Source organism: Pseudomonas sp. ok272 (assembly GCF_900109995.1).
GTDB lineage: Bacteria > Pseudomonadota > Gammaproteobacteria > Pseudomonadales > Pseudomonadaceae > Aquipseudomonas.
On record NZ_FOCB01000011.1, the window covers coordinates 154,789 to 210,300 of the forward strand.

Sequence of the window (55,512 nt, forward strand, 5' to 3'; positions counted from 1 at the left end):
CTGACGACATTGATGTTGGATGGGCTGGCCGGTTCGCGGGCAAGCCTCGCTCCTACGGGCTCAACCCAGATCCGGGCCAGGCATCGGTTTTGTGTTCGCCGCAGACCTGGGTGGGAGCGAGCCTGCTCGCGAAAGCGGTGGGTCAGCGAAGTGATTGTCGACTGACTGGACACCTTCGCCGGCGCACTCAACCTCATTGCATCCCGCTATACACTAAAGCCTGAGGGGCTCAATCATCGCGGGTCAGCACTTCCAGCAGTTCAATCTCGAACACCAGGTTGGAATGGGGCGGGATCGAACCCACGCTGCGCTCGCCATACGCCAAATGCGCCGGCACCCGCAATTGGCGCTTGCCTCCGACCTGCATGCCAAGGATGCCCTGGTCCCAGCCCTTGATCACCCGCCCGGTGCCGATCACGCACTGGAACGGCTTGCCACGGCTCCAGGAGGAGTCGAACTCGGTGCCGTCTTCCAGGCAACCGCGGTACTGGGTGGTGATCAGCGCGCCCTTTACGGCGGCCTTGCCGGTGCCCACGTGAAGGTCGATGACCTGTAATTCGTCGTTCATGTGCGTTTCCGTCTGTCAGGGGGTGGGCATTGATGGGCTGCGTTTTCCCAGAAAACCTTGATCTTGGCAACCTTGACCGCCCCCATCCTGGGGTATAAGTCCATGGTCGTCTTTCAGATGTCGCAATGTGTGTCTATAAGATCCTGGCGCAGGGCTTTATCCTGCGGGCCATTTTTCAGGGTGACCGGCAATCCCGGCCACCCGTCGTTTTCACAGGAGTTCCCGATGCCCGAAGAAGGCAACCTATTGCAAGCTGCTGTCGTTTTTCTCTGTGCCGCGGTGCTGATCGTACCGTTGGCCAAGCGCCTGCAACTGGGAGCGGTACTCGGCTACCTCCTCGCCGGGGTGTTGATTGGTCCGGCGGTGCTGGGGCTGATCAACAACCCGCAAAGCGTGATGCACATCTCCGAACTTGGGGTGGTGCTGCTGCTGTTCATCATCGGCCTTGAGCTGTCGCCGCGCCGGCTGTGGGTGATGCGCAAGGCGGTGTTCGGCGTCGGTCTGGCCCAGGTCCTGCTGACCGGCTCGTTGATCGGCCTGGTGGCCTACTACGCATTCGGCCAGAAGCTCAACAGCGCCGTCGTACTCGGCCTGGGCCTGGCGCTATCGTCCACCGCCTTCGGCCTGCAAAGCCTGGCCGAGCGCAAGGAACTGACCAGCCCCCACGGACGGCTGGCGTTCGCCATCCTGCTGTTCCAGGACATTGCGGCCATTCCGCTGATTGCCATGGTCCCGCTGCTCGCCGGCAGCAACGAAGTGACCACCACCGCACAAGACATCGACCACATGGCGCGCCTGCTCGGCAGCATCGCGGTGGTGGTGGTCGGCGGCCGCTATCTGCTGCGCCCGGTGTTTCGCATCGTCGCCAAGACCGGCCTGCCAGAGGTCTCTACCGCCACCGCGTTGCTGGTGGTGATCGGTACGGCGTGGCTGATGGACCTGGTGGGCGTGTCGATGGCGCTGGGGGCCTTCCTCGCCGGGCTGCTGCTGGCGGACTCCGAATACCGCCACGAGCTGGAAGCCCAGATCGAACCGTTCAAGGGCCTGCTGCTGGGGCTGTTTTTTATCAGTGTCGGCATGGGCGCCAACATCAGCCTGCTGTTCAGTGCACCGGTCCACGTGCTGGGCCTGACCCTGCTGCTGATCAGTCTCAAGCTGCCGCTGTTGTACCTGGTCGGGCACCTGGCAGGCGGTCTCAACCGCATCAGTGCGCTGCGCCTGGGGATCGTACTGGCGGCCGGTGGCGAGTTTGCCTTCGTGGTGTTCAAGATCGGCCGCGACCAGGGACTGTTCGACGCCCACCTGTACGACATGCAAGTGCTGACCATCACCCTGTCCATGGCCGTGACCCCACTGTTGCTGCTGTTGTGCGGGCGCCTGGCCAAGAAAGACAAGGTCGAGCCCATCGCCGTGCCACCGCACCTGCGCGAGATCGACACCGATACCCCACGCGTGGTGATCGCCGGCATGGGCCGCATGGGGCAGATCGTGGCGCGGATCCTGCGGGCGCAGAAGATCCGCTTCGTGGCCCTGGACACCTCGGTGGAGTCCATCGAACTGTCGCGCAGCTTTGGTGGCGTACCGGTGTTCTACGGCGACCCGATGCGCCCGGAAATCCTCGCCGCGGCCAAGGTCGAGCAGGCCGAGTTCTTCGTGATCGCCACCGACGACCCGGACACCAACATCAAGACAGCGGAGTTGGTGCGCAAACTCTACCCGCACCTGAAGATCATCGCCCGCGCCCGTAACCGCCAGCACGTGTACCGCCTGGTGGACCTGGGCGCCGAAGCGATCCGCGAAACCTACTACTCCAGCCTGGAAATGAGCCGCCGCACCCTGCTGGGCCTGGGGTTGACCCAGGCCCAGGCCGATGCCCGGATCAAGCGCTTCAAGCACCACGACGAACAAGTGCTCGAAGCCCAGCAGTCCATCTACGATGACGCCGGCAAAGTCATGCAGACCGCCCAGGAGTCGAGGATCGAGCTGGCACGGTTGTTTGAGGCGGATCAGATTGAAGAGGAAAAGAGCCTGAAATGACCGCCACCGAACCCGCCTCCCCCGCCTTGAAGGAGATCTTCAACGCCGAGCGCTTCGAGCACATCGCCGCCGAGGTGCGGGCGGTGTACCCGGCGTTCGATGCGCCGGCCTTCCTGGCGATGGCCAATGACGGCCTGGATTCGTTGTCGGTGATGCAGCGCATGGCGCGGGTCGGTGAGTGCCTGCACGCGGTGTTGGCGCTGGACTATGAGCAGGTGCTGGAGATTCTCTATGCCCTGGCGCCGCGCCTGAACAGCAGCTTCGTCAGTATCAGCCTGGCGCAGTACGTCGCCACCTATGGCCTGCATGACTACGAACGGTCGATGGCGGCCTTGAAGTATTTCACCCCATTTGGCTCCTCGGAGTTCGCGGTACGGCACTTTCTGCGCAGCGACTTCGAGCGCTCGATGGCGTTGCTGCACGACTGGTCGCGCGATGCCGACGAACACGTGCGGCGCCTGGCCAGCGAAGGTTGCCGCCCGCGCCTGCCGTGGTCGTTTCGCCTGGAGCCGGTGCAGGCCGACCCGCGCCTCGCCGCGGCGATCCTCGACAACCTCAAGGCCGACAGCAGTCTGTACGTGCGCAAGTCGGTGGCCAATCACCTCAACGATGTGACCAAGGATCACCCCGAGTGGGTGCTGGGCCTGATCGAAGGTTGGTCCCTGGAGAACCCGCACACGGCGTGGATTGCCAAGCATGCCTTGCGCAGCCTGATCAAACAGGGCAACCCCCGGGCCCTGGCGATCATCGGCGCGGGCGGCAAGCCCGAGGTGCGGATTCATGACCTCAAGGTCGAGCCCGCGGTGATCCGGCTGGGCGAGCGCATCACGCTGTCGTTCGACTTGCACTCCACCAGCCCTGATGCGCAACGCCTGGTGGTCGACTACGCCATCGACTACGTCAAGGCCTCCGGCGCCACCTCCAACAAGGTGTTCAAGCTCAAGGGCCTGACCCTGCCCGGCCATGCCCGCCAGACCCTCGGCCGCGCCCAGCAGGTGCGCGACATGACCACCCGCAAGCATTACGCGGGCGTGCATGCGGTGCACATCATGGTCAATGGTGAGCGGTTGGGCAGCATCGCATTCGAGATTGTCCCTTGAGCCCTTGTGGGAGCGAGATCGGCTTGCCGGCGAAGGCGGTCGGTCTGACACCTTGATGCCGGATGAACCGACCTATTCGCGAGCAGGCTCGCTCCCCCAGGGCTAGCCAACCGACTCAGGGCCCAGCAGCAACGCCTGCTCCTGATCGCACACCTGCACCACGTAATCCCACAACACCCGCAGCCGCACGGACTTGTGCAGTTCGCGCCGGGTGCTGATCCAGTAGCTGCGCAGGATGCTTTCGGCCGGCAGCAGCGGCACCAGGCCGGGGTCGCCGCTGGCCATGTAGCACGGCAGCACCGCGATGCCGAGGCCGGCGCGGGCCGCCTGGTGCTGGGCGATCACGCTGGTGCTGTGGAACACCACCTGGGGGCTGCGGCAAAAGCTGTTGAGGAACATCAGTTCCTGGCTGAACAACAGGTCGTCGACATAACCGATCCAGGCATGCCGGCCCAGGTCTTCACGGCTGTTCAAGGGTGGCTCACGGTCCAGGTAGTCCTGGCTGGCGTACAGCGCCAAGCGGTAGTCGGTGAGTTTGCGGGTGACCAGCATGTCGGCGGACGGGCGCTCCAGGTGGATGCTGATTTCGGCCTCGCGGTTGAGGATGCTGACAAACCGCGGCACCGCCACCAACTCGACTTCCAGGCCCGGATAGCGATCGAACAAGCCGCGCATGCGCCCGGCCAGGAACATGATCCCCAGGCCCTCGGTCACGCCGACGCGGATCTTGCCCAGTGGCGCCGTGGACTGGGTGATTTGCTCCTGGGCCAGCAACGCCACGTTCTCCATGGCCTCGGCATGCTTGAGCAGCGCTTCGCCGGCCGGGGTCAGTTGATAACCCTGGGCCTGCTGGACGAACAGCGCGGCGCCCAGGCTCTTTTCAATCGCCTCGATGTGTCGCGCCACGGTGGCGTGGGTGGTTTTCAGGCGCCGGGCTGCGGTCAGCAAACGTCCGCTGCGTTGCAGTTCGAGAAAATAGCGCAGGTCATTCCAGTCGAACATGGCGCCTCCTTGAATCAATCATGAGACCCAACTGTTTAAAAACGCACAGTGGCTGGGCGAAAACTAACATTCTTTTGTCGAAAACTAACAACTAGGATGGGTCGCAATAAGAACAACACGCAACGAGGCCATGAATGCAACCTGCCGTTGATGCATACGATTACATCGTGGTCGGCGCGGGACCCGCCGGCTGCCTGCTGGCCAATCGACTGTCCGCCAACCCGCAACACCGGGTACTGCTGCTCGAAGCCGGCGGGCGCGACAACTATCCCTGGATTCACATCCCGGTCGGCTATCTGTTCTGCATCGGCAACCCGCGCACCGACTGGTGCTTCAAGACCGAGGCGCAAACCGGCCTGCAAGGCCGCAGCCTGAGTTACCCGCGCGGCAAGGTCCTGGGCGGCAGTTCCTCGATCAACGGCATGATCTACATGCGCGGCCAGGCCGGCGACTACGACGGCTGGGCGGCCGAGGGCAACCCGGGCTGGCGCTGGGACGACGTACTGCCGCTGTTCAAGCAGAGCGAAAGCCATTTCGCCGGCGGCTCGGACGATCACGGCGGCGACGGCGAATGGCGGGTCGAACAGCAGCGCCTGTCCTGGCCAATTCTCGATGCCTTCAGGACGGCGGCCGAACAAAGCGGCATCGCCTCCATCGATGACTTCAACCAGGGCAACAACGAAGGCTGCGCCTACTTCCAGGTCAATCAGAAGGCCGGCGTGCGCTGGAACGCGGCCAAGGCCTTTCTCAAACCCATCGCCCAACGCCCCAACCTCACGGTGCTGACCGACGTCGACGTCGACCGCGTGCTGCTCGAAAACGGCCGCGCCTGCCACGTCGTCGCCCGCTGGCAGGGTCAGGCCACGACCTTCACGGCCCGCCGAGAGATTGTCCTCTGCGCCGGCTCGGTCGGCTCGCCGGGTATCCTCCAGCGCTCCGGCATCGGCCCCGCCGGCCTGCTCAAGCGCCTGGGCATCGGCGTGGCCCATGAACTCGATGGCGTCGGCGGCAACCTGCAAGACCACCTGCAACTGCGCCTGATTTATAAGTTGGAAAACGCCCGCACCCTGAACCAGATCGCCGGCAGCCTGTGGGGCAAGATGGGCATGGGCCTGCGTTATCTGTACGACCGCAGCGGCCCGCTGTCGATGGCGCCGAGCCAACTGGGGGCCTTTGCCCGCAGCGGCCCGGAACAGGCCTCGGCCAATCTCCAATACCACGTGCAGCCGCTGTCGCTGGAGCGTTTTGGCGAGCCGCTGCATGCCTTCCCCGCGTTCACCGCTTCGGTGTGCGACCTGCGTCCGCAGAGCCGTGGCCGGATCGACATCCGCTCGGCCGACCCCGCACAGCCGCCGCTGATCCAGCCCAACTACTTGAGCCATCCCGAGGACCTGCGGGTCGCGGCCGACGCCATTCGCCTGACCCGGCGCATCGTCGGCGCCCCGGCCCTGCAACCCTTCAATCCGGTGGAGTACCTGCCCGGCGCCGCCTTGCAGACCGAGGAACAATTGCACGAGGCTGCCGCGCGGATCGGCACCACCATCTTCCACCCCGTCGGCACCTGTCGCATGGGCCAGGACCGCGGCGCGGTGGTCGATGCGCAGTTGCGGGTGCACGGCATCCCCGGCCTGCGCATCGCCGACGCCTCGATCATGCCGCGCATTACCTCGGGCAATACCTGCTCACCAACCCTGATGATCGCCGAGAAGGCGGCGCAGATGATTCTTGCCAGCACCGTAAACGTTGAGGCTGTGGGAGCGAGCCTGCTCGCGAAGGCGGACTAGCCTTCAACACCACTGTTGGCTGACCCACCGCTTTCGCGAGCAGGCTCGCTCCCACAGAGACTGCGCAACACCCAGAGACGATGCGCCAGCCCACAAGGCCGGCGCTGACAGTGAAACAACAATAAATACACACTGTGAGGGATACCGATATGTCAGAACAGGCACAGGCCGTGACCGGGACTCTGAGTTCCGGCACCAGCAAGGACACCCAGAAAGTCATCTTCGCCTCATCCCTCGGGACGGTCTTCGAGTGGTATGACTTCTTCCTCTACGGCGCCCTGGCGGCGGTGATCAGCAAACAGTTCTTCGCCGGGGTCAACGACACCACGGCCTTCATCTTCGCCTTGATGGCCTTCGCCGCCGGCTTCGTGGTGCGGCCCTTCGGCGCGTTGGTGTTCGGCCGCCTGGGCGACATGATCGGGCGCAAGTACACGTTCCTCGCCACCATCATCCTGATGGGCGTGGCCACCTTCTGCGTCGGCCTGCTGCCGACCTACGCCAGCATCGGCATTGCCGCGCCGATCATCCTGGTGGTGCTGCGCATGCTCCAAGGCCTGGCGCTGGGCGGCGAGTACGGCGGTGCGGCGACCTACGTCGCCGAGCACGCACCCATGGGCAAGCGCGGTTTCCACACCAGCTGGATTCAGTCCACCGCCACCCTCGGCCTGCTGCTGTCGCTCTTGGTGGTGCTCGGTTGCCGCTACTTCACCGGCGATCAGTTCGAGGTCTGGGGCTGGCGCATTCCGTTCCTGCTGTCGATCGTGCTACTGGGCATCTCCACCTGGATTCGCCTGAGCCTGCATGAGTCGCCGGCCTTCCTGAAGATGAAAGAGGAAGGCAAGTCCTGCAAGGCGCCGATCCGCGAGTCGTTCGGCAACTGGGCCAACCTCAAGGTGGTGCTGATCGCGCTGTTCAGCATCAACGCCGGGCAAGCGGTGACCTTCTACGCCGCGCAGTTCTATGTGCTGTTCTTCCTCACCCAGTTCCTGAAGATGGACCCGGCCCTGGCCAACACCCTGCTGATCATCAGCGTGGTGATCGGCGCGCCGTTCTTCATCCTCTTCGGCTGGTTGTCGGACCGGGTCGGGCGCAAGCCGGTGCTGATGCTTGGCCTGCTGCTGGCCACGGTGCTGTACTTCCCGATCTTCAAGTCCCTGGCGCACTACGCCAACCCGGCCATCGACCGCGCCAGCCAACAAGCGCCAATCACCGTGCTGGCCGACCCGGCCACCTGTACCTTCCAGTTCGACCCGGTGGGCAAGGCGCGTTTCGACAGCCCGTGCGACAAGGTCAAGACCTTCCTGGTCAAGCAAGGCCTGCCCTACAGCAGCGCCGCCGCACCGGCGGGCAGCGGTGTGCAAGTGAGCATCGGCGACGTCACGCTCGAGGGCTACGACGAAGCCGCCCTGCGCGGCGCCGTGACCCTGGCCGGCTACCCGCAAAGCGCCGACGTGCAGGCGATCAACAAGCCGATGATCGTGGCCCTGATCGTGGCGCTGATCATCATCTCGGCCATGTGCTACGGGCCGCTGGCAGCGTTGATGGTCGAACTGTTCCCGACCCGCATCCGCTACACCTCGATGTCCCTGCCCTACCACATCGGCAACGGCTGGTTCGGCGGCTTCCTGCCCACCGTGTCGTTTGCCTTGGTGGTGTACACCGGCGATATCTTCTACGGGCTGTGGTACCCGGTATTGATCACCGGGGTCAGCCTGGTGGTGGGCCTGCTGTGTCTGCGGGAAACCAAGGACGTGGACCTGGAGAAGAACTGACGGCCAAGAGACGGGCATCGCACCAATGCCCGTCTCTGAGCCCCAGGTCATCAACCTCAGCCGTGGACCAGCGCCTAGCTGAACGGGTTGAGCTTGCCGATGATATCGGCTGTCTCATCCAGCCATCCCAGGGTTTTCATGTCACTGCTCAGTGAGCGCGGCGGATGGGCAATCAACGAATCGAGCCGGAGCAGGCGATCAAAATCGACCTGCACCGGCCCCTGCCGCAACGTCACGCCATCGTTGTAATACAGCGCCACCTTGGCGCGCTGCATGACATTGATCACCTCCTGAGCAATCAGCCCGTAGGTGATGGTCGTGGGGTGGATGCCATCGAGACTGAACAGCCCGCCTTGCTCGCGCCCCTGGGGCCCGGAGGAGAAAAAGCGCGAATCGGGCACCGGGTCCAGTTGGTTGAGCGCCGCCGGCAGATCGTAGCGGGTCCACCAGTCCGGGCGTGCCTGGGCATCGTTGATGTAACGGCGCGCCGCCAATCGGTCGAGCATGCCTGCAATGTCCAGCACGTACCAATCCAGGCCCGCCTGGCGGCAAGCCCGGACTTCATTGGCGATCGTGTCATTGTATTGATCGACCGCGCTGTCGATGGCCCGCACCTGGTTCTCGGTGATGGTGGGGTCATCCTTTTCATTGAACTGCTCGTCGGTGATCCACGGCCGCGTATAGAACGGAAAGTACCGCGAGCCGGCACCGACCTTGCGGTTCACCCCGCGAGCAATCGGCGCGATGGTCACATGGGGCACGTTGACCAGGATCACGTGGCGGGCACTGACCGCCTTGAGCCGCTGGACCAATTGCTGGTATTCGGCGGCGAAGTGGCTGGGGCACCACACGGTGTAACGGTCTTTGCTGCCCAGGGCGTCGTAACCCTTGGCGCTCCAACTGACCTTCAACTGGGTCACGCTGCCCAGGACGTTATTGGCCCCGATGAACACTACCAAGGTCTCAATGCCCGGCGTCGTGGCATCACCGCCACTGCCGGGCAACGCGCCTTCCTGGCCCAGCTTGCGCGCCGCATCCAGAACCGTGTCGCCGGGGTCCATGGAGGAATAGACACCCAGTGCCGCCCGGATGTTGGCGTTCTCGACCACCTGGGCAAACACATCATCCTTGGGGGTGTGCATAGCGGCTTGCAGGTTGTTCGCCGTGCGCGACAGCACGTCACGAATGTCCCAGCCATACACCGCCAGGTTGTGCATGGCCCGGTTGGTCCGCTTGACGGTTGATCCGGGACCGCGCTCCCAATAGTCCTCGATCTGCGCCATCAGGCTTCGCAGGTCGAACCCGGCGCCGGGCAACTCCCACCAACTGATTGCATCGCCATACTTATGCTCCAACGCGCGCAACAGGTATTCGATGTTCAGCGGGATACCACCAAAACCTTCATACAACGGAAAGCGGAACGTGGCGTCGCAGCCAATTTCCCAGGCGACAATCTTCGGCCAACTGATCCGGGTGTTGAAGATCGCGCCACTCTGGAACCCGTGAGTGACCGAGTCACCTATCGTGACCAGCTTGTTGGCACTGGTGCCCTTGAGCGGCGGCAAGACCACGTCGATGCCCAATGTCGGATCGAAGTCCGGCACCCGGGGCGCCATGTTGACAATCACCTCGGCCGGGGTATCGGCGGACCGGCGATCCTTCGGTGCATTACCTTTCATCACCACCTCTGCGCGTGTCATGGGTTGATGACCACGGTCTCCCCTGCGCGGGCCTTGAGCTGCCGGTCCACGTAAAACAACATCCAGACCGAATCCTTCAGCGTTTGTACCGACTGCTGCGCAAACAGCGCTTCAAGCTCGGCGTCGCTCTTGCAGCCGGGGGCTTGCGTGCCCTTGACGAAGGTACACCTGCCATATTCGCCCCAGCCTTTTTCCGCCTGCGCGGCTTCTGGCGAGGGGTAGACCCAGTATTCGCGCCATGCCCCCGCGTTGACGCTGCCCCCCCGTTGCCCAATGGCCGCCAGGGTTGCGCTGGCCGTGCGTGTAAGCCGTCCGCTTGGATTGCTCCCCTCGGCGTCGGCGCGCAACGCCTCGCATTGCGCCTGGCTCAAGCGAAAGCTGGCCATCGATGGACTCAAGGGAAACTGGTCGAAGCCATCCTCAAGATTCCAGACCAGCAATTTGACATGAAACACCGGCACCACATGGGCCGGCACACTCATGTCCTGAATGTAGTGCAGGACCCGGCCCGCCTGTTGGTAGACCTGCGCGGTACTCGCCGCCGGCCCTTGCGCCACGCGCTCGTTCAATTGCCTGACGCGGGTCGCAAAGATGTGGTCCAGATTGCGGCTGGCGAACCACATCGGCTTGAGCGAGGCATTGCGGTTGTAAAAGTGCCAGTTGCTGATGCGCTGGCCCACTGTGGCAAGGCTCGCATCCTCGGCCTGGGTGCCGGCAATCAATGCCTCAGCCGCCTCAGCCGCCTCGGCAGACACCGTCACGCCCGGGCAAGCCTGGTAGACCTCAACCGCGGCCCGGGTGAAGGCCGGGTGGACATCGGCGTCAAACGCCAGCACCGAACCCGAGACCGTCAACCCCAGCAGCCAGACGGCCATTCGGCCAACGGCCCGGGCACGACGGCTGTCACGTTGAGGGTATCGACTGCATGGCGCAGCGTTTTGCCCGGCATTGTTCATGTTCCAACCCCTTGTCAAACGCTGCACTTGCGCCCCCCATCACGCTCAAGACAACTGGTAGCAGCTTAGCGGTGATCTCTGATGTTTCCTGATCAAACACCGACTTTCAGCTGCACGGCTGCTGACCCGCCAGCTATCGCTACACTTTTTCCCGCCCAAGATCCAGCGCATCTCCCTCGGCCCCTATGACCATGATCGGCATGCCGCATCTAGCTGTACATCCATACAGATAAAGATTGATCCACGTCGCCAGACCCCGCATGCTGTGCACCTTTCAAACCTCAAGACTGATGGTGGCTATGCGGCTGTTCCTCTGTGAAAAACCTTCCCAGGCCAAAGACATCGCCGCCGTGCTCGGCGCCAGCCGGCGTGGCGACGGTTGCTGGCTGGGCGCGGGTGTCACAGTGACCTGGTGCATCGGCCACCTGCTGGAAACCGCCCCACCCGACGCCTACGACGAGCGCTACAAGCGCTGGGTGCTGGCCGACCTGCCGATCATTCCCGACACATGGAAGATGCGGGTCAAGCCCAAGACGGCCAGCCAGTTCAAGGCGGTCAAACGCCTGCTCGGCGAGGCCAGCGAACTGGTGATCGCCACCGACGCCGACCGCGAGGGCGAGATGATCGCCCGGGAGCTGGTGGAGCATTGCCGCTATCGCGGGCCGATCCAGCGCCTGTGGTTGTCGGCGTTGGACGACGCGTCCATCCGCAAGGCCCTGGCGGCGCTCAAGCCCGGGGCGCAGACCTTCAGCCTGTATCACGCGGCCCTCGGACGCTCACGCGCCGACTGGCTGATCGGCATGAACATGAGCCGCCTGTTCACCCTGCTCGGCCGCCAGTCCGGGTATCAAGGCGTGCTGCCGGTCGGCCGAGTGCAAACCCCGACCTTGCGCCTGGTGGTCGACCGCGACCGCAGCATTGCCGACTTCGTGCCCGTGCCGTTCTGGGCCATCGACGTGCAACTGCTGCACGCCAACACCCCGTTCACCGCCCAATGGCGCGCGCCTTCAGAGCTGTGTGACGAACAGGACCGCTGTCTCAATCAAGCCCTGGCGCAACAAGCCGCCACGGCCATGCGCAATGCCACTACCGCGCGCCTGGTCAAGCTGCGCACCGAACGGGTCCGCGAGGCCGCGCCGCTGCCGTTCGACCTCGGCACCTTGCAGGAAGTCTGCTCGAAGAAGCTCGGCCTCGGCGCCCAGGAAACCCTGGACGTGGCCCAGGCGCTGTACGAAACCTACAAACTCATCACCTATCCGCGCAGCGACTGCGGCTATCTACCCGTGAGCCAGCACAGCGAGGCGCCGGCCATTCTCGACGCCCTTGGCCGAACCGACCCAGGCCTGGCCCCGCTGCTCGGGCACCTGGAACCGCAACGTCGCTCCCGGGCCTGGAACGATGCCAAGGTCAGCGCGCACCACGGCATCATCCCCACCGCTGCGGCGAAAAACCTCGATCGCCTGAGCGGCAAACACCGCGCCGTCTACACCTTGATCCGCGCGCGGTACCTGGCGCAGTTCCTGCCCAACCATGAATACGACCGCACCCAGGCCGACTTCGACTGTGCCGGGCAAGCGTTGCGGGCGGTGGGCAAGCAGATTGTCGACGCCGGCTGGAAACGCGCCCTGCCCGAAGCCCTCGCCCCCGCCAAGGGCCGCGAAGCTCCTGCACCGCAGAACCTGCCGCCCTTGACCCAGGGCCATGACTACCCGGTGGCGGACGTTATCCTCAAGGACCTCTGGACCCAACCACCCAAGCCGTTCACCGAAGGCGACCTGATCAAGGCGATGAAAAACGTCGCCAAGCTGGTGGAAGACCCGCTACTCAAGCAAAAGCTCAAGGACACCACCGGCATCGGCACCGAAGCGACCCGCGCCGGGATCATCCAGGGCCTGCTGGATCGCGGCTACCTGATCAAACACGGCAAAGCCCTGGCCGCCACCCCCGCCGCCTTCAGCCTGATCGACGCCGTACCCCGCGCCATCGCCGACCCCGGCACCACCGCCATCTGGGAACAAGCCCTGGACATGGTGCAAAGCGGCGAAATGAGCCTGGAAACATTCGTCGCCAAACAAGCGGCCTGGATGAGCAAACACGTCAGCCGCTGCACCGGCCTGCGCCTGACCATCAGCGGCCCCGCCAGCCCAGCCGGCAAAGGCGCAGCCCCATGGAAAGGCAAACGCAAAGCCACCACCCGCAAGGCAACACCCACCCCCAAACGCAAGGTAAAACCCGCGACCTGACATCGCCCGCAAGGGGATCATCAGCGAACACCCCTCACCCGCCTACCCCAGCGCCTTGGGAGCGCGAGACCGGCTTGCCGGCGAAAGCAGTGTCCCAGTCAACATGGATGCTGGACGTGCCGGCCTCTTCGCGGGCAAGCCCGCTCCCACAGTGGGCCTGGGTATACCTGCTAGATGCTGGTCGGCTGGCAGGACGTCTTCGCGACGGTGCGGCGATCCGACAAGCCCGCTCCCGCCCTGGTCCACGGTGAACACCCATCCCGTGTCAGGCCCGGATTTCACAGCATTGAGGCTTGGATCAACCGCAGGGCTTGATCGACTCAAGCCTTGCGAAACCTTCTCGTCGATGTTGCGCAGGGTTTCCAGTTGCGCCCATTGCGGCACGGTGCCCATCTGGCAGATGAACAGGATCTCGTCGGCGCCGGCGTCGATCAGGCGCTGTACGTAGCCGATGCAGTCATCCACGGTGCCGTAGGTGTCGTCCTTCCACGTCTCCAGGTCCGGACGCTCGCCGCCGCCGTACCAATAGCCCAGCGATTCCATGAAGTAACGCTGGCCACGGATGCCGATGCGCCGTGCTTCTTCGAGTCACGGTTGTCCCAGGCCTCGTGGTACACCGCGACTTTCTTGGCGATCTCTTCCGGGCCACCGAAACCCAGCACCCAGGCCGAGGACATGCAGCCTTCGGCGAGGATCATTTGCACCTCGAAAAGTCCCTGGGCACCAGTTCATAGCCGCCCCAGCGCGTCGGCTGGAGGATACGGAAAAAGCCCGCATCATGAAAATCGGCCAGGGTCTGGGCCGGCAACTAGCCCTGCTGCGCGGCGTCGGGAGCGCGTTCACGCAGCACCGGCACCAGCTCGCGGGCCCGTTGGCGCAGCTGCTGGCGTTGCAGATCGTGGTTGAGCATCAGGTTGCTCTCCTTGGGAACCCCGTCCGCCGGGGCGCTCGCAGCATTCAAGAAACCTGTAAAGCACCGGGCATCCCTCAAACGAACCATGCGCGGGAGTAAAAAAAAACGCGCCGGTCAAAGACGGGCGCGGTCGATTGCCACGGTTTCAGGTGATCAAGGACACACAATGCGAGCAACGGGTGGAGCGACGTATCTCACTGGCTACTTGCGCTTGTAGCTCTTGTTGCCACTGGGCGTCAGGCAATACACGCCACCTCGAGGGCCGGTGCAAAATGCGCCGGTGCCACACTGGCAACCTTCATTGCTTTGCAGCAAGGGTTGAGGCCGTGCACTCTCTGAGCGACCACCCAGCATGGCCGAACAGCTCTTCTTCGAGGCGCTGATGGAGCCGTCGTTACACAGGAAAATATCACCGTCGCAGCGTGCGATACCGCCCTTTTTCCCCGAGCAAGGTTGATTCGCCGACCAAGTCGACGCACTGGCCAAGCACAGTAATGGAATCAGTAGCAGCATAGAGAATGGCATCCAGCCACGGCGGAACAAAGCGCGCACGTTAAGACCTCCTGAAATAATGGCCAGATGATATCAATGTTTACCAAGCCAATGGAAAGTCATCGACCTAACGACACACGAGGGATCTACCCTCTACCCTGTATGAATGTTTTTTTAGAATCCCGACCGGTATTTGTTGGCACACTGCGCGCCAGTACCTCACTAAACCTTCAGGCAGCCCCATGACCCGAATCCTGACCATTGAAGACGACGTCGTGACGGCCCGGGAGATCGTTGCCGAACTGAGCAGCCACGGCCTGGACGTGGACTGGGTCGCCAACGGGCGCGAAGGTTTGGCGCGGGCCGTCAGCGGTGACTACGACCTGATCACCCTCGACCGCATGCTGCCGGAGCTGGACGGCCTGGCCATCGTCACGACCCTGCGCACCATGGGCGTGTTGACGCCGATCCTGATGATCAGCGCGCTGTCCGACGTCGACGAACGCGTGCGTGGCCTGCGGGCCGGTGGCGACGATTACTTGACCAAACCCTTCGCCACCGACGAGATGGCTGCGCGGGTCGAAGTCCTGTTGCGGCGCCAGAACACCGTCAAGGACGCCGGCACCACCCTGCGAGTCAGTGACCTGGAGCTGAACCTGATCAGCCGCGAAGCCACCCGTGACGGCCAATCGCTGACGCTGCTCCCCACCGAATACAAGCTGCTGGAGTTTTTGCTGCGCAACACCGGCCAGACGCTCTCGCGCATGATGATTTTCGAGGAAGTCTGGGGCTATCACTTCGACCCCGGCACGAACCTGATCGATGTGCACATTGGCCGCTTGCGAAAAAAAGTCGACCCGCCCAACCTCCCGCCGCTCATCAGGACCGTGCGAGGTTCGGGGTATGTCATTGCTGAACCCGTCTAAAGGCTGGCGCTCTTCCAGCAGTCGCCTGCTGGCGCTCTACAGTTCACTGTTCGTGGTCTGGAGCGGCCTGCTGATGGGCGTGATGTACTACGAAGTCTCGGACTATCTGGGCAACCTGGCCAAGCATTCGTTGATGCAACGCCAGCACCTGTTTTCGCGTTTTCACGGCGAACAGCTGGATGAAGCGCTGATGGCCAGCGTCACCTTCGACCAGCGGGGCGTCGATGCCTATGGGCTGTTCGACGCGCAGTATCGCCCGCTGCACGGCCTGATCCGCAGCCTCCCGGCCGGCCTACCGCTGGACGGTAAGGTGCACCTGCTCGACGACTGCCTCGGCCCCGCTGAATACGGACTGCCCCCGGACAGCTGCGACGCCGTGGCCAGCCGCACCCTGGATGGGCGCTGGCTGGTGCTGGTCCGCGACAACGGTTCGCTGTTCGCGGTCAACCGAATAATCCTGCATGCGCTGTTGTGGGGTGTGTCGCTGACGATCATCCCCGGTATTGCCGGCTGGCACCTGCTGCGCCGCCGGCCGCTGCGCCGGATTCGCGCCTTGCAGGCCAGCGCCGAAGCGATTGTTGCCGGTAACCTCAATCACCGCTTGCCACTGTCCAGCCGCCGCGATGAGCTGGACATGCTGGCGGCCATCGTCAACGCCATGCTTGAGCGCATCGAGCGCCTGGTCAATGAGGTCAAGGGCGTGTGCGACAACATCGCCCACGACCTGCGTACGCCCCTCACGCGCCTGCGCGCCCAGCTCTATCGCATGCACCAGCACGCCGGCGAGGGCTCCAGTGAGGCGATGCAACTGGACCAGGTGATCAGCGAGACCGACACCTTGATGGCGCGCTTTCGTGGCTTGTTGCGGATCTCCGAGCTGGAGGATCAACAACGACGCTCGGGCTTTGTGCTATTCGATCCGTTGCCGCTGTTGCAGGAGCTGCACGACTTCTACCTGCCCCTGGCCGAAGAAGGCCAGTTGACCCTGACCCTTGAGGCCCCGCCCCACCTGCCGTGGGTGACCGGGGACCGGGCGTTGCTGTTCGAGGCCCTGTCGAACCTGCTGAGCAACTCGATCAAATTCACCCCGGCCGGTGGCCAGGTGATCGTACGCGCCTGCGACAACGCCGGCAGCACCTGCATCGCGGTCCTCGACTCCGGCCCCGGCATCCCCAAGGACAAGCGCACGGCGGTGTTCCAGCGTTTCTACCGGGTCGACGACAACGCCCAGAACGGTGGCTTCGGCCTGGGCCTGTCCATCGTCGCCGCCATCGTCAACCTGCACGGCTTCAGCCTGGACGTGGGCAGCAGCGAGCTGGGCGGCGCCTGCCTGAGCCTCGATTGTCGCCAGCAGTTACTCACCGACAGCGATTGATCCCGTGGGGGAAGGCGTGAGCTTTCTTCGCTCGGGTGCACTTGTAAAATTAATGCCTTCGCGCAGAGTCGAGGTGACTTAAAAAAATATAGACACGCCCATTCTTCCAATAAGAAACAGAAGTAATATCAAAAAGAATATTCGAACAAAGCCACTACCATAACGCAACGCTAGAAATGTACCGACGAGAGAGCCTGCAACATTACATACGCCAACCACTCCACCTATCGCCCATAAAACGTTACTCGACGGTATGAAAAACATGAGTGCGGCGCTAAACGTTCCTAAGTTAACGAGTTTCGATGAGGCTGACGCGTTTAGAAAGTCGAAGCCAAAATACTTTACAAAAACAAAAAGCAAAAGACTTCCGCTGCCGGGTCCGAACACGCCATCGTAAAAGCCGAGCACCCCTCCAAAAAAAACGCCCAGTAAAATTTCTTTTCTTCCGCATTGAATGTTAATACTAGCTCGACCTAGATCTTTTTTTATAAAAGTATAGACAGCCATCACTATCAATATAAAAAAAACAACATACTCCATGATTTTTTTGGGAACATATGAAACAGAAAGGGCACCGATGAAGGCAAATATGAAGGCTGAAATCATAGTAGGAAGCATAAGTTTCCATATGATTTTTATCTTTCTTAGGTAAGTAAATACGGAAGATAGATTTCCAGCCAACACCGCTAGCTTATTCGTCCCAAAAACGGTAGCAAGACTGTACTGAGGTAGAGCGTGCAAAAGTGCTGGCAATTGCACAAGCCCACCGCCTCCCACTGCCGCATCAATCAATCCACCGCAAAAAGCAAATAAACCCAATGCAATTAATGCATATTCAAAATCCATATAAAACATCCAGCCATTACGTGCATTCTTGGCCAAGCCATACGGCATCACTCTCAAGGTGAATGCTACTTTACCCTAGACGCCTCAAGCGTGACTTCCACAAGCATTAGTTCGTCGAGGTCAACGCCGCATGCAAAGCACTGTATGCTTTTCCGATCCGTTTATTATAATCAAGCATCACTTTTTTTAGACGATCAATTTCAAATTGCAAACCCACCGCCCCACTATATGCCTGGACAGCCGCTAAAGCGTGTAACCCATGTTTGTTCTCCACTTCGCCAGCATGACCGAACACATATCCCTTTGCACTTCGTAGACCGTTAACATTCCGACTCAGCGAAGGATTGAATGAAAGAAGTTTTGCTTCAATATATTGAGCAAGAAAGTTGTATTCTCGCCCATTCCAAAGCTCTGAAGAGACCGCGACCATCATGGCATCCATAATAGACTGTTTATATTCAATAGCGTACATGGGAGATTTGTGTTCGGCCACGCCAACATCGTAGAGAAATGCAGAGAACTCGTCGCATTCCCTCACACTATACTGACTGTCTACCCAACCTCGCGCACCCAAGGCCGTCGCCATGTAGTTGTACATACCATCATGTCCTTTATGACCGAGTCCAAAATCATCCTTTGTAACTTCGTACATATGAGCCATGCTTTTATGGTATCCCGCGCAGCTTTCAGTTGGCACGGATAGAGCGTCTGCTGATAAGCGCATAATAATTTTAGCGGAAACCAAACTCGTTGTTTTATGCGTTTCGTTCCATCCATTAAAAAAACTCAAAACACCTGCATCGGTCTTATTTTTTTTGATGAATGCTTTAAATGTATTTTCGGCGTAGGTCTGAGCCTCTTGAGTGATCGGATGACACAGCACCTCATACATCGCACTCTGAATTTCAGCAGCTTTCTCGACCTGCGCGAGCAGGTGCTCCCTTCGAAGGGCGCCGAATAGCGTTCGGCCCGGTATTTTTAGATGTTCGAGATGCGTGGGTAACGCGTCGATGAATGATTCACCGAAGACGTGCATTGATTTGTTGTTATTAAATGTTGCGGAGCGGCTTTTTATTGATGAGCAGTTCATGATCTCACCTTGTCCTTTAGGGCGTGTCGGTGTGTTCTGACTGAAATGTCTTACATGAAGCCAAGGGTTCTACAGAACGCCCTACATTAAGCGACTTGAACGACGGACAACAACTGACTTATAGTGACTATACGATTCAGTTTTAGTGAGCTATAAACCAATGGAGCTATCACAGCTAACTATGTTTAAAGTCGTTGCCGAGCAAGGCAGTATAATTCGAGCGTCCGAATTGCTGCACTGCGTCCCCTCAAATATAACCAACAGAATAAAAACCCTGGAAAAGGAGCTTGGGGTATCACTTTTCATCCGATCGGGTCGCGGACTTATCATTAGTCCTTCAGGAGAACTGTTTCTAAGCTACACACATAAAATTCTATCCTTGTGTCAGGAGGCTCGTAGAGCCATTGATCCCGGGGCAGCACCCTCGGGAACATTAAAAATCGGGGCGATAGAGTCTTCTGCTACAGGTCGGCTACCCACGCTGCTATCAAAATATCACCAGCGTTATCCCTCGGTACAGATGCAGTTGAGCACAGGAACTTGGACGCAATTATCAAATGATGTCCGCTCGCACAAACTAGATGGCGCAGTGATTGCCATCAAAAATGAACACCCGGACATTGAATGCGTTGAGATTTATAAGGAGGAGCTTGTAATAATTGCCTCGCCAGCCATGAAACATATAAAAACGCCACAAGACTTAAGCGGAAAGAATATATTTATGTGGCCCGAAGGGTGTCCCTATAGAAAAGCGCTGGAAAACTGGCTAGACAAACATCGAATATCCACCACGATAACGAGCATAGCCAGTTATGGAACTATTCTTGGATGCATAAGTGCGGAGGCAGGTGTTTCCCTTGTCCCCAAAGGTATTTTTGATAAATTTAAATTAATCGGCAATATAAACGGATACACATTTACCGACTTAACACCCATACAAAATTATTTCATATGGAGTAAACACACAGGAACTCATCGCGCAAAAGATACATTTGCAGAGATGTTAAAGGATGAATTTGAAAATATTTGACAGAACCGTTTATACATGAGTTTCTTCGTGACGTGGGACGATCTTCCCAAGGGCCAGAGTTGCTGTTGAACTATGGCCCTCTGTATCGGTCAAGACCTCTTCGCTCGGCCTAGACTCCCGGCGGGAGGAAAGCGTACCCACGAACGCCATCACGTCCAGCGATAGTCAGGCCCATAGTGCAACAGTAACTCCGCCCCTTGCGGGATGTTCTCCCAGGCCACAAAGAAGGTCAGGTATTTCCCCACATTGATCGCGGCCACATTGTTCACGCCCAACGGCGGCGCCCCCGGCATGTCAGCGGCATTGATCAGGCTCATGATATTGCCGCTGCCATGGGCGCTGATCCCCTCGCTGGGTTGGTAGGTGGCGTAGGAGTACGTTTCCACGGCCTTCAATCCCTTCGCGGCCACCTCCCGACGCAGCGACGCCGTGTTCAGGTGCAGCCTTCCCGAGTACGGCCCCAGGACCTCGAACCGACTGATGTCGCGCTTGGCAACAACCGACCACCCGCGCTCCGGTCCGTGGCTCAGCCGCTTGGTCTCAAGGAGCTCATCGAACCGCGCGGCGTGATGACCCTCGTCACGGATCCAGCTGCGGACACCGTCGGTGATCCTGCGCCCGATCCGTGCGCGTTCCGTGACACTGAGTTCATCGAGGATCTCGTTCCAGTAGGTCACCTTGACCTCATCGACCGGCCCTTCCAACGCCCTCGTCAAGCTGCGGTGGACGTTGGCAGGGTCCTGGAGGATCGGCAGGTTGTTATCGACCCGGTGCTCATCCATCACCTGCTGCTGGGTGCGCCTGCGCTTGGCAGAGCCCTGATCAGGCGTTGAGGCCACTCGCTTGCTGGCACGGCTGCTTTTGCGCGAAACCGGCAACTGACTGGATGCGCCAGCCTCTGGTGCTGCCTCGTCTGGCGCCATTGGCGCATCATGCTCACCGAACACCAGCCGCAGAGTACCGTCCTTGGTCATGCGCCCGTGGTCATCGACGTAGTGGCGCCACAGGTCGGGGTCAAGGTCGTTGCGTAGGACAAAGTCGTGCCGCGGGGCGGCATCGCCGGACTCGGTCTGCAGCTTCCACCATTGCATCAGGTGGTGATCCTGGATGGGGGTGTACTGCATGGCCAGGGATCGGCCGGGCGCGGTGAAACGCCCATCGCGCTGCACATAATCGTCCCACTCCAGCGGATTGAGTTGCTGCTGGTCGGCGAACTGCCCAGCGCTCAGCTTGTTGCCCCGCGCCTCGTACAGCGTGCGCCAGTCGCGTAGATGACGACCGGTGACAGGGCCCAGTGACTCGCCGCTCGCGCGCCGGACCAGCACCTTGCCCGCCGAGGTGAGGCTACCGTCTTGATTGACGTAGCCGATCAGTTCGTACGGATCGAGGTTGTTCTCGTGGGCGAACACCTCGCGGGGCAATTCATTGCGTTCATGGGCCGACAGGTCCTCCCATTCCAGCAGATGCCTGGCCTGGACCGGCGCACGTGGCCCTTGGCTGCGGCTCACGAAATCCATGCCCTGGGCCGTCAGGGCGCCTGACTGGTCAATGTAGCGTTGCAGGGTTTGCAGGTTCAGGCCGTGTTGGCTGGAGAACTGTTGTATCACCATGCTGTCGCGCTCGGCTTGCGTCAGCCGGGCCCACTGCTTGAGGTGCTCGGGCGATAGCAGCTGCTCTTCGCGGCCGCCACCCTGCAGCCCGACGGGTTGCCAGCGATCGGCCTCCAGTTGGCGAAGGTACAACGATGTCTGGCGGTTGTTGTGCGCGTCGAACACCCTCGCCTCGATGGGGTCCCCTCCATAGGTCACATCACTGCCGATTCGATACACCGTGCGGGTGCCCTGGGCGTCGACGTTGCTGATGTAGTAGTCGCCTTCAACGCTTTGGTAGATGCCCTTGCGGGGGATCAATCCATCAATCTGTGACTTGGGTAAGCCGTAGTGTGCGTAGACCGCGTTGTCGAATCCGCTGGGGGCCGGGGCGAGTTCCTCGGGAACTGGCACCTCAGGCGTAATGGTGACGGTCGCGGGTTCCAGGCTGTGGGCCCACGTGCCTTCGGCGGAGCGCTCAAGGCTCGGGCTGTACGCCTGGGGGTTGTCAGGGTGGACCACACGCCACGCTTGCGTTTGCGGGTCAAAGCGACTCTCGAAGGTATGCTCCTGCAACTGCACATAGGTTTTATCCGCCACTTCGAATTGACCCAGCGCGTTGGGGGTAACCCCTTGCAACTCGACCGACTGGCGATAGGGTTCAAGGTTCGGCCGCCACAAGCGCTGCTGCCCATTGGCCAATTCGACCGGGCGGAACGTCTCCAGCGCCGCCGGTGACACCCGCGCGAGCACCGCCGCCCCGACGCCCATCACGATGACGTTTTCCATGACGCTCATGATATGGTCCCAGCCGGTTTTACGATCGCCCAGGGCAAGGTCCTCAATCCCCTCCACCACATCGTCCATCAGGTTGTACGCCGTCACCCCCAACAACAGCGGGCCCAACGCCGGCAGGATGAAGCTGCCCACCCCCAGCACGGTCAAGCCCAGGTCCAGCCATGCCTCAAGCCGACGCCGCCGTGCCGACGCATCGGCGTCTGCCGTGGGCACTGCCTGGTGGCGGGTGTCGAGCACTCGCCGAGCCCGCTGCTCGTTGTACACCGCGGCCCAGGGGTCACCACCCACACCCCACGGATTGTCTTGCTCATCGAGCAGGCGGATTTGGACCTTGAAGTCCAACTGGCTTTTCTGGCGAAGCGTGCGACGCGTCCTGGGGGTAAACCACTCACCGCCCAACTCGGTGAAACTGGCGAAGAACTTGCCACGCTCGGCATCACTGATGAAGCGGCTGAAAAACACCTGGTAGTCGCTGGGCGATACGCTGGCCAATTCGCGTCGCTGGCCCGGGTCCAGGAACTGTTGGGCCAGTCGCGCCTGGAGCGCGTCAACGCTGGGGTAGAACTTGACCGGATGATCGGGATCATCGGGAATGTAGGCAATCAGGCCATCGCTCAGGCTCTCGGGCGTCAGCAGGTTGGGGATCTCGATGGCAGGCTGGCGGTTGAGCCTGAAGACCATGCAGCCGTTCAACGGCAACCCGATGAAGCTCAGGCCGCGATACCACAATGGGCTGTCATTGAGCATGACCGACTGCTCACCGTTTATCACTTGGCGCAAGGCCTCGTAGTGCCGTGGCGAGAGGTCTTGTTTTAGCACTGCCATGGCCGCGCCTGCGTGCAAGTCGGCCTTGCGCAGGGCGACGAAGGCGTCCTTGAAACCGCTGTGCTCCTCGGGCAGCACTTGCTGGATGTGCGCCTGGTAGAGCCCACCCACATCCAGTTCGCGGCACAGCCGGACAAAGCGCTCAATCCCCAGGCCATGGAACCGGTTGATCCTGCGTTGGTTCGGGTCCAGCGTATAAAAGGTCGCCAGGTAAAAATGCCCGGGGAGCGCTTCAGGTGCTTCGAAGTTATGCAGCGCGGCGTCAAGGAGTGACAAGTCTTCGACCTTGTACCCCGAGAGCACGCCGTTGGATGAATAGAGTTCAAGGCGAACCTGATGGACATCCACCTCGATGCCGAACACCTGTTTGATCCTCGCCTCCAGCAATGGCTGGGCGAAGGTTTTGGCGTCACCGACGGGGGTTAAGAGCTGGTCCAGGGCGTTGTGGGCCTCGACGCACTGATCCACCAACCGTTTGAGCACCCGACGCTGCGGCTCGGAGGCGGCTTGCAACCAGTCGGGCGCGTTCGGGGTGAGCCCTTTGAGCGCCGCCAGGTTGTGCGCCGAGGTCTGCAGCAGACGTGGAGCAAGCACCTGCTGGACGATCCTGGCGCTCAGCACTGCATCAGGGTGCGTGGCGGTGTCGTGGCCTTGGGCTGGCGGGGTATAGGGGCTGGATAACGCGGGCATGGTGTCTTCCTTGACGGCGATTGAGAGACGCCGACTACACCATCACCGCCCCCTCCCACGCCAGGCGATTTGCGTTACCAAACTTGAGGTGCTGGGCGGAACACTTCAGCGCTCAAACCGCCGTCGGCAACCACAACCGAAACCGTGCCCCGCCCAATGGCGAGGGCTCGACGGTGAGGGTGCCGCCCTGGGCTTCCAGCGCGCGGCGGCTGATGGCCAGGCCCAGGCCGAAACCGCCAGTGGCGCGGTCGCGGCTGCGGTCCAGGCGGTAGAAGGGCTCGAAGATGCGCTCGCGTTCGTCGTCGGGGATGCCGATGCCGTCATCGTCGACCCAGATTTCACAGCCCTGGGGCTGCACCTGCACGCTGACCTGGATACGCTTTTCGCAGTAGCGCATGGCATTGCGCAGCAAATTCTGCAGCGCCCGGGCGGTGAGGCGCGGGTCGAGGCTGAAGCGCTCGAGCTGGCCGTGCAGCAGGACGTCGATGACGATCTGCGGCGACTCCAGTTCGTCGTCGACACTGCCCAGGATGCTGTCGATGAATTCGTCCAGCGGCACGTCCACCTGCTCAGGTACCCATGCCGGGTTTTGCAGGCGGCTGTAGGACAGCAGCTCCAGGACCAGTTCATCCAGCTCGCGAATGTGGGCCACCAGCCCTTGCAAGCGTTCGCGACTGGCCGCCGGCAAGTCGTCGGACAAGGCCAGGGCCAGGCCGAAGTCCAGGCGGGTCAGTGGCGTGCGCAGTTCGTGGGAGACGGCGTTGAGCAGGTCGCGTTGCTGGTTGAGCAGGTTTTCGATGTCGCCGGCCATGGTGTCGAACACGCTGGCCAGGCTACCGATGTTCGAGCGCGGCGGGATCTGCGTGCGTTCGCTCAAATGGCCCTTGCCGAAGCGCTCGGCGGTGCTTTTCAGGCGTTCCAGGTCACGCCAGTGCGGACGCAGCCAGATCAACAGGCAGGCCAGCAAAGCCGCGCCGATGAGCGCGTTGATGCTCCAGTACAACAGGTTGACGTCCATCGGGTCGGGCGGAACGGTCAGTTTCACCGCGAGGGTGCCGTCCAGCGGTGCCACGGACAGGGTGCGCCAGCCCCAGTTGCCCATGCGCACGATCTTCTCGCCGCGCTGCAAACGCTCGTGCTCGTAGCGGCTGAAGTCGGCGTCGTCAATGCGCACCAGGGCGATTTCCAGCGGCTGGAACTGCTGGTCCAAGTCCTGGGCCAGGGACGTCCATTGCGCGGTCGGCACCTGGTGGAACTGCTTGACGATCAGGTCCTGCAACCCCCGGGACTGGTCGAGGTTGTAGCTCAGGAACCGCTCGTGGAAGACCTTGATCACCAGGTCCGGGATCATGTAGATCGCCGCACTGAACGTGACGATGGTGATCAGGTACAGGCGAATCAGGACGCGCAGCATGGGTTCAGCATTCCCACTCGGAGCGGCTGAACAGATAACCCTTGCCCCACACGGTCTTGATCTTGCGCGCCTCGCCGGCGTGGTCATCGAACTTGCGCCGCAACTTGGAGATGGCCACGTCCACCGAACGGTCGGTGCCGTTGAACTCGATACCGCGCAGGCGTTGCAGGATCTGGTCGCGGCTCAGCACTTCGCCGGCGTGCCGGGCGAGGACCACCAGCAGGTTGTATTCGCCGCTGGACAACTCCACCAGTTGCTCGCGCCAGGTCACGCTGCGCTCCGACAGGTCGATGCACAGGTTGCCCATGAGAATGCGGTCGCTGGCGGTTTGCGGTTCGTTGAGGCTGCTGCGCCGCAACAAGGTGCGCACCCGCGCCAGCAGCACGCGGGGCTCGCAGGGTTTGGTGACGTAGTCGTCGGCGCCCATTTCCAGGCCCAGGACCTGGTCGTGGCTGTCGTCGCGGGCGGTGAGCATGAGGATCGGCAGGGTCGCCGAGTCGGCGCGCAGCAGGCGGCACACCTGCAGGCCGTCGAGCCCGGGCAGCATCAGGTCGAGGATCACCAGGTCCGGCGGCGTCATCCGCGCCCGCTCGCGCACCTGATCGCCCCGGCTGATGACGCTGACTTGATAGCCATTGCGTTCCAGGTAGCTGGCAATCAGTTCCGAGAGCGCGGTGTCGTCTTCGACCAGGAGGATGTTGGGCATGGGGTGTTCCAGGAGGTACGGTGGTGGCTATCAGGGCCGTCTTCGCGAGCAGGCTCGCTCCCACAAGGGATCTATGAACACTGCAAATCCACTGTGGGAGCGAGCCTGCTCGCGAAGACGGCCTGACAGGCGCAAGAAAAGCCAAGGCATGAAGGATATACGCCCACACGCGTGTGCGAGCAAAACCTTCACACACTTTCACATAGCCACTACAAAGCTTCACCGCTACCCTGCGTCACAGCCCGTAGGATGCCGGGGTCATTATTGGGGTAACTCCATGTCCAAGAATCTGTTGGCCAAGCTCAGCCTGCTCGCACTGGCACTGATGCTCGGCGCCTGTGACACGTCCACCACGGCCGAAGAAGCCGCGCCGCTGGCCACCGTGCGTATCGAAACCCTCGCCGCCCAGCCACTGTCGATCACCAGCGAGCTCAGCGGGCGCATCGCTGCGCCGCGCATTGCCGAAGTCCGTGCCCGGGTCGCCGGGGTGGTGTTGCAACGCACCTTCCGCGAAGGCAGCGACGTGAAACAGGGCCAGGTGCTGTTTCGCATCGACCCCGCACCGTTCAAGGCCGACCTGGACAGCGCCGAGGCGGCGTTGCGCAAGGCCGAGGCCAATGCCTTCCAGGCACGCCTGCAGGAGCAGCGCTACGCCCAGTTGATCGAAGACAAGGCCATCAGCGCCCAGGATTACGACAACGCCCGCGCCGCCACCCTCCAGGCCAATGCCGACGTCGCCGCCAACAAGGCCGCGGTGGCCCGCGCCAAACTGAACCTGGGGTATGCCACGGTCACGGCGCCGATTTCCGGGCGCATTGGTCGTGCGCTGGTCACCGAAGGCGCACTGGTGGGACAGAACGAAAGCACGCCGCTGGCACTGATCCAGCAACTGGACCCGATCCATGCCGACCTGACCCAGTCGACGCGTGAACTCAACGACCTGCGCCGCGCCTTCCGCGCCGGGCAGATGCAACAGGTCGGCCAGGACCAGGCCAAGGCCACGTTGATCCAGGACGACGGCAGCCTCTACCCGCTGCCGGGCAAACTGTTGTTCGCCGACATCAGCGTCGATCCGGGCACCGGTCAGATCATCGTGCGCGCCGAGTTCCCCAACCCGGACCTCGACCTGCTGCCGGGCAGTTTTGTCCGCGTGCGCCTGGAGCAAGGCGTGCAACAGCAGGCCATCAGCGTGCCGCAACGGGCCATCCAGCGCGACAGCGCCGGCATCGCCCAGGTGCTGCTGCTCGACGCCGATGGGCGGGTCAGCCTGCAACCGGTGGAACTGGGCCAGGTACACCAGGACCGCTGGATCGTCACCGGCGGCCTCAAGCCGGGCGACCGCATTGTCATCGAGGGCCTGCAACACGCCCGTCCCGGCGAAAAAGTCGCCATCGACGACTCCCCTCTTCCGCTGGCCCTGAACAACGGGCAATAGGCAGGACGCAGACTTTATGCCGCAATTCTTTATCGACCGCCCCGTGTTCGCCTGGGTCGTCGCGCTGTTTATCCTGTTGGCCGGCGCCCTGGCGATCCCGCAGTTGCCGGTGGCGCAGTACCCCGACGTCGCCCCGCCGCAGATCGAGATCTACGCGGTGTACCCCGGTGCCTCGGCGCAAACCGTCGATGAAAGCGTGGTCAGCCTGATCGAGGAAGAGCTCAACGGCGCCGACCATTTGCTCTACTTCGAATCCCAGAGCAGCCTGGGTTCGGCGTCCATCAAGGCAACGTTCAAACCGGGCACCAACCCGGAACTGGCCCAGGTGGACGTGCAGAACCGTCTCAAGGCCGTGGAATCGCGCCTGCCCCAGGCGGTGATCCAGCAAGGCTTGTCCATCGAGAAGGCGTCGTCCGGATTCCTGCTGCTGATCACCCTGACCTCAAGCGACGGCAAGCTCAGCGATGTCGCGCTCAGCGATTACCTGGCGCGCAACGTGATGAACGAGATCAAGCGCCTGGAGGGTGTCGGCAAGGCCACGTTGTATGGCTCCGAACGGGCGATGCGGATCTGGATCGACCCGCAGAAGTTGATCGGTTTCAACCTGACCCCGGCCGACGTCAACGCCGCGATTGTCGCGCAGAACGCGCAGATCTCGGCGGGCAGCATTGGCGACCTGCCAACCTCTGCCACCCAGGAAATCACCGCCACGGTGCTGATCAAGGGGCAGTTGTCGACGCCCCAGGAGTTCGCCGACATCGTGCTCAGGGCCAGCCCGGACGGCGCCACCGTACGCATCGGCGATGTCGCGCGGGTCGAGATCGGCAGCCAGGAATACCAGTTCTCCACGCGCCTCAATGGCAAGCCCTCGACCGCCGTCGGGGTGCAACTGGCACCCGGTGCCAACGCGTTGCAGACCGCCACCCTGGTGCGCGCGAAGATGGACGAGTTGGCGCGCTACTTCCCGGCGGGCGTGGAATACAAGATCCCCTATGACACCTCGCCCTTCGTCAAGGCGTCGATCACCAAGGTGCTGATGACCCTGGGCGAAGCCATGGTGCTGGTGTTCGCGGTGATGTACCTGTTCCTGCAGAACGTGCGCTACACCCTGATCCCGACACTGGTGGTGCCGGTCGCGCTGATGGGCACCTTTGCCGTGATGCTGGCGCTGGGCTTCTCGATCAACGTGCTGACCATGTTCGGCATGGTGCTGGCCATCGGCATCCTGGTGGACGACGCCATTGTGGTGGTGGAGAACGTCGAGCGGATTATGGCCGAAGAGGGCCTGCCGCCCAAGGAAGCCACGCGCAAGGCCATGGGCCAGATCACCGGGGCGATCGTCGGGATTACCCTGGTGCTGGTCGCGGTGTTCATCCCGATGGCGTTCATGCAGGGCTCGGTGGGGGTGATCTACCAGCAGTTCTCGCTGTCGATGGCCACCTCGATCCTGTTCTCGGCGTTCCTGGCCCTGAGCCTGACCCCGGCGCTGTGCGCCACGTTGCTCAAGCCCGTTACCAAGGGCGAGCTGCACGCCAAGACCGGATTCTTCGGCGGGTTCAACCGGCGCTTCGAACACTTCAGCGAGCGTTACCAAGGCTGGGTGAGCTATGCGCTCAAGCGCAGTGGCCGCTACTTGCTGATCTACGGTGTGTTGCTGGTCGGCCTGATTGTGCTGTTCAGTCGCCTGCCCTCCTCGTTCCTGCCGACCGAAGACCAGGGCTATACGATCACCGACATTCAACTGCCGCCGGGCGCCAGCAAGAGCCGCACGGTGCAGGTGGTGGAACAGATCGAGGCGCACAACGCCACGGAGCCGGGGATCGGCGACAGCACGGTGATCCTGGGCTTCAGTTTCTCCGGCAGCGGGCAGAACGCGGCGCTGGCGTTCAGTACGCTCAAGGATTGGTCCGTGCGCGGCAGCGATGATTCGGCGGCGTCGATTGCCGACCGCGCCAACGCAGCGTTCAGCCAGATCAAGGACGCCATGGTGTTTTCCGTGCTGCCACCGCCGGTGGACGGCCTGGGCACCTCCAGCGGCTTCGAGTTCCGCCTGCAAGACCGTGGCGGCCTCGGTCACGCGGCGCTGATGCAGGCCCGTACGGCGCTGCTGGAAGCCGCCGAAAAAAGCCCGATCCTGATGAATGTGCGTGAAAGCGCCCTGGCCGAAGCACCGCAGGTGCAACTGATCGTCGACCGCAAGCAGGCCAACGCCCTGGGCGTGTCCTTTGCCGACATCGGCAGCGTGCTGTCGACGGCAGTGGGCTCGACCTACATCAACGACTTCCCCAACCAGGGACGGATGCAACGGGTGGTGGTGCAGGCCGAAGGCGATCAACGCAGCCAGGTGGCCGACCTGCTGAAGATCCACGTGCGCAACGACCACGGCAAGATGGTGCCGCTGTCGGCGTTCGTCCAGGCGCAATGGACCCAAGGCCCGACGCAACTGACCCGCTACAACGGCTACCCGGCCGTCAGCATCTCCGGCGAGCCAACCCCAGGCCACAGCACGGGCGAGGCCATGGCCGAAATCGAACGGCTGGTGGCGCTCGGCCCGACCGGGCTGGGCCAGGAGTGGACCGGCCTGTCGCTGCAGGAACGCCTGTCAGGCAGCCAGGCGCCGATGTTGCTGGCGCTGTCGTTGCTGGTGGTGTTCTTGTGCCTGGCGGCGCTGTATGAAAGCTGGTCGATCCCCACCTCGGTGCTGCTGGTGGTGCCCCTGGGGGTGCTCGGTGCGGTATTGGCGGTGACCTTGCGCGGCATGCCCAACGACGTGTTCTTCAAGGTCGGCTTGATCACCATCATTGGCCTGTCGGCGAAGAACGCGATCCTGATCATCGAGTTCGCCAAGAGCCTGTACGACGAAGGCCACGACCTGATCGACGCCACGGTCCAAGCCGCACGCTTGCGCCTGCGGCCGATTGTCATGACCTCCCTGGCGTTCATCCTCGGCGTGGTACCCCTGGCAATTGCCACCGGCGCCAGCTCGGCCAGCCAGCAGGCGATCGGCACCGGGGTGATCGGCGGCATGATCACCGCGACGTTGGCGGTGCTGTTTGTGCCGGTGTTCTTTGTGGTGGTGATGAAGCTGGTGCGCAAGCGGCATAGGGACGACTGAAGCTGCGCCTTGTGGGTTTTTGATGCCTGTCTAGTCCTGAAGGTGTAAACCTTATTCAGGACGGGACAGCCTAAACAACAAGGGGACGGATTAATAAATCCGTCCCCTTTTCTCTCTAGCTTCTTTTCTCTCTAGCTTCTTTTCTCTCTAGCTTCTTTTCTCTCTGGGTTCGCGCTCACGCGTGATCGGGGTGTTCATCGGCGACAAGGCTGGTCTAAGGTGTGTCAAAGCCCTGCCATAGCGAGCCCTCATGTCCCACCTCCTACGCACCCACCCTCGCCTGACTGCCGCTGCCCTGATCGGTGTGGTGATCGGCATTCTCGCCCCCGCCGATTCACTGATCAGCAAGATCCTCTTTGGCTGGAACGCTGGCGCCTGGACCTATTTGGTGTTGATGTTTTGGCTGACCGTGCGTTCAAGGGCCGATGACGTCAGGCGCATTGCCGAAATCGAGGATGAGAACGCCGGGCTGGTGCTGCTTATTGTGTGCATCGCGGCCATTGCCAGCCTCGCCACCATCACCCTGGAACTGGTCGGCAGCAAGGACCTCGATAGCCATCAGAAGCTGATGCACTACGCGTTCACCGGTATGACGGTGATGGGGTCGTGGCTGTTGGTCGGGGTGATCTTCAGCGTGCATTACGCCCGCCTGTTCTACACCTGGGAGGGTCCCAAGCCCGCCCTGCGCTTTGCCGAAGACCTGGAGACCCCCGACTATTGGGACTTCTTGTACTTCTCCTTCACCATCGGCGTGGCGGTGCAAACCGCCGATGTGGGCGTGGGCACCCGCAGCCTGCGCAAGATTGTCCTGGCGCAGTCGTTGATCGGGTTTGTGTTCAACACCGCGATCCTGGGGTTTTCAATCAACATCGCCGCCGGGCTGTTTGGATGAGAGGTGCGTGGCCTCTCACGCTCTCGCAATACTCGTCCTGATAGTGAAGCAACACCCGTGGCGAACTGACCTTAAGTGAACCGCATCATCATCCTCTCCGGGCGTTACACCACAAAGCGCCCAACCATGGCGTTCAAGTCCACCGCCAGGCGCGACAACTCATGGCTGGCGGCGCTGGTCTGGTTGGCCCCGGCGGCGGACTGGGTCGCCAGGTCGCGGATGTTCACCAGGTTGCGGTCGACCTCGCGTGATACCTGGGCCTGTTCTTCGGAGGCGCTGGCAATGACCAGGTTGCGCTCGTTGATCTGATGGATCGAGTGGGTGATCTGCTCCAGCGCCACGCCCGCCGCCCGTGCCAGTTCCAGGGTGGACTGGGTGCGTCGATTGCTTTGCTGCATGGAGTCAACGGCCTCTCCCGTGCCGTTCTGGATACCGGCGACCATCTTTTCGATCTCCTGGGTCGACTGCGCGGTGCGATGGGCCAATGCCCGCACCTCGTCCGCCACCACCGCAAAACCACGCCCCGCCTCGCCCGCCCGGGCGGCTTCGATGGCGGCGTTCAACGCCAGCAAGTTGGTCTGCTCGGCGATGGCGCGGATCACGTCCAGCACCTTGCCGATGTCGCGGCCTTGAGTGGCCAGGCCTTCGATCATCACAGCGGTGTTCTGTACGTCCACGGTCATGGTCTGGATCGCGTCCACCGTCTCGACCACTCGATCACGCCCTTCACGGGCGGCCTGGGTCGATTGGCTCGACGCTTCGGAAGTCGACACCGCGTTGCGCGCCACTTCTTCGACTGCCGCGGTCATCTCATTGACCGCGGTCGCGGCCTGTTCGATTTCATTGTTCTGCTGTTGCAACCCGCGGGAGGCCTCTTCGGTGACCGCGCTGAGTTCTTCGGCTGCCGCCCCCAACTGATTCGCCGAGCCGGCGATTTGCTCGATGGTCTGGCGCAGGTTCTTCTGCATGTTGGCCAGGGCTTCGAGCAACCGAGCCGGTTCGTCCGAGCCATCGACCTCAATGGTTTTGCTCAGGTTGCCGTCGGCGATGAACTGCGCGGCGCTCACCGCCCGTGCCAGCGGAGTGACGATGCTCCGGGTCAGCAACCAGGCCAGCAGCACGGTCACCAGCGCCGCAAAGATCGACACGCCGATGACCCCGTTGATGGCGTTGTTGTAATGCTCATTGGCCAACGTATCGGCCTTGGCGGCGTCGGACTGGTTGATCGCGATCAGTTGGTTGAGCTGATCGCCCATCTGGTCGGTGCCGTCCTTGATTTTGCTGTTGATCAGGTTGCGCATGTCATCGAGTTTGTTCGCCCGCGACAGTTCCAGCATCTGTTGCTGCGCTTGCAGGTAGTTCTGCAGCGTGCTGGCAAAGCGGGTGTACAGCGTCGTTTCTTCTCCTGAATCCAGCAACGCCGCGTAGCCGAGTTGCGCCTGGCGCACCTTCTCGGTCAACACCGCGATTCGCGATTCAGCTTCCTGCAGGCCCTTGGCGTCGCGGTTGACCAACACGCGAAACGACAGAATGCGCAAGCGCAGGACGTTCTCGGTAATGGCCCCCAGGTAAGTCACGCTCGGCAGTTGATTGCTCTCCATGTCCACGGACGCCTGGCGTATGACCGACATGCGGCCTACGGCAAAGACACCCAAAACGATAACCAGCAACGCAATGAAAGCAAAACCGAGGAACGCGCGGGGCGCGATGTTCATGTTTCGTAGGGACATAGGAGGGCTCGCGGGAGAAGGAGAATTGCGCGCATCCCTGCGAGCACCAGACCGTCATGGGCCGGTCGGCGCACATCAGGCCAGGGGATGACGTGTGCGCCTGTACGAGGTATCGGCAGCGGGGATGGATTTATGCGGGGGGATGATTAAACTTTTACAAAATGCGACGAACGGTCAGCCCCAGGACAATGGCATCGGCCATCCCTCTGGCGCTGGGTCGCGCAGCGGCTCCATAAAAAGGGACGGCTACACCGTCCAGCGCGAACACGCTCGCTCCCACAATTGAGTCGTGGGGTGTTTGCGCTATGCCCCCGTTCTGGTATTTGATTGAGCCTTTCCCATCAGTGAAAGGACTTCGTCATGACTTACCGCACACTGGGCCACTCCGGGCTGCACGTGTCCACCCTCACCCTGGGCACCATGATGTTCGGTGAGCAGACCAACACTGAAGACTCGTTGCGCATCATCGACAAGGCCTGGGACCAAGGCATCAATTTCATCGACACGGCCGACGTCTACACCAACGGCCGCTCCGAGGAAATCATCGGCGAAGCCATCGCCACTCATCGTCATGAATGGGTGGTGGCCTCCAAGGTCGGCTTCGGTCCGGTCGACGGCCTGCCCAACCGCAGCGGCTTGAGCCGCAAGCACCTGTTCAACGCTATCAACGCCAGCCTGACCCGCCTGGGCACCGATTACCTGGACATCTACTACCTGCACCGCGAAGACCACAACACCCCGCTGGAAGTGACCGTGTCGGCCATCGGCGACCTGATCCGCCAAGGCAAGATCCGTTACTGGGGGCTGTCCAACTACCGGGGCTGGCGCATTGCCGAGGTGATCCGGGTGGCCGAGCAACTGGGCGTCGACCGCCCCGTGATCAGCCAACCGCTGTACAACATCGTCAACCGCCAGGCGGAAACCGAACAGATCACCGCCGCCAGCACCTACGGCCTTGGCGTGGTGCCCTACAGCCCACTGGCCCGCGGCGTGTTGAGCGGCAAGTACGCCCCGGATGCCACCCCGGACGCCAACAGCCGTGCCGGGCGCCAGGACAAACGCATCCTGGAGACCGAATGGCGGACCGAGTCGTTGCGCATCGCCCAGCAGATTCACGCCTACACCCAGCAACGCGGGGTCGGCATGGTCGAGTTCGCGATTGCCTGGGTGCTGAACAACGCGGCGGTCACATCGGCCATCGTCGGCCCCCGCACCGAAGCGCAGTGGGACGCCTACACCCTGGCGCAGGACGTGACGATCAGCGCCGAGGATGAGGCTTTTATCGATTCACTGGTGACACCGGGCCATGCCTCGACTGCGGGGTTCAATGATGTCGGGCACTTTGTTTCGGGGCGAAAGCTGCGCACTAACTGAGTCGCCATAGCCTCTGTGGGAGCAACTGTCTTAGCCATGCCGCTCGTCACCGCCATCGCGAGCAGGAATCTGGGTTGAGCCCGTAGGAGCGAGGCTTGCCCGCGAACCGGCCAGCCCATTCAACATCGAGGTCGCCAGACTTACCGCCTTCGCGGGCAAGGCTTAATGCCAGTCAGTTAAGCGAAACCCACGTGGGAGCGAGCCTGCTCGCGATAGCAGTAGGTCAGTCAACGGAGATGTTGGCAGTGTTGCCGTCTTCGCGAGCAGGCTCGCTCCCACAGGTTTGGCGCCTTAACTGACTGGCATTAGGGCAAGCCTCGCTCCTACAAGGAATTGAGCTGCCCCCGGATGTGTGTTCGCCGTGGACCAGGGCGGGCTTGCTCGCGAAGGTGGTGTGCCAGGCGATGAAACTATTGACTGACACTCCCTGTTCGCGAGCAAGCCCGCTCCCACAGGGGGAAGTGTTGGATGTTCGAACGGTGCTCACCGCTAAAACCACGTATCCTTCGCCCCCTGTGTCACCTTCATCCCCGCGAGGACAGTTTGTCTAAAGGTATTGCTCTATCGGTATCCGCCTCGGTGCTGTTCGCCGTCATGTACTACTTCACTTCCCTGCTGTCGCCCTTGGACGGCGTGGAGATTTTTGGCTGGCGCATGCTGCTGACCGTGCCGTGCATGACCGTGTTCATGCTGGTGTCGGGCGAGTGGAAGCGGGTCGTCGAACTCGTGCGTCGGCTCGTTGGCAAGCCGGCCTTGCTGGCGGGCGTGCTGGTGTCCTCGGCATTGCTGGGCGTGCAGTTGTGGCTGTTCATGTGGGCACCCCTCAATGGCCGCAGCCTGGACGTGTCCCTGGGCTACTTCCTGCTGCCGCTGACCATGGTGCTGACCGGACGCATTGTGTATGGCGAACGGCTGTCGTACCTGCAAAAGATCGCCACCGGCCTGGCCACCCTGGGCGTGCTCAATGAGCTTTACCAGGTGGGCGGTTTTTCGTGGGCGACGCTGCTGGTAGCCATCGGTTATCCCATCTACTTCGTACTGCGGCGGCGCCTGGCTGCCGACAACCTCGGCGGCTTGTGGCTGGATATGGCGCTGCTGCTGCCGGTGGCGTACTGGATCGTGCACAGCGGCGCACAAGGCTTTGGCGTATTCGGCCAGCATCCGTGGCTGTCACTGCTGATTCCCATGCTGGGGGTGATCAGCGCCTCGGCACTGGTGGCGTACATCATCGCCAGCCGCCTGCTGCCGTTCAGCCTGTTCGGTCTGCTCAGCTACGTCGAGCCGGTGCTGTTGCTGGGGGTGGCGCTGCTGCTGGGTGAGAGCATCAAGGCGGGGGAATGGCTGACCTACATCCCGATCTGGTTGGCGGTGCTGGTCCTGGTGTTTGAAGGGTTCAAGCACTTGGTGCGCCAGCGCAAGCCTTGATCCCATATAAAACGGTGTGGGAGCGAGCCTGCTCGCGATAGCGGCGTGTCAGTCGACATTGAGATGACTGATTCACCGAATTCGCGAGCAGGCTCGCTCCCACAGGTTTATTTACTGTTCGGTGCTCAACACACCCCGACGGACCTGGTCGCGCTCGATGGATTCGAACAGGGCCTTGAAGTTGCCTTCGCCAAACCCATCGTCGCCCTTGCGCTGGATGAACTCAAAGAACACCGGCCCCATCAGGGTTTCCGAGAAGATCTGCAGCAGCAGGCGCTTGTCACCCGACTCCGACGAACCGTCCAGCAGAATCCCCCGCGCTTGCAGTTCGCCAACCGGTTCGCCGTGGTTCGGCAAGCGGCCTTCGAGCATTTCATAGTAGGTCTCCGGCGGCGCGGTCATGAAGCGCATGCCGATGCTTTTCAGGTGGTCCCAGGTCTGGATCAGGTCGTCCGCCAGGAACGCCACGTGCTGGATGCCCTCGCCGTTGAACTGCATCAGGAACTCTTCGATCTGCCCGGCACCCTTGGACGACTCTTCGTTCAACGGGATGCGAATCATGCCATCGGGGGCGGTCATGGCCTTGGAGGTCAGGCCGGTGTATTCGCCCTTGATGTCGAAATAGCGGATCTCGCGGAAGTTGAACAGTTTCTCGTAGAAGTTGGCCCAATAGGCCATGCGGCCGCGGTACACGTTGTGGGTCAGGTGATCGATGATCTTCAGGCCCGCGCCGACCGGGTTGCGGTCCACACCTTCGATGAACACGAAGTCGATGTCATAGATCGAGCTGCCTTCGCCGAAACGGTCGATCAGGTACAGCGGCGCACCGCCAATGCCTTTGATCGCCGGCAGGTTCAACTCCATCGGGCCGGTCTCGATGTGGATCGGCTGGGCGCCGAGTTCCAGGGCGCGGTTGTAGGCCCTTTGCGAATCCTTGACCCGAAACGCCATGCCGCACACCGACGGGCCATGCTCGGCCGCGAAGTACGAGGCCACGCTGTGGGGTTCGTTGTTAAGGATCAGGTTGATCGCGCCCTGGCGATACAGGTGCACGTTCTTGGAGCGGTGGCTCGCGACCTTGGTGAAACCCATGATTTCGAAGATCGGCTCAAGGGTGTTCGGGGTCGGCGATGCGAATTCGATGAACTCGAAGCCCATCAGGCCCATTGGGTTTTCGTATAAATCTGCCATGGTTGGCGCCTCATCATTATTAGACGTAACGGATCGTTAGTTGCTAGCAATGCTGAGGGCGACGGGTGGCGCACAGGAGATGCCGCGCACGCTGCGGGCGAGAAAATCACCGTAGATCAGTTGGCACCCAAATATCTTCATGTTCGACCCAAGGCTTTGACGGGCGAGGCTTCTGCTGCCAGAAGACGTTATTCTTATATGCGTAACTGGATTCTACACAGCGTAAATAGGTTTGTCCGCCCTCTCTATAAAATCCGCCTTTTTCGCGCCGACGCAAGGGGTTTGTTACACAGGTAAATCCCCAGCACGATGGCTCCGCCCCCCAGGTACATTGGCGCACTCAGGTGCTCGCCGAGCAACAGCGCGCCAAAGACCACGGCCGTCAGCGGATTCAACGCGATGAACACGCCCGCACGGGTCGCACCGATTTTGCCAATGCCCTGGTAGTACCAGATATAGGCCAGCGCCGACCCCAGTACGCCGAGGTACACCAGGCTCACGATCTGCACGGGCTGCAACCGGGCTGCAACCTCAAGGCTCAATTCCCCCCGCACGGCGCTGGCGGTCCACAGCATCAACGTGCCGAGCACAATCGAATAGGTCACCGTGTGCAGCGCGCCCAGTGCCTGGTTCAGCCCCTTGGAGCACAGCGAATAAACGCCCCAGCCCAGCACACACCCGAGAATCAGCAGATCGCCGATCCAGGCGTTCACACCGCTGCCGTCCCATGCCGGCTGGTCGCGACTGACAATCACCAGCCCTGCCCCAACCAGGCAGATCGCAATGCCCGCGACCTTGGTCCTGCCCAGGCGTTCCTTGAACAGCAACCATGACGCCAGCCCGATGACTGCCGGGTTCAAGGCCACGATCAGCGATGCCCGGGAGGCGTTGATGTAGTGCAAGCCGTAGAAGAAGCACAGGTTGTAGAAGAAGATCCCAAAGAACCCCAGCAGCCCCAGCTGCAACCATTGCCGCCCGGTTGGCCAGCGCAGGGGGACCCGTGCAACCGCCATGAACAGCAACAAGGCAACGCTGGCCAGCAGGAAGCGCAGACTCGCGGCGAACAATGGCGTCACGTCATCGGCCAGCAACCGCCCGGCGACAAACGTACCGCCCCAGAGCATGGTGACCGTGGCGAGCTTCAGATACACCGGCACATCCGAATCACCACTAACGCTATGGATCAGGCTTTTCATAACACTCCGAACAATCACGACAGGCTAAGCCCCCATTCTTTATGTAATGATTGATCATCGTAAAATGAGTAAACACTCATGACCCTGAGCCAACTCGAGATTTTTTCCCTGGTCGCCGAGCTACAGGGCTTCACCAGCGCCGCCCATCGCTTGGGGATCAGCCAATCGGCGGTGTCCCATGCCATCAAGTCGCTGGAACAGGAGTTGGGCGTCGAGTTGCTCAGGCGGCATCCATCGCAGATCGAACTCAGCGACATCGGCCAGCAACTGCTGCTGCGTGCCCGCGCCATGCTCGGCCTGGCCAGTACCCTGCGCCAGGAAGCGGCAGACGCCCGCGGCATGAAGCGCGGTACGCTGCGCATCGGCTCATTTGGCCCGACCGCCTCGATCAAGCTGCTGCCGCTGATCCTGCAGCGCTACCGCGAGGCCTTTCCCGGGATTGACGTGCATGTCGACGAAGGACCGGACCGCCAAGTCCTGCAGTGGTTGGATGAGCGGCGCATCGATGTCGGTTTTGTGGTGTTGCCGCAAGAGCGCTTCGACACCTTCCCCTTGATGGAGGACCAAATGGTGGCGCTGGTGCCCGCCGGGCATGCCCTCTGGACCCGCGACAGTGTGCAACTGGACGATTTGTGCCATGACCCGTTCATTCTCACCGAAGCCGGTTCCTCGGAACGGGTGTCGCGCCTGTTCGCCGGCGCCGGGCTGACGCCGAACATCCGCTATCGCAGCGCGCAATTGCTCAGCACCCTGGACCTCGTCAGCCGTGGCGAGGCACTGACCATCGTGGCCGAGGGCTCGCTTCCAGAGAGGGCGTCGGTGCACTACGCGAAAAAGCCGCTGTCGCCTGCGGTCCCGCGACAAGTGGGTTTGGCGGTGCTCGATGAACGCCAGTCCTCCCCCGCGACCCTGGCCTTCATCAAGCTGGCATCGAGCCTCGACTACGCGTGAACAGCACAAACCCCCAGTGCCATCTATCATCCCCGGTATCTGATCTCTTCTTGGCTGACGCGCCCTTGCCCTGCCTGCATTTGAGACCACATCCCCTTCGCCGCAGGTTGTATCCATGCCATTGACCCTCAAGCCCCGCCGAAAACCCGCCGTGCGTAACGCGATCACGTTACTGGCCGGGCTGGTGCCCATGCTGTTGGGGACGGTGATTCTGTACCTGCAGGCCGAACACACACTGAAACAAAGCACCCGGCAGACCGCCGAGGAGGCCGTGCGGCAATTCGACCTGATGCTGGACAACACCGCGTTGGCCGCACAGGAACTACTGCCGCTCGCGGGGCAACCTTGCGCCGAGGTGAAGCTGGCCCTTCGGGAGCAGGTCACGCGCCGGCCTTTCGTGCGCTCGACCAATCTGGTGTTGAACAACAATTTGTATTGCAGTTCGCTGTTCGGTGAATTCGAGGAACAGGTCAACCCAGGCGACTACACCCAAGGCAAACTGTGGCTGATGAACGGCAACCCGGTGACGCCCAACACCGCCTTGCTGGTGTATCGCCTCAGCGAAGGCGAGCGAGGCGTCCTGAGCACACTCGACGGTTACCACCTGAGCAACGTCCTGCGCCTGATTGGCCGCAAGACCCTGTTGCTGCTGCAAGTCGGCCCCAACTGGCTGTCTGCCGACGGAACGGTCCATGAGGGCCGGCTACCCGCAATGCCCGTGGCCCAGAACACGCTCGAATCTTCCCGCTATGCATTTGAAGTCGAGGCTGGCTTTCCCGCGGGAGAAGTCTGGCGCTACATGGCCAGTGAATACCCGCCCCTGTTCAGCCTGCTGATTTTCTTCGGGGCGATAGCCGGAACGATTGGCCATTGGCTGCAAAAACGCGCGTCGTCGCCCAGCCATGAACTGCAACGAGCCCTGGAAGCGGCCGAATTCATCCCCTATTTTCAACCGGTCGTACGCGGCGACAACAAGCAATGGGCCGGCGTCGAAGTGTTGATGCGCTGGAAACACCCCAGGGAAGGCCTGGTACGCCCAGACTTGTTCATACCGTTCGCCGAACACTCAGGGCTGATTGTGCCGATGACGCGCTTGCTGATGCGCCAGACCGCCGCGTTGCTCGCGCCACACACCACGCCGTTCAATGAAACGTTTCATATCGGCATTAACATCACCGCCAATCACTGCCAGAACCTGGAGTTGGTCGATGACTGCCGCGAGTTTCTTGCCGCCTTCGCGCCAGGCAGCGTGGTGCTGATCCTGGAGCTGACCGAACGCGAACTGGTCGTGCCCTCCCCGGTCACCCATCAATTGTTCGAGCAACTGCACGCACTGGGGATCAAGATCGCCATCGATGATTTTGGTACCGGGCACTCCAGCCTGGCTTACTTGCGCCAGTTCAATGTGGACTACCTGAAGATCGACCAGAGCTTTGTGGCGATGATCGGTGCTGATGCGCTGTCGCGCCACATACTCGATAGCATTATCGAGCTGTCCGGAAAACTCGACTTGGAGATCGTCGCTGAAGGTGTCGAAACACTGGAGCAGAGCGACTATCTAGCCCGCCATGGTGTGAACTTCCTCCAAGGCTATCTGTATGGAAGGCCAATGCCTGGGGCCGAGCTGATTATCCAGCTCCACCGCCACTAATTAGCGGGGTATTAACGCCCCCCGGAAAACCCTTGGTAAATGAATTCACCCAGCAAATTGCTTCAGATAATGACGCCCCGTTACATGCTGAAAAAGACCTTATTTACTCTGGGACAATTAACTACTACAATTTTTCGTGCCTGCGCAGAATTGACGGGCTCGCTATTATCACCGAGTCGCTACAAGGCTCTTGGCTTATAGCTTTGTTTGCGGTTGGTATCAGCCATTTACACTATTGGAGTAAAGATATTGTCCAGACTCGCTGAATTTCGTGCAGCCGAAAAGGCCCTTCAAGAACAGCTCGCGCAGCTGGAATCGCTGAAGAATGACGCCGGGCTAAAGAAAGAAATCGAATTCGAAGAAAAGCTCCAGGGGCTGATGAAAACCTACGGCAAGGGTCTGCGCGACATCGTCGCCATCCTCGACCCGAACCCCAAGTCCAGCCTCCAGCAGGCGATTGCCCCCAAGACGCGCCGTGCACGCGTGGTCAAGGTCTATCAGAACCCGCACACCGGTGAACTGATCGAAACTAAAGGCGGCAACCACCGTGGCCTGAAAGCCTGGAAAGAACAATACGGTGCTGGCACTGTTGATTCATGGCTGCGCGGCTAAGCATCAAGCAGCACCAACAAGCCCTGTATATACAGGGCTTTTTCATGCCCGCCATCAATTGATGTAACGACATTCTTCGTAGCCCTCGAAAACACCCAATAGCCGCCACTGGCAACTCAACTTTGTGCTTAATCCGTTTGGCGTCTTGCCGCTCATCGAATGACAGGGTCCACGCCTTGTCGAATGCACAACTAGAACTTCAAACTGTTGCGCACACCCTGTACTTCATCCTGGCTGGCGGCATAAGCCTCGGCTTGGCCGGCGTAGGAAAAAACATACGCTTTCTCGCTATCAACCGCCGCGACTATTGTTTGCGACAACACATGCCGCCCATTCTGGGTAATGGTGCACGTCGTCTCCAACGCCTGTAAGCGACTCAATGTGGCAGGATGAATCCGGTTGCAGGCGCTCTGATATCCGCCCTGGAAAAAGTCTTTCTGGATCGCCTTGCGCATTTCCAACAGAACGCCTTGCACGTTGACCTCATGCCCGGTTTCAACCGCCGTCGTGGTCAGCTCCATGACCAGTACCGGATCGCCGTTTTCATCATGTTTCACCGCCCGCTGCCTCGACACGTTCGTCGACGCCTGAACAGCGGAATCATCCCGGTCCAGGGTCTGTACCTGCCAACCGGTTGGCCAGCTGATTTGAGGCGTCGCCTCCTGCGCACCGACTGCGCCAGCGAGCAGGCAGGTTAAAACCAACAGGGCGTGATGGGCTCGGATCATGTGGGCAAACACTGGCAGGACGAACGTCAAAGTCTGAGCCCTGCCACGCGTCCAGGCAATAGCCGCAGATTTGGCGTTGGCCCAGCGCAGCCCCTTGCGTATCATTGGCGCACCGCACGCAAGCCCTACCCATTGCAAGCCAAGGGACAGCTCGTTTTGCGAGCGCCGTTTGCCCCACTTTATTCCGGAGGGCCCATGAGCCTGCACGATTTGAATAGCTTCCCCGGCGTTACCGCCCAACCTGACACCGCCACCCAGCACTTCGTGTTCAACCACACCATGTTGCGGGTCAAGGACATTACCCAGTCGCTGGACTTCTACACCCGCATCCTGGGCTTTACCCTGGTCGAGAAACGCGACTTCCCGGAAGCCGAGTTCAGCCTGTACTTCCTGGCTCTGGTCGATAAAAACCAGGTCCCGGCCGATGCCGCCGCCCGTACCGAATGGATGAAGTCGATCCCCGGCATCCTGGAGCTGACCCACAACCATGGCACCGAAAACGACCCGGACTTTGCCTACCACAACGGCAACACCGACCCACGCGGTTTTGGCCACATCTGCATCTCGGTGCCTGACATTCGCGCTGCGTGCGAACGCTTTGAAGCCCTGGGCTGTGACTTCCAGAAGCGCCTGAACGACGGCCGCATGAAGAGCCTGGCCTTCATCAAGGACCCGGATGGCTACTGGGTCGAGATCATCCAGCCAGCACCGCTGTAAAAAACCGAGACAAAAAAAAGAGCCCAGCAATTGCTGGGCTCTTTCGTTTCTGCAGGCGGCTGGCGCGTGTTACAGGGCCATGTCAGCAGAAGGATTGCTTGGCTGTGGCTGGGCCGGAGCGGCTACAGGCGCTGCCGGGGCCGAAGCCGGGTTGATCACCGGTGGTGTGTCCAGCTCCAGGACCTTGCTGGTGTACGCCCACTCCTGGGCAATACGGACCGGGTCACCGTTGAGCTTGGTACCGTAGCTCGGCACGATCTGGTGCAGCTTCTCCTGCCAGGCCGGGGTTGCGACCTTGTCCTTGAAGACCTTCTCCAGCACGGTCAGCATGATCGGTGCCGCCGTCGATGCGCCAGGCGATGCGCCCAACAGGCCGGCAATGCTGCCATCCTGGGAAGCAACGATCTCGGTGCCCAGTTTCAGCACGCCACCAGCGGCTTCATCACGCTTGATGATCTGCACACGCTGGCCGGCCTGCCACAGACGCCAGTCTTCAGCCTTGGCGTTGGGGAAGTACTCTTTCAAGGCATCGAGACGGTCTGCATCGGACAGCATCAATTGGCCTGCCAGGTACTCGACCAATGGGTATTCCTTGATGCCGACCTTGGTCATTGGCCACACGTTATGCGTGGTCGTGGTGGTCAGCAGGTCCAGGTACGAACCTTCTTTCAGGAACTTGGTGGAGAACGTCGCGAATGGGCCAAACAGGATCACGCGCTTGCCATCGAGCATGCGGGTGTCCAGGTGCGGAACCGACATCGGCGGCGCACCGACCGATGCCTTACCGTAGGCCTTGGCCAGGTGCTGCTCGGTGATGCTTGGGTTCTCGCTCACCAGGAACGAACCACCCACCGGGAACCCGGCGTATTCCTTGGCTTCCGGGATACCGGACTTCTGCAGCAGGTGCAGGGCACCGCCACCTGCGCCGATGAACACGAACTTGGCGTCGGTCTCGGTCTGGCTGCCGTCCTTGAGGTTCTTGTAGCTCACGCGCCAGGAACCGTCTTCGTTGCGCACGATGTCTTGGACTTCGCTGGACAGCTTGAGGCTGAAGTTCGGCTTGGTTTGCAGGTACGCCGCGAACTGGCGGGTGATTTCACCGAAGTTCACGTCCGTGCCCAGCGGCGACCAGGTGGCGGCGATCTTCTGGTTCGGATCGCGGCCTTCCATCATCAGTGGAACCCACTTCTTGATCTGGACCGGGTCTTCGGAATACTGCATGCCCGCGAACAGCGGGCTCGCCTGCAGGGCTTCGTAGCGCTTCTTGAGGAACTTGATGTTGTCATCGCCCCACACGAAGCTCATGTGCGGTGTGGAGTTGATGAACGAATGCGGGTCCTTCAGGACGCCGTTCTTGACCTGCCAGGACCAGAACTGGCGGGAGATCTGGAAGGCTTCATTGATTTCAATGGCCTTGGGGATCTCGACGTTGCCGTTCTTGTCTTGCGGGGTGTAGTTCAGCTCGGCGAGGGCCGAATGCCCCGTACCGGCGTTGTTCCAGCCGTTGGAGCTTTCGAGGGCGACGCCATCGAGGCGCTCGACCATCTCCATCGACAGGCCAGGTTCCAGCTCATTGAGCCAGACGCCCAATGTCGAACTCATGATGCCCCCGCCAATCAGCAGGACATCCACTTTCTTTGTCTCAGCTGCATGCACAGGCATAAAGACCATTGACATGGCCAGGCCGAGAAGCCCCTTATTCATTTTTTTTAACATCTGGTAATACCTAGGATAGAACGCCATTCACCCGCCCCTCATGCTCATGAGGCGCCCTGGCTCACTGCATGCAAAGCCGCATGCCGTCGAGCCCCGCACTCAAAAACCGCAGTGGGTGAACATATAAGGCCGACAAACACTGTCGGCCTCACGTTTAGGCCCCTCCCGTGCTGACTTTTTATTAGTCATTGGCTTCAGCGACTTCGGTGACACTAATTCTGTGTGTACTGTCTCGAACGTACTCAGCAAACAGAGTAGACCTGCCTGCCTGAATTCGCCCGCCAACGGCCTCGCGACCCTCCCATGGGTGTACACCGCGAGCCTTGCTGGCGCGGCATTCTACCCCAGGACCGCGATGGGACGAAGACGCATCTGTTTCTCATCCCTCACCATGTCTATCCACACAAAACCTGGTCATGCACCCCGCGCCACGACACTGCGCGGAAAACCCATTGCCCTTGCCGGGAAAAAATCACGCATCATGTGCCCAGACTGTTCAAGGGAGAGTTTCATGCGCGTACTGTCATCCGCTGTTGCTGTGGTGTCTCTGGGGTTGGGCCTGGCGACCAGCGCCGTGGCCAGCGAAGAAAGCCAACTGGTCGACTCGATCAACACCTACCGCGGCCAGACCCAAAAGTGCGCGGGCCAAGCCTCCATCGAGCTGCCACCGCTTGCGAGCGATCCGCGCCTGGTGCTGCCTGCCAACAGCAACGTCGGCGATTTGCAGCAGGCCATGGCCCGGGCGGCGTATCCGATGGTCAACGTCCAGGCCATCACCCTGCGTGGCCCGGCCACTGCCCAGGCGGCCATGAAGGCGGTACAGGAGAGCTTTTGCCAGGTGGTCCTGGACCCGCAATTCGTCGACATTGGCGTGAGCCGAACCGGACCTGAATGGCGCATCGTGCTGGCCCGTCCGCTGTTGTCGGGGCGCCTGGGGGATTGGCAGGCCGAAGGACAGAACGTCCTGCAGATGATCAACAGCGCCCGCCAGCAACCACGCCAATGCGGGACCCAGGCGTTTGCCGCGACGTCACCGCTGGCCTGGAACGCAACGCTCGCCACCGCGGCCGAGGGCCACGCCCGGTCGATGGCCAACCATAACTTCTTCGATCACAAGGACCGCGACGGCCGCACACCGGGCGACCGCGCGGAATTGGCCGGCTACAGCGGCCAACAGGTCGGCGAAAACATTGCCGCCGGCGCGGACAACGCCCGCAAGGTCGTGGACGGCTGGCTGACCAGCCCGGGGCATTGCGCCAACCTGATGAACCCGCAACTGCGCGAATTGGGCGCCGCCTATGCGGTGGACCCAAAGAGCGACGCGGGGATTTACTGGACAGCAATGTTCGGGGCGCCGTGAAGGCGGCGTAACCTTCAACATCACTGGTGACTGTGCCGACGTGTTCGCGGGCAAGCCTCGCTCCTACAGGTAATTGGGCCAGACGCAGGATTTGAATGCAGCTCAAACCAGTGTGGGAGCGGGCTTGCCCGCGAAGACGGCGTAACCTTCAACATCACTGTTGACTGTGCCGTTGTCTTCGCGAGCAAGCCCGCTCCCACAGGTGTTTCGTATCCGGGTTGGCTAGCGCCAGAATCAGCCCTGAACCAGGTTCGAAATCTTCACGTCCGGGTCAACGTCCGCCTCGTAGTCCACCCCTTCCACGCCAAAGCCAAACAGACGCAGGAACTCCGCCTTGTAGCCGGCGAAGTCGGTCAGTTCGTTGAGGTTCTCGGTGGTCACCTGGTCCCACAGCTGGCCAACCAGTGCCTGGACTTCAGGCGCCAGTTCCTTGTAGTCGGCGCGCAGGCGGCCGTCTTCGTCGAGGATCGGGGTTGGCGAGTACAGGCTGTCCTTGTACAGGCTGTAGACCTGCTCGATGCAGCCTTCGTGAGTGCCCTGCTCCTTCATCACCTTGAACAGCAGCGACAGGTACAGCGGCATGATCGGGATCGCCGAGCTGGCCTGGGTCACGACTGCCTTGAGTACCGACACCCGGGCGTCGCCGCCCTTGGCCGCCAGGCGCTCGCGGATCTTCAGGACCTTCTGGTCCAGGTCCTTCTTGGCCGCGCCAATCGAACCGTTCCAGTAGATATCGTGGGTCAACTTCTCGCCCAGGTAAGTGAACGCGGTGGTCTTGGCACCGTCCGCCAGCACGCCGGCTTCGTCCAGGGCATCGATCCACAGCTGCCAGTCTTCGCCACCCATGACCTTGACGGTGCCGTCGATTTCTTCCTGGGTCGCTTCGACCAGGGTGGTCTCGTTGACCGTTTCCTTGTCGGTGTTCACCCCGCGCTGGGTGACCGACTTGCCAATCGGCTTGAGCGTCGAGTTGTAGACCTCACCGGTCTTCGGGTCGGTACGGCGTGGGGCTGCCAGGCTGTAGACCACCAGGTCGATCTTGCCCAGGTCGCGTTTGATCACGTCGATGGTTTGCTGCTTGATCGCGTCGGAGAATGCGTCGCCGTTGATGCTCGCGGCATACAGGCCTTCGGCCTCGGCGAACTGGTGGAACGCGGCGGTGTTGTACCAGCCGGCGGTGCCAGGCTTGCCGCCCTCACTGCCACGCTCGAAGAACACACCCAGGGTCTTGGCGCCACAGCCGAACGCTGCGGTGATCCGCGCGGCCAGGCCGTAGCCGGTGGATGCGCCGAGGACCAGGACATTCTTCGGCCCGTCGGTGATCGGACCGCTGGCCTTCACGTAGTCGATCTGGCTCTTGACGTTGGCTTCGCAGCCCGTGGGATGGGTGGTCACGCAGACAAAGCCGCGAACGCGGGGTTTGATGATCATCAAGGATCTCCCTCTTCAGGATGTAGAGCGCCAACACTGGCTGTTAAGAGTCATAGACGCCGAGAACGCCCCGGCGTCACGCAAAATGATTGAGCGTTACACCAAACGCTCGATTTTCTGGTGCTGCCACACCCGTTTGTAGTACGCCGTCTGCAGCGCCAGCATGCTCAGGTAGGCCACCGGGAACGCCATCCACACCCCTTGCAACCCGAAGTGTGCGTTCAACGCATAAGCCACCGGCAGCTCGATACCCACGATACAGAACACTGAAATGGCCACGGGCATCAGCACCGTGCCACTGGCGCGCATGATACCGCCGATCACTGACTGGAAACCGAACACCAGCATGCTCCAGAGCATGATGTGCAGCAGGTGCTCAGCCGTGGCCCGGGTCACCGGGTCGGTGATGAACAGCCCCAGCAGCCAGTGCGACAGCAGGTAACCGAGCAGCACCAGGCCACCGGTCAACCACACGTTGATCATCAGCCCGGTGCGCAGGATCGGCCCCAGGCGCTCCAGGCGCCCGGCACCAATGGCCTGGGCGCCGAGGATCGAGGCGGTGACGGCAATCGACAGCGCCGGGAATTGCACGTAGTTGACGATCTGCGTCACCGCGCCGTAGGCCGCGGTGGCTTGCGAGCCGTGCTGGTTGACCAGCGCCAGGATCACCAACTCCGAGAGGGAAATCACCACCATCTGCAAGCCCGTGGGCAAGCCGATGCGCAGCACCTTGCCGAGGATCGCCGTGTCCAGGCGCAGCGCTGCCAACAGCTCGCGGTCCGGCGCCAGTGCGTGGGCCTTGCGGTTCAGGCGCCACGCCAGCATCGCCATCGCCGTCAGGTTACCCGCCAACCCCGCCAGTGCGGCGCTCTGGATCCCCATCTGCGGCAGGCCGAACCAACCACGAATCAACGCCGGCGTGAGCAGCAGCCCAACCACGGTCGACACCACCAGCGCCAGCAGCGGCGAGACCGTGTCGCTCACCCCGCGCAGCAATTGCGTGAACAGTACAAACACCAGCAGCGGCGGCATGATCCACATCATCACCCGCGCATAGGCCACCGCCTCTTCCAGCACATCCGGCGGCGTCCCCAGGCCCTGCAACGCCTGGCGAGCAAACACGTTGCCGAGCACTGCGGCCACCAGCCCGATCATCAGCCCCAGCAGCAAGGTGGTCCCGGCAATGGCCTTGACCCTGTGCGTTTCGTGCGCGCCCCACGCCTGGCCGATCAACACCCCGGCGCCCGCCCCCAGGCCAATGACCAGGGCAATGAAGAAAAATACGATGGGAAACATCCCGGACACCGCCGCCAGCGCCTGGGTGCCGAGCATCTGGCCGATGTAGATGCTGTTGACCGTGCCCGACATCGACTGCAGGAAGTTGGCCAGCACCATGGGCGCGAGGAACAGCAGGTAGATCTGCCAGAGCGGGCGTTGGGCGGTGGATTGCATGCAGACTCCGTCTCGGATGAGGGTGTGGCTGGGCACGAGTCTACGGGATCGGATGGGCAACACAGAACCCGATTGTGATCAGTTGCCCCATTCTTGGGACCTCAGTCGTGCTGCACCCGCGCCCGCTTGAGCAACTGCTTGCAGCGCTCGGACACATGCAGCACCCGCAGGTGCTTGCCGGCCTTGGTGTAGCGCTCGCGCAAGGTATCCAGTGCCGCGATGGCCGAGTAATCGACGAAGCTCAGGTGACGGCAATCCAGGGTCACCTGGGCCGGGTCGTTGGCCGGGTCGAATTGGTTGAGAAACGGAGTGGTCGAGGCAAAGAACAGCGTGCCGTGGACCCGATAGAGTTTGCTGCCATCGGCTTGCAGATTGCTGTCGGCATACAGTTGGCGCGCCTGCTGCCAGGCAAAATTGAGCGCGGCAATGATGATCCCGCACAGCACGGCCATGGCCAGGTCGGTGAACACCGTGATGATCGTCACCGCGACAATCACCAAAGCGTCGTTCAACGGCACCTTGCCGAACACCCGCAACGAAGCCCAGGCAAAGGTCTGCTGGGACACCACGAACATCACCCCCACCAGCGCCGCCAGCGGAATGCGCTCGATCAGTGGCGAAAGGAACAACACGAACAACAGGATCATCACCCCGGCGACCACACCGCTGAGCCGTCCGCGCCCGCCGGAACTGAGGTTGATCACGGTCTGGCCGATCATCGCGCAGCCGCCCATGCCGCCGAACGCCCCCGAAACCATGTTGGCCGCCCCCAGCGCCACGCACTCGCGGTCCGGGTAGCCACGGCTCTCGGTGATCTCGTCGGTGAGGTTGAGGGTCAGCAGGGTTTCCAGCAGGCCAACCATGGCCATCAACACCGCATAGGGCGCGATGATGTACAAGGTGTCCAGGTTCCACGGGATGTCCGGCCAGGCAAAGTTCGGCAAGCCGCCGGCGATCTGCGCCATGTCCCCCAGGGTGCGCGTGGGCAGGCCCAGCAGGTACACCGCCAGGCCCACGCCAAGAATCGCCACCAGGGCCGGCGGCACCACACGCGTCAGGCGCGGCAACAGATAGACCACAGCCATGGTCAACACCACCAACCCAGCCATCAGGTACAGCGGCGTGCCGTTCAACCACGCCCCGCCGCTCTTGAAGTGCTCCAACTGCGCCAGCGCAATGACGATCGCCAGGCCGTTGACGAACCCCAGCATCACCGGGTGCGGCACCATGCGCATCAACTTGCCCAGGCGCAGCAAGCCGAACACGATCATGATCAAGCCGCCGAGCAACACCGTGGCCAGCAGATACTGCACGCCGTGTTGCACCACCAGCGCGACGATCACCACCGCCATCGAACCCGCCGCCCCCGAGACCATGCCCGGCCGCCCGCCGAACAACGCGGTCAGGGTGCAAATGATGAACGCACCGTACAAGCCCATCAGCGGGTTGAGGTGGGCCACCAGGGCGAAGGCGATGCATTCGGGCAACAGGGCGAACGAGGTGGTGAGTCCGGCCAGGACATCGGCGCGCAGACGAGCAGGTTTCATGGCGTACCTAACAAACGGGCCAGGGAAACCGGCCGCGGGCAATGGCGGGGAAAGTGGTTGCGGATGTTACGCAATTGCGGGTGGGCGAGCCAGAGACAAACACCGGCCCCTGTGGGCGAGCCTGACGCTCGGTGGGAGCGAGCCTGCTCGCGAAGACGGTCTAGCCGTTAACGCAACTGCCGACTGACCCAACGCTTTCGCGAGCAGGCTCGCTCCCACCGGGTGTGGCATCAGGATTGACCTGTGCCGTCATTCCCCATCATCCCTATTGTCAGAAAAGACCACCCATCGCTATATAGTTTTGTATGTTGCGATAACCAACACCAAAGACAACGCCATGACACACGCCTCAATCCTGCGCCAGGACGCCACGGTCAGCGCCAGCCGCCTCATGTCCTTCGAGGGGACGACGCGCATTCGCCAACGCAACCAGCGCGCCATCCTGCTGGCCGCCGGCGAGGAGTTCGCCGCCAAGGGCTTCGAAGCGACCCAGACCCGCGACATCGCGGCGAGGGCCAGTGTGGCCAAGGCCAATCTGTATTACTACTTCCAGAGCAAAGAGCACCTCTACGCCCAGGTCCTCATGAGCTTTGTCGAACCCCTGCTGCACGCCTCGGCCACGCTGCGCGAAAGCGACGACCCACGGGTGGCCCTGCAGGCCTACATCCAGGCCAGGATCCACATCGTGCGTGACAACCCGCACACCTCCATCGTGTTCAGCAGCGAGTTTTTGCTGGGCGCCAAGCAACTGCCCGAAGCCTGCCGCCACCTGCTGCAAGCCGAGGCCCGACGCAATGTCGAGTGCCTGCGCAGTTGGATCGAGCGTGGCCTGCTGGCGCCCACCGATCCCGAGCACCTGATGCTGTTCATCTGGTCCGCCACCCGCACCTACACCAACCTGGGCTGGCAGATGGCATTGATCACTGGCACCACCTGCCCCGGCGACAGCGACTATGCCACTGCCGCCGCGGCGATTAGCCGGATGGTGCTGGGCGGCGTGACCCCCAAGGCTGGGGACGGCAAGCGCGTCACGGCATTCACCACCTGAGATGAAAGGTTGCGGCGTATTGCCACCACCCACGCTGCGCAGGCATCATCCACCGCCCGACCGATCACCCCCAGCAGCAGGGAACGTCCGCGATGCTGCACGCCATCAGCCAGAAAAAAAGCCAGCTGCATAAGCGCTATCTCGGCTATCGAGAACCGGACGAAGTCCGCGTCGGCGAAGAAGACGAACTCACCTCGCTGCTGATCGGTCCGCTGGCCTTCCTGCCTGCGCAGGCCATCGCCACTTTTTGGGAACGGCTGATCAAGCACGCCCATCCGTCCATCGACTGGCCCACGGGCACGGTCACGCAGGCGCAGATGCACTTCTGGCCACGTCGCCCAATTGCCCCGCAGCGCTACATCGAGCCCGACCTGCTGGTACAGATCCACTGGCCTACCGGCGAGCGTCGAACACTGCTTGTCGAGTTCAAATGGCGTGCACCATTGAGCAGCGAGCGCCAGTTGCATGATCAATGGCAAAAATTCCTGACCCTCGAAGAACAGGCCCACGCGCTGCACCTGTTCATCGCCCCCGAGGTCAGTCATGGGCTCGCTGCCCTGGACCAGGACGACATCTGGCAGGGCCGGTTGCTGCTGCGCTCCTGGCTCGATGTCCTGGCATGCCTGCAACGCTTGCCGCAGACGGAAGACGAGCCTCTGGGCCATTGGGCCGCACAGGTGACCAAGGTCCTGGCCATGCTCAACATCCACCCGTTCCAGGGCTTCGTGAACCTCGATGCACCCACGTTAGAGGTCACGACCCAGCCCATCTTTTGGCAGCCCCAAGACTGATAGAGCGCACACCATGTCCGAAGCAGGCAAGTCGATTACCCAAAGCACCGAGTTCCTGGCCAGGGTCTATGCCGAGTGCAACCACCTGTCCAAGCTCCTCAAGCAGGAACTGAGCGCGCTGTTGCTACAAACCGCGCACCAGGCCGGTGGCCCTTGGATCGGCAGCTTCCAAGAAGACCCGTCTGGTTGCTTGTACTACTCGCTGGCCCATTCGCTGCCGTTGGTGGACCGAGCCAGCGAACAACCGGACCGCCACCTGTTCTTTCAAATCAGCCTCGCCGACGACGGCATGGCCGCAACCCACAACACCGAACCCCTGTTGCACATCGGGCGCTGGGATCACGCGATCAATTTCGCCCAGGACTACTACATGGGCTTCCCGTTGTTTGAAGACGGCGAACTCGCCCCCGCCCTTGTCCGGGACGTGCTGATGCACTGGCCAGGCGGCGAGTGGCTCTACAGCGTGCAGTTATCGTCCATCAACACCCCAGACGACATCCGCAGCCACATCATCGAGCCGGTCAAGGCGCTGCTGCTCGGTACACCCGAGCACAACGCGCCGCCTGCGGCACTGCGCGGCTTGGCGCGCTACACCCGCGACGAAGCAAACACCGGCCAGTTCCACACCTTTTTCTGCTCGTAACAGCACCGACATAGCGCCCGACAATCGGTGTGCTAGGCTCATTACCGCTGACGCGATGAGATGCGCTATTTGGTGCCTCACAGCCGGGTCAACCCCCCTAAAAAGACCTGACACATGGAGTTACCCCCGATGAGCCTGTCGCGAAAATTGATCTTCGGTGCCGCCTTGACCAGCCTGCTCCTGGGCGGCTGCACCTCGAAAGTAACCGAACGGTCGCAGTACTCCGGCTTCCTGCCCAACTACAACAACATGCAACAAGTCACCACCACCAGCGGTGAAACCGCCATGCGTTGGGTCAGCCCAGCCTGGAACGCCAATGCCTACGACACCGTGGTCTTCAACACACTGGAACTCTACCCAGCCCCCAAGCCGGATGAACGGGTCAATCGCCAGACCCTGGATGAGTTGCAGCGCTACATGACCACACAGGCCAAAAGCACCCTGAGCAACAAGTACCGCGTGGTCTCGACCCGGCAAGCCGCGCCCGCCGGCGCCAAGGTGCTGCTCATGCGCGCTGCCATCACGGGTGTCAGCGCCTCCAACGAAGGCATGAAGTGGTATGAAGTGATCCCGGTCGCCGCTGTGATCGGCGGTGTCAGCGCCGCCTCCGGCCATCGCGACCAGGACACCGAACTGTTCATCGAAGCCGAACTGATCGACGCACAAACTAACCAGACCGTCGTCCGCGTGGTGCGCAAACTGTTCGGCAAGATCCTGGACAACGCCAGCCAGCCCATCACCGCCAATGACTTCAAGGAAGCGATCAACAAACTCAACACGGACCTAAGCACCTTCGTCCGCTAGCCCGGTGCCGAACCGGCGTCACCTGGGGTGACGCCGGTTTCGCCTCCCCACCTGAGCGCCACCCCCGTGACCGCCACGTTTGGAGGTTCACCGTGAGTCAGCTACTGCTCGCCTTGATCATCTTCCTGTGCCTGTTTGGCAGCGCACTGCTCGGCGCCTTTGTCCGCGCGCACCTGCCGGACCATCACCTGAGCGACGACTCCATCAGCGTGATCAAGCTCGCCACCGGCCTGATCGCCACCATGGCCGCGCTGATCCTTGGCTTGCTGGTCTCAACCGCCAAAGGCACCTTTGATACCGCCAACGCCGAACTGGTCAGCACCGCCGCCAAGGTCGTGCAGTTCGACCGCGTACTGGCACGCTATGGCCCCGAAACCGACCTAATCCGTCAACAAGTCAAGCAACGCTACGGCGCAGTGCTGCTGCTGTTGGCGTCCCGCGAACCGGCCCTGCTCTCCCGGCTCGACAACCCGCAAGCCATCCAGCAATCCGAAGCCCTGCTGCGCGAGGTCGAGGCCCTGACGCCGACGAACGACAGTCAGCGCGCCCTCAAGGCTCAAGCCCTGCAATTGATGGACGAAGTGTTCGCCACCCGCTGGCTCGTTCTGCTGCAGGCCCACGCCTCGATTCCCCCAACCATGCTGGTGATACTGGTGGCCTGGCTGTCGATCATCTTCGGCTCATTCGGCCTGTTCGCCCCACGCAACGCCACCATCGTGATTGTGCTGATGCTCTGCGCCCTCTCCACCTCGGCCTCGATCCTGCTGGTGGAGGAACTCAACCGACCGCTGGATGGCTTGATCAGCCTGTCGTTGTCACCGATGCGTGATTCGTTGGGGCGGTTGGGGCTCTAAGCTTGCAGCAGGGTTAGCGCCACGCTCAACAGCCAGTTGCCCCCCTACTTAAGCTTCACCGAGGTAGTGCCATCGACGACGAGCTTGTCGACTTTGGGGCAAGCCTGGCCGCTGAAGCCGTTCGGGGCGTCTATACCTGAAGTGGTCCTGATGAACCCTGCAGCCCCCGGCATCGGCCGGCCGGTTTTCGGGTCCAGGGTCCAGGGTCTTGGCCTTGGCCTTGGCCAGTTGCTGGATCAGCGCTTCAGTCGGTTTTTGTGGTGGGACATTGGCCAGGCGTTCTTCCAACCATTGCAGCTTACCGTCCCAGGCCGGCAGCGGGGCCGGGGGCAGTGGGAGGATGTCGTTGATCTCGGGGACTTTGGGGTTGGCGTAGGAGTAGTTCGCGAGGATTCGCCAGATTTTTTCGTAGCGTTCGGCGCGCTCCAGGTCTTCCGGTTGAGCGAGGTAATACGACTGGTTGTCAGGCTGAGGGCCACGAAAGCTATGCTCTAAGCCGTAAGCCGAAGTGCTATTCCCTGCTGCCACCCCTAGCTGGAACACTTCAAGAGCCTCTTGAAAACGGCCCTTTATCGACAAGTTGATGCCCAATGCGTTGGCGGCCTTGCCATGTCCCTGCTCAGCAGCACAACGACGCATCTGCCGCGCAATATCCGGGGCAATAGATATCGGTGCCAACTTGTCGCTCACAAGGTACTGGGCTTGCGCACTCCCTTCATCTGCCGCCTTACGGTAATACCGCAGCGCCATCTCCGAGTCCTGCTCCAACCCGGCACCTCCTTGGTTCAAAAAGATCCCGACGAGGTAGTAACCCGTCGCCACGCCGGCATCGATCAATTGCTGACTCAGACGCAAATGTTCTTCGCCACGCAGGTTGAAGTCACCACGCATCGCGCCGTTCTGTAGGTTGATATTGGCCTTGTAATGGTCGTTCTCAGCAGCGATGCGATACAGCCGTTCGATCTCCTTATCGACGCTCTTGTCCTGCTTGAG

General features: G+C 61.6%; 41 protein-coding genes and 3 pseudogenes. 23 read left to right on the forward strand and 21 right to left on the reverse strand.

What is annotated here, in order from left to right:
• Positions 1–229: 229 nt before the first annotated feature.
• Positions 230–568, reverse strand: coding sequence for an FKBP-type peptidyl-prolyl cis-trans isomerase (locus tag BMW74_RS17030; RefSeq protein WP_093423838.1), 339 nt, complete (start codon positions 566–568; stop codon positions 230–232).
• Between the two features lie 225 nt (positions 569–793).
• On the opposite strand from BMW74_RS17030, the gene BMW74_RS17035 reads away from it, so the two are divergent.
• A complete protein-coding gene (locus BMW74_RS17035; RefSeq protein WP_093423843.1) occupies positions 794–2,605 on the forward strand; it encodes a monovalent cation:proton antiporter-2 (CPA2) family protein in 1,812 nt (603 codons plus the stop codon).
• Positions 2,602–3,705: a DNA alkylation repair protein gene (locus tag BMW74_RS17040; RefSeq protein WP_093423847.1), complete on the forward strand. Its 1,104-nt coding sequence runs from the start codon at positions 2,602–2,604 to the stop codon at positions 3,703–3,705. Before BMW74_RS17035 ends, BMW74_RS17040 begins: the two co-directional genes overlap by 4 nt.
• A 102-nt stretch (positions 3,706–3,807) precedes the next feature.
• On the opposite strand, the gene BMW74_RS17045 is transcribed toward BMW74_RS17040, so the two are convergent.
• Complete coding sequence (locus BMW74_RS17045; RefSeq protein ID WP_093423851.1) at positions 3,808–4,707, reverse strand: LysR family transcriptional regulator; 900 nt, start codon at positions 4,705–4,707, stop codon at positions 3,808–3,810.
• 134 nt (positions 4,708–4,841) lie between these two features.
• Between BMW74_RS17045 and BMW74_RS17050 the strand changes: the two genes are divergently transcribed.
• Together BMW74_RS17050 and BMW74_RS17055 are read left to right on the forward strand one after the other, a co-directional pair.
• Complete coding sequence (locus BMW74_RS17050; protein WP_093423856.1) at positions 4,842–6,491, forward strand: GMC family oxidoreductase; 1,650 nt, start codon at positions 4,842–4,844, stop codon at positions 6,489–6,491.
• Between the two features lie 149 nt (positions 6,492–6,640).
• Entirely contained in the window at positions 6,641–8,263 is a 1,623-nt protein-coding gene (locus BMW74_RS17055) for an MFS transporter (RefSeq protein ID WP_093423861.1), read from the forward strand.
• A 74-nt stretch (positions 8,264–8,337) separates the two neighbouring features.
• On the opposite strand, the gene BMW74_RS17060 is transcribed toward BMW74_RS17055, so the two are convergent.
• Both BMW74_RS17060 and BMW74_RS17065 read right to left on the reverse strand, forming a co-directional pair.
• Positions 8,338–9,942: an SGNH/GDSL hydrolase family protein gene (locus BMW74_RS17060; RefSeq protein WP_093423864.1), complete on the reverse strand. Its 1,605-nt coding sequence runs from the start codon at positions 9,940–9,942 to the stop codon at positions 8,338–8,340.
• A gap of 17 nt (positions 9,943–9,959) precedes the next feature.
• Positions 9,960–10,838 (reverse strand): hypothetical protein, encoded by an 879-nt coding sequence (locus BMW74_RS17065; RefSeq protein ID WP_093423869.1) that lies wholly within the window; start codon positions 10,836–10,838, stop codon positions 9,960–9,962.
• Between the two features lie 380 nt (positions 10,839–11,218).
• On the opposite strand from BMW74_RS17065, the gene BMW74_RS17070 reads away from it, so the two are divergent.
• Positions 11,219–13,162, forward strand: coding sequence for a DNA topoisomerase III (locus BMW74_RS17070; RefSeq protein WP_093423873.1), 1,944 nt, complete (start codon positions 11,219–11,221; stop codon positions 13,160–13,162).
• A 333-nt stretch (positions 13,163–13,495) separates the two neighbouring features.
• On the opposite strand, the pseudogene BMW74_RS25755 reads toward BMW74_RS17070, so the two are convergent.
• A pseudogene (locus BMW74_RS25755) lies at positions 13,496–13,851 on the reverse strand (LLM class flavin-dependent oxidoreductase); the annotation flags it as partial.
• Between the two features lie 425 nt (positions 13,852–14,276).
• Positions 14,277–14,588, reverse strand: a complete 312-nt coding sequence (locus BMW74_RS25510) for a YdcA family protein (RefSeq protein ID WP_371911765.1) — start codon at positions 14,586–14,588, stop codon at positions 14,277–14,279.
• 221 nt (positions 14,589–14,809) lie between these two features.
• Here BMW74_RS25510 and BMW74_RS17085 point away from each other — a divergent pair, with 221 nt between their 5' ends.
• The gene (locus tag BMW74_RS17085) at positions 14,810–15,493 is read left to right on the forward strand and encodes a response regulator transcription factor (protein ID WP_093423881.1); all 684 of its coding nucleotides are present in this window, start codon (positions 14,810–14,812) and stop codon (positions 15,491–15,493) included.
• Positions 15,471–16,868 (forward strand): sensor histidine kinase, encoded by a 1,398-nt coding sequence (locus BMW74_RS17090; RefSeq protein ID WP_093423885.1) that lies wholly within the window; start codon positions 15,471–15,473, stop codon positions 16,866–16,868. Before BMW74_RS17085 ends, BMW74_RS17090 begins: the two co-directional genes overlap by 23 nt.
• Positions 16,869–16,946: 78 nt before the next feature.
• Here the strand turns inward: BMW74_RS17090 and BMW74_RS17095 are convergent, their stop codons facing one another.
• Both BMW74_RS17095 and BMW74_RS17100 read right to left on the reverse strand, forming a co-directional pair.
• Positions 16,947–17,714: a sulfite exporter TauE/SafE family protein gene (locus BMW74_RS17095; RefSeq protein ID WP_093424026.1), complete on the reverse strand. Its 768-nt coding sequence runs from the start codon at positions 17,712–17,714 to the stop codon at positions 16,947–16,949.
• 106 nt (positions 17,715–17,820) lie between these two features.
• The gene (locus BMW74_RS17100) at positions 17,821–18,804 is read right to left on the reverse strand and encodes a hypothetical protein (RefSeq protein ID WP_175479245.1); all 984 of its coding nucleotides are present in this window, start codon (positions 18,802–18,804) and stop codon (positions 17,821–17,823) included.
• 160 nt (positions 18,805–18,964) lie between these two features.
• On the opposite strand from BMW74_RS17100, the gene BMW74_RS17105 reads away from it, so the two are divergent.
• Positions 18,965–19,834, forward strand: a complete 870-nt coding sequence (locus BMW74_RS17105; RefSeq protein WP_093423893.1) for a LysR family transcriptional regulator — start codon at positions 18,965–18,967, stop codon at positions 19,832–19,834.
• A gap of 149 nt (positions 19,835–19,983) precedes the next feature.
• Here BMW74_RS17105 and BMW74_RS17110 read toward each other — a convergent pair whose 3' ends face one another.
• The 3 genes from BMW74_RS17110 to BMW74_RS17120 all read right to left on the reverse strand — a co-directional run bounded on the left by BMW74_RS17110 (position 19,984) and on the right by BMW74_RS17120 (position 25,856).
• A complete protein-coding gene (locus BMW74_RS17110) occupies positions 19,984–23,736 on the reverse strand; it encodes an SET domain-containing protein (RefSeq protein ID WP_093423898.1) in 3,753 nt (1,250 codons plus the stop codon).
• Positions 23,737–23,848: 112 nt separating this feature from the next.
• The gene (locus BMW74_RS17115) at positions 23,849–25,150 is read right to left on the reverse strand and encodes an ATP-binding protein (protein WP_093423903.1); all 1,302 of its coding nucleotides are present in this window, start codon (positions 25,148–25,150) and stop codon (positions 23,849–23,851) included.
• Positions 25,151–25,154: 4 nt separating this feature from the next.
• Positions 25,155–25,856, reverse strand: a complete 702-nt coding sequence (locus BMW74_RS17120) for a response regulator (RefSeq protein WP_093423907.1) — start codon at positions 25,854–25,856, stop codon at positions 25,155–25,157.
• Between the two features lie 277 nt (positions 25,857–26,133).
• Between BMW74_RS17120 and BMW74_RS17125 the strand changes: the two genes are divergently transcribed.
• The 3 genes from BMW74_RS17125 (at position 26,134) to BMW74_RS17135 (ending at position 31,298) form a co-directional block, all read left to right on the forward strand.
• Positions 26,134–27,291, forward strand: a complete 1,158-nt coding sequence (locus BMW74_RS17125; RefSeq protein WP_093423911.1) for an efflux RND transporter periplasmic adaptor subunit — start codon at positions 26,134–26,136, stop codon at positions 27,289–27,291.
• A gap of 16 nt (positions 27,292–27,307) precedes the next feature.
• Positions 27,308–30,406: an efflux RND transporter permease subunit gene (locus BMW74_RS17130; protein ID WP_093423915.1), complete on the forward strand. Its 3,099-nt coding sequence runs from the start codon at positions 27,308–27,310 to the stop codon at positions 30,404–30,406.
• A gap of 250 nt (positions 30,407–30,656) precedes the next feature.
• The gene (locus BMW74_RS17135; RefSeq protein ID WP_093423920.1) at positions 30,657–31,298 is read left to right on the forward strand and encodes a DUF1345 domain-containing protein; all 642 of its coding nucleotides are present in this window, start codon (positions 30,657–30,659) and stop codon (positions 31,296–31,298) included.
• 104 nt (positions 31,299–31,402) lie between these two features.
• On the opposite strand, the gene BMW74_RS25760 is transcribed toward BMW74_RS17135, so the two are convergent.
• Positions 31,403–32,266, reverse strand: coding sequence for a methyl-accepting chemotaxis protein (locus BMW74_RS25760; protein ID WP_371911766.1), 864 nt, complete (start codon positions 32,264–32,266; stop codon positions 31,403–31,405).
• Positions 32,258–33,028 (reverse strand): annotated as a pseudogene (locus tag BMW74_RS25765) (MCP four helix bundle domain-containing protein); the annotation flags it as partial. The gene BMW74_RS25760 and the pseudogene BMW74_RS25765, both read right to left, overlap by 9 nt.
• 360 nt (positions 33,029–33,388) lie before the next feature.
• Between BMW74_RS25765 and BMW74_RS17145 the strand changes: the two are divergent.
• Positions 33,389–34,402: an aldo/keto reductase gene (locus BMW74_RS17145; protein WP_093423928.1), complete on the forward strand. Its 1,014-nt coding sequence runs from the start codon at positions 33,389–33,391 to the stop codon at positions 34,400–34,402.
• A 543-nt stretch (positions 34,403–34,945) separates the two neighbouring features.
• Positions 34,946–35,827, forward strand: coding sequence for an EamA family transporter RarD (rarD, locus tag BMW74_RS17150; protein ID WP_093423932.1), 882 nt, complete (start codon positions 34,946–34,948; stop codon positions 35,825–35,827).
• 111 nt (positions 35,828–35,938) lie between these two features.
• Here the strand turns inward: rarD and hppD are convergent, their stop codons facing one another.
• Positions 35,939–37,018, reverse strand: a complete 1,080-nt coding sequence (gene hppD, locus BMW74_RS17155; RefSeq protein ID WP_093423943.1) for a 4-hydroxyphenylpyruvate dioxygenase — start codon at positions 37,016–37,018, stop codon at positions 35,939–35,941.
• Positions 37,019–37,263: 245 nt separating this feature from the next.
• Complete coding sequence (locus tag BMW74_RS17160; RefSeq protein ID WP_093423948.1) at positions 37,264–38,214, reverse strand: DMT family transporter; 951 nt, start codon at positions 38,212–38,214, stop codon at positions 37,264–37,266.
• Between the two features lie 78 nt (positions 38,215–38,292).
• Between BMW74_RS17160 and BMW74_RS17165 the strand changes: the two genes are divergently transcribed.
• The 3 genes from BMW74_RS17165 to BMW74_RS17175 all read left to right on the forward strand — a co-directional run bounded on the left by BMW74_RS17165 (position 38,293) and on the right by BMW74_RS17175 (position 41,428).
• On the forward strand, positions 38,293–39,165 hold the full coding sequence (locus tag BMW74_RS17165; protein WP_093423952.1) for a LysR family transcriptional regulator: 873 nt from the start codon (positions 38,293–38,295) through the stop codon (positions 39,163–39,165).
• A gap of 115 nt (positions 39,166–39,280) precedes the next feature.
• Positions 39,281–40,816 (forward strand): EAL domain-containing protein, encoded by a 1,536-nt coding sequence (locus BMW74_RS17170; RefSeq protein ID WP_093423955.1) that lies wholly within the window; start codon positions 39,281–39,283, stop codon positions 40,814–40,816.
• A gap of 249 nt (positions 40,817–41,065) precedes the next feature.
• Complete coding sequence (locus BMW74_RS17175; RefSeq protein ID WP_093423959.1) at positions 41,066–41,428, forward strand: histone-like nucleoid-structuring protein, MvaT/MvaU family; 363 nt, start codon at positions 41,066–41,068, stop codon at positions 41,426–41,428.
• A 191-nt stretch (positions 41,429–41,619) separates the two neighbouring features.
• Here BMW74_RS17175 and BMW74_RS17180 read toward each other — a convergent pair whose 3' ends face one another.
• Positions 41,620–42,156, reverse strand: coding sequence for a DUF4946 domain-containing protein (locus tag BMW74_RS17180; protein WP_093424031.1), 537 nt, complete (start codon positions 42,154–42,156; stop codon positions 41,620–41,622).
• Between the two features lie 195 nt (positions 42,157–42,351).
• Between BMW74_RS17180 and gloA the strand changes: the two genes are divergently transcribed.
• Positions 42,352–42,873 (forward strand): lactoylglutathione lyase, encoded by a 522-nt coding sequence (gene gloA, locus BMW74_RS17185; RefSeq protein ID WP_093423963.1) that lies wholly within the window; start codon positions 42,352–42,354, stop codon positions 42,871–42,873.
• Positions 42,874–42,942: 69 nt separating this feature from the next.
• Here gloA and mqo read toward each other — a convergent pair whose 3' ends face one another.
• Positions 42,943–44,589 carry a malate dehydrogenase (quinone) gene (gene mqo, locus BMW74_RS17190; protein WP_093423967.1) on the reverse strand — a complete coding sequence of 549 codons (1,647 nt, stop codon included), beginning with the start codon at positions 44,587–44,589 and terminating at the stop codon, positions 42,943–42,945.
• Positions 44,590–45,100: 511 nt separating this feature from the next.
• On the opposite strand from mqo, the gene BMW74_RS17195 reads away from it, so the two are divergent.
• A complete protein-coding gene (locus BMW74_RS17195) occupies positions 45,101–45,949 on the forward strand; it encodes a CAP domain-containing protein (RefSeq protein ID WP_093423970.1) in 849 nt (282 codons plus the stop codon).
• Positions 45,950–46,183: 234 nt separating this feature from the next.
• On the opposite strand, the gene fabV is transcribed toward BMW74_RS17195, so the two are convergent.
• The 3 genes from fabV to BMW74_RS17210 all read right to left on the reverse strand — a co-directional run bounded on the left by fabV (position 46,184) and on the right by BMW74_RS17210 (position 50,379).
• Complete coding sequence (gene fabV, locus BMW74_RS17200; RefSeq protein WP_093423975.1) at positions 46,184–47,380, reverse strand: enoyl-ACP reductase FabV; 1,197 nt, start codon at positions 47,378–47,380, stop codon at positions 46,184–46,186.
• Between the two features lie 96 nt (positions 47,381–47,476).
• Complete coding sequence (locus BMW74_RS17205) at positions 47,477–48,832, reverse strand: MATE family efflux transporter (protein WP_093423978.1); 1,356 nt, start codon at positions 48,830–48,832, stop codon at positions 47,477–47,479.
• Positions 48,833–48,933: 101 nt separating this feature from the next.
• On the reverse strand, positions 48,934–50,379 hold the full coding sequence (locus BMW74_RS17210; protein ID WP_093423981.1) for a SulP family inorganic anion transporter: 1,446 nt from the start codon (positions 50,377–50,379) through the stop codon (positions 48,934–48,936).
• Between the two features lie 391 nt (positions 50,380–50,770).
• Here BMW74_RS17210 and BMW74_RS17215 point away from each other — a divergent pair, with 391 nt between their 5' ends.
• The 5 genes from BMW74_RS17215 to BMW74_RS17235 all read left to right on the forward strand — a co-directional run bounded on the left by BMW74_RS17215 (position 50,771) and on the right by BMW74_RS17235 (position 54,519).
• A complete protein-coding gene (locus BMW74_RS17215; protein ID WP_175479247.1) occupies positions 50,771–51,427 on the forward strand; it encodes a TetR/AcrR family transcriptional regulator in 657 nt (218 codons plus the stop codon).
• Between the two features lie 92 nt (positions 51,428–51,519).
• On the forward strand, positions 51,520–52,218 hold the full coding sequence (locus BMW74_RS17220; RefSeq protein WP_093423988.1) for a hypothetical protein: 699 nt from the start codon (positions 51,520–51,522) through the stop codon (positions 52,216–52,218).
• Between the two features lie 13 nt (positions 52,219–52,231).
• The gene (locus BMW74_RS17225; protein ID WP_093423991.1) at positions 52,232–52,861 is read left to right on the forward strand and encodes a hypothetical protein; all 630 of its coding nucleotides are present in this window, start codon (positions 52,232–52,234) and stop codon (positions 52,859–52,861) included.
• A 129-nt stretch (positions 52,862–52,990) separates the two neighbouring features.
• On the forward strand, positions 52,991–53,665 hold the full coding sequence (locus BMW74_RS17230) for a DUF3313 domain-containing protein (RefSeq protein WP_093423994.1): 675 nt from the start codon (positions 52,991–52,993) through the stop codon (positions 53,663–53,665).
• 92 nt (positions 53,666–53,757) lie between these two features.
• Entirely contained in the window at positions 53,758–54,519 is a 762-nt protein-coding gene (locus BMW74_RS17235; protein WP_093423997.1) for a bestrophin-like domain, read from the forward strand.
• A 44-nt stretch (positions 54,520–54,563) separates the two neighbouring features.
• Here BMW74_RS17235 and BMW74_RS17240 read toward each other — a convergent pair.
• A pseudogene (locus BMW74_RS17240) lies at positions 54,564–55,512 on the reverse strand (DUF6396 domain-containing protein); the annotation flags it as partial.

What these genes read in the sequence shown, in the direction of transcription:
- BMW74_RS17205 (WP_093423978.1), bottom strand. Translation starts at nt 48,832, where the DNA reads ATGCAATCCACCGCCCAACGCCCGCTCTGGCAGATCTACCTGCTGTTC.
- BMW74_RS17090 (WP_093423885.1), top strand. Translation starts at nt 15,471, where the DNA reads ATGTCATTGCTGAACCCGTCTAAAGGCTGGCGCTCTTCCAGCAGTCGC.
- BMW74_RS17125 (WP_093423911.1), top strand. Translation starts at nt 26,134, where the DNA reads ATGTCCAAGAATCTGTTGGCCAAGCTCAGCCTGCTCGCACTGGCACTG.
- BMW74_RS17230 (WP_093423994.1), top strand. Translation starts at nt 52,991, where the DNA reads ATGAGCCTGTCGCGAAAATTGATCTTCGGTGCCGCCTTGACCAGCCTG.
- BMW74_RS17100 (WP_175479245.1), bottom strand. Translation starts at nt 18,804, where the DNA reads ATGAACTGCTCATCAATAAAAAGCCGCTCCGCAACATTTAATAACAAC.
- BMW74_RS17115 (WP_093423903.1), bottom strand. Translation starts at nt 25,150, where the DNA reads ATGCTGCGCGTCCTGATTCGCCTGTACCTGATCACCATCGTCACGTTC.
- BMW74_RS25760 (WP_371911766.1), bottom strand. Translation starts at nt 32,266, where the DNA reads ATGCAGAAGAACCTGCGCCAGACCATCGAGCAAATCGCCGGCTCGGCG.
- BMW74_RS17145 (WP_093423928.1), top strand. Translation starts at nt 33,389, where the DNA reads ATGACTTACCGCACACTGGGCCACTCCGGGCTGCACGTGTCCACCCTC.
- BMW74_RS17035 (WP_093423843.1), top strand. Translation starts at nt 794, where the DNA reads ATGCCCGAAGAAGGCAACCTATTGCAAGCTGCTGTCGTTTTTCTCTGT.
- BMW74_RS17070 (WP_093423873.1), top strand. Translation starts at nt 11,219, where the DNA reads ATGCGGCTGTTCCTCTGTGAAAAACCTTCCCAGGCCAAAGACATCGCC.
- BMW74_RS17135 (WP_093423920.1), top strand. Translation starts at nt 30,657, where the DNA reads ATGTCCCACCTCCTACGCACCCACCCTCGCCTGACTGCCGCTGCCCTG.
- BMW74_RS17105 (WP_093423893.1), top strand. Translation starts at nt 18,965, where the DNA reads ATGGAGCTATCACAGCTAACTATGTTTAAAGTCGTTGCCGAGCAAGGC.
- BMW74_RS17030 (WP_093423838.1), bottom strand. Translation starts at nt 568, where the DNA reads ATGAACGACGAATTACAGGTCATCGACCTTCACGTGGGCACCGGCAAG.
- BMW74_RS17220 (WP_093423988.1), top strand. Translation starts at nt 51,520, where the DNA reads ATGCTGCACGCCATCAGCCAGAAAAAAAGCCAGCTGCATAAGCGCTAT.
- BMW74_RS17210 (WP_093423981.1), bottom strand. Translation starts at nt 50,379, where the DNA reads ATGAAACCTGCTCGTCTGCGCGCCGATGTCCTGGCCGGACTCACCACC.
- BMW74_RS17165 (WP_093423952.1), top strand. Translation starts at nt 38,293, where the DNA reads ATGACCCTGAGCCAACTCGAGATTTTTTCCCTGGTCGCCGAGCTACAG.
- BMW74_RS17195 (WP_093423970.1), top strand. Translation starts at nt 45,101, where the DNA reads ATGCGCGTACTGTCATCCGCTGTTGCTGTGGTGTCTCTGGGGTTGGGC.
- BMW74_RS17120 (WP_093423907.1), bottom strand. Translation starts at nt 25,856, where the DNA reads ATGCCCAACATCCTCCTGGTCGAAGACGACACCGCGCTCTCGGAACTG.
- BMW74_RS17045 (WP_093423851.1), bottom strand. Translation starts at nt 4,707, where the DNA reads ATGTTCGACTGGAATGACCTGCGCTATTTTCTCGAACTGCAACGCAGC.
- BMW74_RS17050 (WP_093423856.1), top strand. Translation starts at nt 4,842, where the DNA reads ATGCAACCTGCCGTTGATGCATACGATTACATCGTGGTCGGCGCGGGA.
- BMW74_RS17055 (WP_093423861.1), top strand. Translation starts at nt 6,641, where the DNA reads ATGTCAGAACAGGCACAGGCCGTGACCGGGACTCTGAGTTCCGGCACC.
- mqo (WP_093423967.1), bottom strand. Translation starts at nt 44,589, where the DNA reads ATGTTAAAAAAAATGAATAAGGGGCTTCTCGGCCTGGCCATGTCAATG.
- BMW74_RS25510 (WP_371911765.1), bottom strand. Translation starts at nt 14,588, where the DNA reads ATGCTGCTACTGATTCCATTACTGTGCTTGGCCAGTGCGTCGACTTGG.
- BMW74_RS17170 (WP_093423955.1), top strand. Translation starts at nt 39,281, where the DNA reads ATGCCATTGACCCTCAAGCCCCGCCGAAAACCCGCCGTGCGTAACGCG.
- BMW74_RS17160 (WP_093423948.1), bottom strand. Translation starts at nt 38,214, where the DNA reads ATGAAAAGCCTGATCCATAGCGTTAGTGGTGATTCGGATGTGCCGGTG.
- hppD (WP_093423943.1), bottom strand. Translation starts at nt 37,018, where the DNA reads ATGGCAGATTTATACGAAAACCCAATGGGCCTGATGGGCTTCGAGTTC.
- BMW74_RS17130 (WP_093423915.1), top strand. Translation starts at nt 27,308, where the DNA reads ATGCCGCAATTCTTTATCGACCGCCCCGTGTTCGCCTGGGTCGTCGCG.
- fabV (WP_093423975.1), bottom strand. Translation starts at nt 47,380, where the DNA reads ATGATCATCAAACCCCGCGTTCGCGGCTTTGTCTGCGTGACCACCCAT.
- BMW74_RS17180 (WP_093424031.1), bottom strand. Translation starts at nt 42,156, where the DNA reads ATGATCCGAGCCCATCACGCCCTGTTGGTTTTAACCTGCCTGCTCGCT.
- BMW74_RS17225 (WP_093423991.1), top strand. Translation starts at nt 52,232, where the DNA reads ATGTCCGAAGCAGGCAAGTCGATTACCCAAAGCACCGAGTTCCTGGCC.
- BMW74_RS17215 (WP_175479247.1), top strand. Translation starts at nt 50,771, where the DNA reads ATGTCCTTCGAGGGGACGACGCGCATTCGCCAACGCAACCAGCGCGCC.
- BMW74_RS17040 (WP_093423847.1), top strand. Translation starts at nt 2,602, where the DNA reads ATGACCGCCACCGAACCCGCCTCCCCCGCCTTGAAGGAGATCTTCAAC.
- BMW74_RS17110 (WP_093423898.1), bottom strand. Translation starts at nt 23,736, where the DNA reads ATGCCCGCGTTATCCAGCCCCTATACCCCGCCAGCCCAAGGCCACGAC.
- BMW74_RS17065 (WP_093423869.1), bottom strand. Translation starts at nt 10,838, where the DNA reads ATGGCCGTCTGGCTGCTGGGGTTGACGGTCTCGGGTTCGGTGCTGGCG.
- BMW74_RS17085 (WP_093423881.1), top strand. Translation starts at nt 14,810, where the DNA reads ATGACCCGAATCCTGACCATTGAAGACGACGTCGTGACGGCCCGGGAG.
- gloA (WP_093423963.1), top strand. Translation starts at nt 42,352, where the DNA reads ATGAGCCTGCACGATTTGAATAGCTTCCCCGGCGTTACCGCCCAACCT.
- BMW74_RS17095 (WP_093424026.1), bottom strand. Translation starts at nt 17,714, where the DNA reads ATGGATTTTGAATATGCATTAATTGCATTGGGTTTATTTGCTTTTTGC.
- BMW74_RS17060 (WP_093423864.1), bottom strand. Translation starts at nt 9,942, where the DNA reads ATGAAAGGTAATGCACCGAAGGATCGCCGGTCCGCCGATACCCCGGCC.